51 protein-coding genes and 2 pseudogenes (2 of these 53 cut by a window edge) are annotated in these 57,671 nt (G+C 60.0%); 30 read left to right on the plus strand and 23 right to left on the minus strand.

Annotated elements, in window-relative coordinates; genetic code table 11:
* Positions 1–549: the 5' portion of a hypothetical protein gene (locus tag JOE62_RS06390; protein ID WP_204721230.1), read on the minus strand. 525 nt of this gene lie to the left of the window's left edge; the window shows 549 of its 1,074 coding nt (coding positions 1–549); it begins with the start codon at positions 547–549; the stop codon falls past the left edge of the window.
* Between the two features lie 175 nt (positions 550–724).
* Here JOE62_RS06390 and JOE62_RS06395 point away from each other — a divergent pair, with 175 nt between their 5' ends.
* The 5 genes from JOE62_RS06395 (at position 725) to rbfA (ending at position 6,350) form a co-directional block, all read left to right on the plus strand.
* The gene (locus JOE62_RS06395; RefSeq protein WP_038989669.1) at positions 725–1,291 is read left to right on the plus strand and encodes a ribosome maturation factor RimP; all 567 of its coding nucleotides are present in this window, start codon (positions 725–727) and stop codon (positions 1,289–1,291) included.
* Positions 1,292–1,293: 2 nt separating this feature from the next.
* Positions 1,294–2,277 carry a transcription termination factor NusA gene (gene nusA, locus JOE62_RS06400; RefSeq protein WP_204721232.1) on the plus strand — a complete coding sequence of 328 codons (984 nt, stop codon included), beginning with the start codon at positions 1,294–1,296 and terminating at the stop codon, positions 2,275–2,277.
* Between the two features lie 139 nt (positions 2,278–2,416).
* Entirely contained in the window at positions 2,417–2,737 is a 321-nt protein-coding gene (locus JOE62_RS16745) for a YlxR family protein (protein ID WP_204721234.1), read from the plus strand.
* Positions 2,738–2,913: 176 nt separating this feature from the next.
* Complete coding sequence (gene infB / locus JOE62_RS06410; protein WP_204721236.1) at positions 2,914–5,814, plus strand: translation initiation factor IF-2; 2,901 nt, start codon at positions 2,914–2,916, stop codon at positions 5,812–5,814.
* A gap of 101 nt (positions 5,815–5,915) precedes the next feature.
* Positions 5,916–6,350 carry a 30S ribosome-binding factor RbfA gene (gene rbfA / locus JOE62_RS06415; protein ID WP_073706748.1) on the plus strand — a complete coding sequence of 145 codons (435 nt, stop codon included), beginning with the start codon at positions 5,916–5,918 and terminating at the stop codon, positions 6,348–6,350.
* Between the two features lie 118 nt (positions 6,351–6,468).
* On the opposite strand, the gene JOE62_RS06420 is transcribed toward rbfA, so the two are convergent.
* A complete protein-coding gene (locus JOE62_RS06420; protein WP_204721238.1) occupies positions 6,469–7,569 on the minus strand; it encodes a ScyD/ScyE family protein in 1,101 nt (366 codons plus the stop codon).
* A gap of 422 nt (positions 7,570–7,991) precedes the next feature.
* On the opposite strand from JOE62_RS06420, the gene JOE62_RS06425 reads away from it, so the two are divergent.
* Complete coding sequence (locus JOE62_RS06425; protein WP_204721240.1) at positions 7,992–8,438, plus strand: YdeI/OmpD-associated family protein; 447 nt, start codon at positions 7,992–7,994, stop codon at positions 8,436–8,438.
* A gap of 17 nt (positions 8,439–8,455) precedes the next feature.
* Here JOE62_RS06425 and JOE62_RS06430 read toward each other — a convergent pair whose 3' ends face one another.
* The 4 genes from JOE62_RS06430 to JOE62_RS06445 form a co-directional block, all read right to left on the minus strand.
* On the minus strand, positions 8,456–9,940 hold the full coding sequence (locus JOE62_RS06430) for a molybdopterin-dependent oxidoreductase (protein ID WP_204723232.1): 1,485 nt from the start codon (positions 9,938–9,940) through the stop codon (positions 8,456–8,458).
* A 198-nt stretch (positions 9,941–10,138) separates the two neighbouring features.
* Entirely contained in the window at positions 10,139–10,963 is an 825-nt protein-coding gene (locus JOE62_RS06435; protein WP_204721242.1) for an anti-sigma factor, read from the minus strand.
* On the minus strand, positions 10,963–11,544 hold the full coding sequence (sigK, locus tag JOE62_RS06440) for an ECF RNA polymerase sigma factor SigK (protein ID WP_239543236.1): 582 nt from the start codon (positions 11,542–11,544) through the stop codon (positions 10,963–10,965). The genes JOE62_RS06435 and sigK overlap by 1 nt, the downstream gene beginning before the upstream one ends.
* Positions 11,545–11,714: 170 nt before the next feature.
* Positions 11,715–12,377, minus strand: coding sequence for a fasciclin domain-containing protein (locus tag JOE62_RS06445; protein WP_038989659.1), 663 nt, complete (start codon positions 12,375–12,377; stop codon positions 11,715–11,717).
* Between the two features lie 258 nt (positions 12,378–12,635).
* On the opposite strand from JOE62_RS06445, the gene truB reads away from it, so the two are divergent.
* The 8 genes from truB to JOE62_RS06485 all read left to right on the plus strand — a co-directional run bounded on the left by truB (position 12,636) and on the right by JOE62_RS06485 (position 18,360).
* Positions 12,636–13,559, plus strand: coding sequence for a tRNA pseudouridine(55) synthase TruB (truB, locus tag JOE62_RS06450; RefSeq protein ID WP_204721244.1), 924 nt, complete (start codon positions 12,636–12,638; stop codon positions 13,557–13,559).
* A 17-nt stretch (positions 13,560–13,576) separates the two neighbouring features.
* Positions 13,577–13,939, plus strand: a complete 363-nt coding sequence (locus JOE62_RS06455) for a hypothetical protein (protein WP_128469836.1) — start codon at positions 13,577–13,579, stop codon at positions 13,937–13,939.
* 9 nt (positions 13,940–13,948) lie between these two features.
* Positions 13,949–14,416 (plus strand): hypothetical protein, encoded by a 468-nt coding sequence (locus tag JOE62_RS06460; RefSeq protein ID WP_204721246.1) that lies wholly within the window; start codon positions 13,949–13,951, stop codon positions 14,414–14,416.
* 64 nt (positions 14,417–14,480) lie between these two features.
* Positions 14,481–15,434, plus strand: a complete 954-nt coding sequence (locus tag JOE62_RS06465; RefSeq protein ID WP_121866442.1) for a bifunctional riboflavin kinase/FAD synthetase — start codon at positions 14,481–14,483, stop codon at positions 15,432–15,434.
* A 5-nt stretch (positions 15,435–15,439) separates the two neighbouring features.
* Positions 15,440–16,225: a class I SAM-dependent methyltransferase gene (locus JOE62_RS06470; protein WP_204721248.1), complete on the plus strand. Its 786-nt coding sequence runs from the start codon at positions 15,440–15,442 to the stop codon at positions 16,223–16,225.
* A gap of 107 nt (positions 16,226–16,332) precedes the next feature.
* The gene (gene rpsO, locus JOE62_RS06475; RefSeq protein ID WP_013348393.1) at positions 16,333–16,602 is read left to right on the plus strand and encodes a 30S ribosomal protein S15; all 270 of its coding nucleotides are present in this window, start codon (positions 16,333–16,335) and stop codon (positions 16,600–16,602) included.
* A gap of 595 nt (positions 16,603–17,197) precedes the next feature.
* Positions 17,198–17,755, plus strand: coding sequence for a hypothetical protein (locus tag JOE62_RS06480; RefSeq protein ID WP_204721250.1), 558 nt, complete (start codon positions 17,198–17,200; stop codon positions 17,753–17,755).
* Positions 17,752–18,360 carry a hypothetical protein gene (locus JOE62_RS06485; RefSeq protein WP_204721252.1) on the plus strand — a complete coding sequence of 203 codons (609 nt, stop codon included), beginning with the start codon at positions 17,752–17,754 and terminating at the stop codon, positions 18,358–18,360. Before JOE62_RS06480 ends, JOE62_RS06485 begins: the two co-directional genes overlap by 4 nt.
* 198 nt (positions 18,361–18,558) lie before the next feature.
* On the opposite strand, the gene JOE62_RS06490 is transcribed toward JOE62_RS06485, so the two are convergent.
* Positions 18,559–19,287, minus strand: a complete 729-nt coding sequence (locus JOE62_RS06490) for a type 1 glutamine amidotransferase domain-containing protein (protein ID WP_193058422.1) — start codon at positions 19,285–19,287, stop codon at positions 18,559–18,561.
* A gap of 528 nt (positions 19,288–19,815) precedes the next feature.
* Between JOE62_RS06490 and JOE62_RS16495 the strand changes: the two are divergent.
* The 3 genes and pseudogenes from JOE62_RS16495 to JOE62_RS06500 form a co-directional block, all read left to right on the plus strand.
* Positions 19,816–20,620 (plus strand): annotated as a pseudogene (locus tag JOE62_RS16495) (amidohydrolase family protein); the annotation flags it as partial.
* A 103-nt stretch (positions 20,621–20,723) separates the two neighbouring features.
* Positions 20,724–21,119: an amidohydrolase family protein gene (locus tag JOE62_RS16500; RefSeq protein ID WP_275587971.1), complete on the plus strand. Its 396-nt coding sequence runs from the start codon at positions 20,724–20,726 to the stop codon at positions 21,117–21,119.
* Between the two features lie 337 nt (positions 21,120–21,456).
* Positions 21,457–22,554 (plus strand): pyridoxal-phosphate-dependent aminotransferase family protein, encoded by a 1,098-nt coding sequence (locus tag JOE62_RS06500; RefSeq protein ID WP_204721254.1) that lies wholly within the window; start codon positions 21,457–21,459, stop codon positions 22,552–22,554.
* Between the two features lie 108 nt (positions 22,555–22,662).
* Here JOE62_RS06500 and JOE62_RS06505 read toward each other — a convergent pair whose 3' ends face one another.
* Positions 22,663–23,679, minus strand: a complete 1,017-nt coding sequence (locus JOE62_RS06505) for a S66 family peptidase (RefSeq protein WP_204721255.1) — start codon at positions 23,677–23,679, stop codon at positions 22,663–22,665.
* 177 nt (positions 23,680–23,856) lie between these two features.
* Here JOE62_RS06505 and JOE62_RS06510 point away from each other — a divergent pair, with 177 nt between their 5' ends.
* Entirely contained in the window at positions 23,857–24,258 is a 402-nt protein-coding gene (locus JOE62_RS06510) for a DUF4282 domain-containing protein (RefSeq protein ID WP_204721257.1), read from the plus strand.
* A gap of 68 nt (positions 24,259–24,326) precedes the next feature.
* On the opposite strand, the gene JOE62_RS06515 is transcribed toward JOE62_RS06510, so the two are convergent.
* From JOE62_RS06515 to JOE62_RS06530, 4 genes are read right to left on the minus strand one after another with little or no spacing between them, the layout of a single operon-like run.
* A complete protein-coding gene (locus JOE62_RS06515; RefSeq protein WP_204721259.1) occupies positions 24,327–24,728 on the minus strand; it encodes a universal stress protein in 402 nt (133 codons plus the stop codon).
* Complete coding sequence (locus JOE62_RS06520; protein WP_204723233.1) at positions 24,725–26,311, minus strand: tripartite tricarboxylate transporter permease; 1,587 nt, start codon at positions 26,309–26,311, stop codon at positions 24,725–24,727. Before JOE62_RS06520 ends, JOE62_RS06515 begins: the two co-directional genes overlap by 4 nt.
* 21 nt (positions 26,312–26,332) lie before the next feature.
* Complete coding sequence (locus JOE62_RS06525; RefSeq protein WP_204721261.1) at positions 26,333–26,836, minus strand: tripartite tricarboxylate transporter TctB family protein; 504 nt, start codon at positions 26,834–26,836, stop codon at positions 26,333–26,335.
* Complete coding sequence (locus JOE62_RS06530) at positions 26,833–27,846, minus strand: Bug family tripartite tricarboxylate transporter substrate binding protein (protein ID WP_204721263.1); 1,014 nt, start codon at positions 27,844–27,846, stop codon at positions 26,833–26,835. Before JOE62_RS06530 ends, JOE62_RS06525 begins: the two co-directional genes overlap by 4 nt.
* A 230-nt stretch (positions 27,847–28,076) precedes the next feature.
* On the opposite strand from JOE62_RS06530, the gene JOE62_RS06535 reads away from it, so the two are divergent.
* Positions 28,077–29,687 carry a sensor histidine kinase gene (locus JOE62_RS06535; protein ID WP_239543238.1) on the plus strand — a complete coding sequence of 537 codons (1,611 nt, stop codon included), beginning with the start codon at positions 28,077–28,079 and terminating at the stop codon, positions 29,685–29,687.
* A 10-nt stretch (positions 29,688–29,697) separates the two neighbouring features.
* A complete protein-coding gene (locus tag JOE62_RS06540; RefSeq protein WP_204721265.1) occupies positions 29,698–30,372 on the plus strand; it encodes a response regulator in 675 nt (224 codons plus the stop codon).
* A gap of 16 nt (positions 30,373–30,388) precedes the next feature.
* Here JOE62_RS06540 and JOE62_RS06545 read toward each other — a convergent pair whose 3' ends face one another.
* From JOE62_RS06545 to JOE62_RS06560, 4 genes are all read right to left on the minus strand, one after another.
* Complete coding sequence (locus tag JOE62_RS06545) at positions 30,389–31,249, minus strand: prephenate dehydratase (protein WP_204721267.1); 861 nt, start codon at positions 31,247–31,249, stop codon at positions 30,389–30,391.
* 88 nt (positions 31,250–31,337) lie between these two features.
* A complete protein-coding gene (locus JOE62_RS06550) occupies positions 31,338–32,345 on the minus strand; it encodes an NAD-dependent epimerase/dehydratase family protein (RefSeq protein ID WP_204721269.1) in 1,008 nt (335 codons plus the stop codon).
* Entirely contained in the window at positions 32,342–34,930 is a 2,589-nt protein-coding gene (locus JOE62_RS06555; protein ID WP_420842174.1) for an alpha/beta fold hydrolase, read from the minus strand. Before JOE62_RS06555 ends, JOE62_RS06550 begins: the two co-directional genes overlap by 4 nt.
* Positions 34,927–35,952, minus strand: a complete 1,026-nt coding sequence (locus tag JOE62_RS06560; protein WP_204721271.1) for a 3-oxoacyl-ACP synthase III — start codon at positions 35,950–35,952, stop codon at positions 34,927–34,929. The genes JOE62_RS06555 and JOE62_RS06560 overlap by 4 nt, the downstream gene beginning before the upstream one ends.
* A 578-nt stretch (positions 35,953–36,530) precedes the next feature.
* Here JOE62_RS06560 and JOE62_RS06565 point away from each other — a divergent pair.
* Positions 36,531–37,565, plus strand: coding sequence for a LacI family DNA-binding transcriptional regulator (locus JOE62_RS06565; RefSeq protein ID WP_204721273.1), 1,035 nt, complete (start codon positions 36,531–36,533; stop codon positions 37,563–37,565).
* A 4-nt stretch (positions 37,566–37,569) separates the two neighbouring features.
* On the opposite strand, the gene JOE62_RS06570 is transcribed toward JOE62_RS06565, so the two are convergent.
* Complete coding sequence (locus JOE62_RS06570) at positions 37,570–39,201, minus strand: glycoside hydrolase family 32 protein (protein ID WP_204721275.1); 1,632 nt, start codon at positions 39,199–39,201, stop codon at positions 37,570–37,572.
* Positions 39,202–39,513: 312 nt separating this feature from the next.
* Between JOE62_RS06570 and JOE62_RS06575 the strand changes: the two genes are divergently transcribed.
* From JOE62_RS06575 to JOE62_RS06595, 5 genes and pseudogenes are all read left to right on the plus strand, one after another.
* On the plus strand, positions 39,514–41,085 hold the full coding sequence (locus JOE62_RS06575) for a glycoside hydrolase family 68 protein (RefSeq protein WP_338085758.1): 1,572 nt from the start codon (positions 39,514–39,516) through the stop codon (positions 41,083–41,085).
* A 1,322-nt stretch (positions 41,086–42,407) separates the two neighbouring features.
* Complete coding sequence (locus JOE62_RS06580; protein ID WP_204721277.1) at positions 42,408–42,698, plus strand: transposase; 291 nt, start codon at positions 42,408–42,410, stop codon at positions 42,696–42,698.
* 4 nt (positions 42,699–42,702) lie between these two features.
* Positions 42,703–43,146, plus strand: coding sequence for an IS3 family transposase (locus JOE62_RS06585; protein ID WP_204721279.1), 444 nt, complete (start codon positions 42,703–42,705; stop codon positions 43,144–43,146).
* A gap of 32 nt (positions 43,147–43,178) precedes the next feature.
* Positions 43,179–43,640, plus strand: a pseudogene (locus tag JOE62_RS06590) (transposase); the annotation flags it as partial.
* A gap of 438 nt (positions 43,641–44,078) precedes the next feature.
* Complete coding sequence (locus JOE62_RS06595) at positions 44,079–45,053, plus strand: ADP-ribosylglycohydrolase family protein (RefSeq protein ID WP_204721283.1); 975 nt, start codon at positions 44,079–44,081, stop codon at positions 45,051–45,053.
* A 22-nt stretch (positions 45,054–45,075) separates the two neighbouring features.
* Here JOE62_RS06595 and JOE62_RS06600 read toward each other — a convergent pair whose 3' ends face one another.
* Entirely contained in the window at positions 45,076–45,387 is a 312-nt protein-coding gene (locus JOE62_RS06600; RefSeq protein ID WP_204721285.1) for a DUF1883 domain-containing protein, read from the minus strand.
* A 560-nt stretch (positions 45,388–45,947) separates the two neighbouring features.
* Here JOE62_RS06600 and JOE62_RS06605 point away from each other — a divergent pair.
* Entirely contained in the window at positions 45,948–46,325 is a 378-nt protein-coding gene (locus tag JOE62_RS06605) for a hypothetical protein (RefSeq protein WP_204721287.1), read from the plus strand.
* 91 nt (positions 46,326–46,416) lie between these two features.
* Here the strand turns inward: JOE62_RS06605 and JOE62_RS06610 are convergent, their stop codons facing one another.
* Positions 46,417–47,460 (minus strand): NAD(P)-dependent alcohol dehydrogenase, encoded by a 1,044-nt coding sequence (locus JOE62_RS06610; RefSeq protein ID WP_204721289.1) that lies wholly within the window; start codon positions 47,458–47,460, stop codon positions 46,417–46,419.
* 302 nt (positions 47,461–47,762) lie between these two features.
* Entirely contained in the window at positions 47,763–49,982 is a 2,220-nt protein-coding gene (locus JOE62_RS16630) for a PT domain-containing protein (RefSeq protein WP_338085759.1), read from the minus strand.
* Between the two features lie 674 nt (positions 49,983–50,656).
* On the opposite strand from JOE62_RS16630, the gene JOE62_RS06620 reads away from it, so the two are divergent.
* Positions 50,657–52,888, plus strand: coding sequence for a polyribonucleotide nucleotidyltransferase (locus tag JOE62_RS06620; RefSeq protein ID WP_204721291.1), 2,232 nt, complete (start codon positions 50,657–50,659; stop codon positions 52,886–52,888).
* Between the two features lie 98 nt (positions 52,889–52,986).
* Here JOE62_RS06620 and JOE62_RS06625 read toward each other — a convergent pair whose 3' ends face one another.
* The gene (locus JOE62_RS06625; RefSeq protein WP_204721293.1) at positions 52,987–54,258 is read right to left on the minus strand and encodes a DUF2254 domain-containing protein; all 1,272 of its coding nucleotides are present in this window, start codon (positions 54,256–54,258) and stop codon (positions 52,987–52,989) included.
* Positions 54,259–54,688: 430 nt separating this feature from the next.
* On the opposite strand from JOE62_RS06625, the gene JOE62_RS06630 reads away from it, so the two are divergent.
* Positions 54,689–55,552 (plus strand): PaaX family transcriptional regulator, encoded by an 864-nt coding sequence (locus tag JOE62_RS06630; protein ID WP_338085760.1) that lies wholly within the window; start codon positions 54,689–54,691, stop codon positions 55,550–55,552.
* On the opposite strand, the gene JOE62_RS06635 is transcribed toward JOE62_RS06630, so the two are convergent.
* On the minus strand, positions 55,529–56,272 hold the full coding sequence (locus JOE62_RS06635; protein ID WP_204721297.1) for an alpha/beta fold hydrolase: 744 nt from the start codon (positions 56,270–56,272) through the stop codon (positions 55,529–55,531). The genes JOE62_RS06630 and JOE62_RS06635 overlap by 24 nt on opposite strands.
* A gap of 70 nt (positions 56,273–56,342) precedes the next feature.
* Positions 56,343–56,831, minus strand: a complete 489-nt coding sequence (locus tag JOE62_RS06640) for a cupin domain-containing protein (protein WP_038989627.1) — start codon at positions 56,829–56,831, stop codon at positions 56,343–56,345.
* A gap of 228 nt (positions 56,832–57,059) precedes the next feature.
* Between JOE62_RS06640 and JOE62_RS06645 the strand changes: the two genes are divergently transcribed.
* Positions 57,060–57,671: the 5' portion of an MBL fold metallo-hydrolase gene (locus tag JOE62_RS06645; protein ID WP_204721299.1), read on the plus strand. 423 nt of this gene lie beyond the right edge of the window; the window shows 612 of its 1,035 coding nt (coding positions 1–612); the start codon lies at positions 57,060–57,062; its stop codon lies beyond the right edge, outside the window.

Consider the following 57,671-nt stretch of genomic DNA (forward strand, 5'->3'; position numbering starts at 1 on the left):
GTCGCGCTCGTCACCTGATGATGCAAGTGCACGGCGGGCATCCAGATTGATCTGGAAGGCAATCTCGGCCAGTTTAGAATCCCTGGGAAGCGACGGCTCCTCGAATGCAGGCATCTGTGCCGAGACATTGGCCACATTCGTGGCAAGGGCAACCAGTGCGTCGGGGGAGTAGCGTTGCGGCAACGCCGCAGGTTCTTGGTCATGGAAACGCAATTCGCCGAGCAGCGCTGAACCCTGCGACAAGGAAGTTGCCAGTGCGGACAGCTGCGACGCGTTTTCCTCGGGTGCCAGTTTGGCCAAAGCCTGGGCCTGGGATGCCAGATCCGCGAGCTTTGCTCCCTGTTCCCACATCGTGCGTTGATCGGCGCTGGCTTCGCTGACTTGTTCGGGCAGTCCGTGCTCGACCAGGGCACCATGAAAGAGCGTGCTGCCTATTCCCCACGTCACTGCCACGGCAACTGCGCCAGCCAAGGTAGGAGCAACCCAGCCCGGAGCACGGCGTGCTTGCCTGTCGGAGCGAGGGGAGGAATAAGGCGTTTTTTCAGTCATAGCGTTTCGATCATGCCATGATCAACACAGGCAATGAGGGCATTGGCGGGGCCGCGCGCCGCGATGAATGGAAAATGGGCGTGAGTTCCTTCACCTGTGCCCGTTTGGATGTTCTCAATGTGCGGAACGCGATATAGGCTTAAAGGACAACATCGAATAGCGTGGGAGGATATCCATGACCGGAATGCCGGCCGATACCGAACAGGAAGCGCAGCGTCTGACTGCATTGCTCTCCAAAGACGTAGAATCCCACGGGCTTCTCTTAGAAGAAGTCACCTTGCGTCCCTCCGGCAAGCAAATGATCCTGCAGATCATCGTCGACAAAGCTGACGGGCATGAAACGCTGGACCTCGATGAACTTGGCGAAGTCACCACCACCATCTCCAATGCCCTCGACAAGGACGCCGTCTATGCGAATGCGGCTCCATACGAACTCGAAGTCAGCTCCCCGGGACTCTCCCGCCCGTTGACTGCCCAGCGCCATTGGATCCGCGCCATCAACCGCATGGTCAAGCTTTCACTGGCGGACGGCACGAAGCTCCGCGGACGACTGCTAGAGGTCAACGAAAATGACGTGCTGGTTGCCGAGCACCGCGAGCCGGCCAAGAAGGGCATGAAGGTCAAGGTGCTCGAACCTGCGACCCATGCATTTGAAAATATCCGCAAAGCAGTTGTCGATCCAGAACTGAACTTCGACGACGCGCTCTTGGACACTGTCGATACTGAAGATTTGGAGGGCTAAGCGTGGATATTGATATGAATGCGCTGCGCATCCTGGAAAAAGACCGCGACATCCCGATGGATGTCTTGATTCCAACCATCGAGTCGGCCCTGCTGCTGGCCTACAACAAGACCGAAGGCTCCATGCCTGGCGCTCGCGCGCATATTGAGCGCAGCAACGGCCATGTGGCGATCCTGGTGGAAGACCGCGATAACGCTGGCGTGCTCCTGGGCGAATTCGACGATACTCCTCACGGCTTCGGCCGCATTGCCGCTTCGACCGCACGCCAAGTGATCATGCAGCGCCTGCGGGAAGCAGAAGATGCGCAGGTCGTCGGCGAGTACGCGGCCCGTGTCGGCACCTTGATCTCCGGCGTCATCCAGCAGGGCTATTCCTCGCACATGGTGCAGGTCAAGCTCGGCGACCTGGAAGCGCTGCTGCCACCGGTCGAGCAGTCGCCAGGTGAGAAGTACCAGCACGGCAACCGCCTGCGCGCCTACGTTGTCTCGGCCGAGCGCGGCAACAAGGGCCCGGCCATTACCCTGTCGCGCTCCCACCCGAACCTGGTTCGCCGGCTGTTCGAAATGGAAGTTCCGGAAATCGCTGACGGCACCGTCGCGGTCGAGGCGCTGGCCCGCGAAGCTGGCCACCGCACCAAGATCGCCGTGCGTGCAACCAAAGCCGGCGTCAACGCCAAGGGCGCCTGCATTGGCGAAATGGGAACCCGCGTGCGCGCTGTGATGAACGAGCTGAATGACGAAAAGATCGACATCGTCGATTACAACGAGGATCCAGCAAAATTCATCGCAGCGGCTCTGTCCCCGTCGAAAGTCATCTCGGTGGAGATCCTGGACGAAAGTGAACGCCGTGCCCGCGTGGTTGTCCCCGACTCCCAGCTCTCGCTGGCGATCGGCAAGGAAGGGCAGAATGCCCGCCTCGCAGCCAAGCTGACCGGTTGGCGCATCGACATCCTGGCCGCATCGGGCGGCAAGGAACCGCAGCTGTAAGCAGCTGCCGAAGAATTCCAGTTCAGCGTGCTGGACGCCTGGCTGCGTGTGAGCCGCATCTCATGCGCGCTATGGCGTCCAAACGCGCTAGACTAGTAGATGGCTCGTAATAACTTGGGAAGGTGGCGACGACGCTCGCATGAAGCTGCATCAGCAACGCACGTGCATTGGCTGTCGAACCGAAACCAATAAGAGCGAGCTGCTCCGTTGGGTCCTCAAAGACGGTGCACCGCTGCGTGCGGTGAATCTGGATCTGCAAGGTTCCGCTTTCGGGCGGGGCGCTTGGACCCACGGGACCGAAAAGTGTGTGCAGCAAGCAGTGCAGCGCCGAGCGTTCGCGCGGACCTTCAGATCCGCGGTAGACGATTCGCAGGTACTGCAGGAATTCACTGCATACGAAGATCAGTTGGCAGCAAGCCAGCTATCTGGCAAACATGATGAAAGCGGGTCAGAAATCTGATGGCAACCCGATGAGTCGGCAATGCTGAGCGCACAACGATGAATTATCAGTTCTGCGTGATCCACCGTGCGACGGAAGAATTTCACGAATTACACAGCTGATCTGCCAGACCGCTGATCCAAAGATTTATCTTTTGATACCGGGGTTTGAGCAGATCGCATCGACACAGGAGAGATGTGGCTAAACCCCGCGTTCACGAGCTCGCCAAAGAGCTCGGAATCACTTCAAAAGAAGCACTAACCAAGTTGCAGGACATGGGCGAATTCGTTCGTTCCGCTTCCTCGACCGTTGAACCACCCGTAGCGCGCAAGCTGCGCGACGCATTCCCGGGTTCGAACGGTGCCGCCAAGCCAGCAGCTGCGAAGCCAGCCGCCGCCAAGCCAGCGACCCCTGGAGCTCCAAAGCCGGCAGCTACCCCAGGTGCCTCGGCGCCGAAGCCAGGCTCCAAGCCAGCTCCGGCTCCTGCTGCACCAGCAGCACCTGCCGCTCCAACCGCGAAGGCAACCCCTGGCGCTCCATTGCCGGGTGCAGCCCCAGCGCCGAAGCCAGGCGCCAAGCCGGCTCCAAAGCCAGGCGCTCCGCGCCCAGGCAACAACCCGTTCTCGTCGCAGCAGGGAATGCGCGGCGCTGAGTCCGGCGAACGCCGTGGTGGCGGCAGCCGCGAAGGCGGTCGTGCCCCACGTCCAGGCGCCCCACGTCCGGGCGGTCCACGTCCAGGCAACAACCCGTTCTCCTCGCAGCAGGGCATGCGCGGCGAAGGTGGCCAGGGCGGTCCTCGTCCGCCACGTGACGGCCAGCGCGGTCCACGTCCAGCTGGTGCCGGCGGTCCACGCCCGGCCCGCGACGGCCAGGGCGGCCCACGCCCGCCACGCGATGGCCAGCAGCGCGGTCCACGTCCAGCCGGCGCAGGCGGCCCACGCCCAGCAGGCCAGGGCGCTCCACGCCCAGCTGGTGCAGGCGGTCCACGCCCAGGCGCCGGCACCGCTGCAACTCCGCGCATGATGCCTAACCGCACCGATCGTCCAGCCCCAGCAGGCGGCGGACGTCCTGGTGCAGGTGCCGGCGGACGCGGTCGCCCAGGTGGCGGCGGCGGTGGCGGCACCGGTGGCGGCTTCCGCCCAGGCGCACCACGCGGCCGCGGTGGCGTTGGCGGCGCTTTCGGCAAGGGAGGCGCCGGTCGCGGCAAGCAGCGCAAGTCCAAGCGCGCAAAGCGCCAAGAATTGGAGCAGATGAGTGCTCCGTCATTGGGCGGCGTGAATGTTCCGCGCGGCACCGGTGACACCGAGATCCGTCTGCGCCGCGGCGCGTCGATCACCGATTTCGCTGACAAGATTGGCGCCAACCCGGCCGCACTGGTGACCGTGCTGTTCCACCTCGGTGAAATGGCTACCGCAACCCAGTCGCTGGATGAGGCGACCTTCGAGGTGCTCGGTGAAGAGCTGGGCTACAAGGTGCTTGTCGTCTCCCCAGAGGACGAGGACAAGGAGCTGCTCGAAGGCTTCGGACTGGACCTGGAAGCCGAACTTGAGGCCGAAGGCGAAGACGTGCTCGAAGAGCGCGCCCCGGTCATCACCATCATGGGCCACGTCGACCACGGTAAGACCCGACTGCTGGATGCCATCCGCCAGTCGAACGTCATCGAGGGCGAGCACGGCGGCATCACCCAGCACATCGGTGCATACCAGATCAACCATGAGCACGAGGGTCGCCAGCGCGCGATGACCTTCATCGATACCCCGGGCCACGAGGCGTTCACCGCCATGCGTGCCCGCGGTGCCGAGGTCACCGACGTTGCAGTGCTGGTTGTCGCAGCGGACGACGGCGTCATGCCGCAGACCGTGGAAGCGCTGAACCACGCACAGGCTGCCGGCGTGCCGATCATCGTCGCAGTGAACAAGGTCGATAAGGAAGGCGCCAACCCTGACAAGGTCATGGGCCAGCTGACCGAGTACGGCCTGGTTCCCGAGGAATACGGTGGCGACACCATGTTCGTGAAGGTTTCTGCACTGCAGAAGCAGGGTATCGAAGAGCTGCTGGACGCTGTCCTGCTGACTTCCGATGTCCTGGAACTGAAGGCGAACCCGGACAAGTCCGCTCGCGGCGTGGCTATCGAAGCGAACCTGGACAAGGGCCGCGGTTCGGTTGTCACCGTCCTGGTCCAGTCCGGTACCCTATGCGTTGGCGACACCATGGTGGTGGGCACCGCCCACGGCCGTGTGCGTGCAATGTTCAACGAGAACGGCGAGAACCTCGACGTGGCACTGCCATCGCGTCCGGTACAGGTCCTGGGCATGTCCTCGGTTCCGCGTGCTGGCGACGGCTTCCTGATCACCGATGACGAGCGCACCGCCCGCCAGATCGCTGACAAGCGCGAGACCGCAGAGCGCAATGCGTTGCTGGCCAAGCGCCGCAAGCGCATCACCTTGGAAGACTTCGACAAGGCTGTTGCCGATGGCAAGATCGATACCCTGAACCTGATCCTCAAGGGTGACGCTTCCGGTGCTGTCGAGGCACTGGAAGACTCGCTGATGAAGATCGAGGTAGGCGACGACGTGCAGCTGCGCGTGATCCACCGCGGTGTTGGTGCGATCACCCAGAACGACGTCAACCTGGCAACCGTGGACAACGCCATCATCATTGGCTTCAACGTCCGCCCAGCCGAGCGCGTGGCAGAACTGGCCGACAAGGAAGGCGTCGACATGCGCTTCTACTCGGTCATCTACTCCGCGATCGACGACATCGAAGCAGCGCTCAAGGGCATGCTCAAGCCGGAATACGAAGAAGTGGCCCTCGGTACCGCCGAGATCCGCCAGGTCTTCCGCTCCTCGAAGTTCGGCAACATTGCCGGTTCGATCATCCGCTCGGGCACTATCAAGCGCAATTCCAAGGCCCGCCTGGTACGCGACGGCAACGTCGTGGGCGACAACCTGTCGATCGATTCGCTGCGCCGCGAGAAGGACGATGTCACCGAGGTCCGCGAGGGCTTCGAATGCGGTATCGGCCTGGGGTCGTTCAACGACATCAAGGAAGGCGACATCATCGAGACCTTCGAGATGCGCGAAAAGCCACGCGACTAATTGCCGACAGGCAATTAGCAGTGTGACTCACTGATTCGTGGGCGTTTGACCGATAAGCTTTGGTCAAGCGCCCACGAGTTTTGAACCATTAGGAGAAAACCATGGCTGATTCAGCCCGCGCCGCACGCCTGGCTAAGCGCGTACAGGTCCTTATGGCCCAGTCGCTGCGCAACGTCATCAAGGACGAGCGCATCGACAACGTCACCGTGACCGATGCCCGTGTCACCAACGACCTGCAGCACGCTACGGTGTACTACACCGTCTTTGGCGATGACGAGATGAAGAAGGACATCGCCGCCCTGCTGGAAAAGCGTGGCGGCGCCCTGCGCAAGGAATTGGGCCGGAACCTGACCATCCGCCTGACCCCGACGCTGGCCTTCGTCGCTGACGAGATTCCCGAGGGTGCCTCGCACCTGGAGGAACTGCTGGCCAAGGCCCGCGAGAAGGACGCTGAGGTCGCGGCCCTGCGCGAAGGCAAGGACTTCGCCGGAGACCAGGACCCATACAAGAAGGACGAGGACGCCGAAGAAGCCTAGGAGCTTCCCGGAATCCTTCCGCCCGGATGCAATGCTGGGGATCGCACCATGGTGCGATCCCCAGCATTTTTAATTCATGAGTTTCCGTCGCGGCAATCCCTCCGGTGGATGCCGGTGATCAGCGGGCTATCCGGGCGCTGAGCAGGGTGCCCGAAGGCGTCAGGGCGTTGGCGGTGACCGCCACCCTGGTGCCGTCGATTGCCACATCAGAAGCCATCGGCACCGGCAGCACCGTCATGGACTCGCTGTGCCGGATGGCTCCCACGCCGCCACCGAAGAGCTCGGCCACGAACACCCGGCCGCGGTCATCGACCGCCACCCCGGTCGGGGCATTCAGCCCGGTGGCCACTAGCTGCGTGACCTTGCTGTGCAGGTTCATCCGGTAGACCTTGCCCATCGACAGGCCCTCGCCCGGAACGCCGGGCAAGACGGTGTAGTAGAGCCACTGCTTGTGCACGGTGATGTCGGTAGGCACCGGCTGGGCCCAGTAATCCAGGCCCATCATGCACTCCGGAAAGGACAAGCCCATTTTCCCGGCCAAAGCCGCTACTTGCTCGGTGATCTTGATCGGCTCAGCCGGCATCGTCCTCAGCAGGGTCACCGTGCCGTCGGCTGCGACGTGGTAGAGGGCGTTGCCCCCGGCATCGCTCACGTACAGGCCGTTGGCGGCCGGAACGCTGGAGTACGGGTGCGAGTACACCTCGCCATGGGTCTGGAGGTACGGGGCCAGGGCCAGGCATTCGGGTGAGGCGTCACGTACGCCGTAGAGCGTCTGGCCATCCGGGTCGTGGGCCACCTCGTATTCGAACAGGTCCGCCAAGCTACGGGTGGATCCCTGGGCATCAATGGCCTTGACCAGTGCGGGCCCTTCGGCTTGCGGATCTTCATCCGTGCCGGCGAGGTTCTCGAAGTAGTAGGTGTTGCCACGGTCATGCGAGACGCCCGCGATTTCCTTGCCGGGAGCCGATACCAAGACCTGGCGGGTGCCATCAGTTGAGATGGATGACAGGATTCCGCCGAAGGCCTCGGCGACAAGGTACGAGCCTTCGGGACCGAAAGCCACCTTGAGCGGACCGACGAGTCCCTCGGCAACGGACTGCACCGAATCAATGGACGGCTTGCTGTGCGCGGACGCAGCGGCAGCGTGGGCCGGGGCAGCGACGAGCGGCACGGTAAGTAGCGATCCCGCCGCGAGGGCAGCGAGAACTCGGGATTTCATGGGAGATTCTCCTGGGAGTGCGAGTGAGCCGCGGCCAGATGACGGCCGCGAAGAAGACGCAGACTTGAACCCGCTGAGTACCAGATGCTTCCAGAGCCATGGCACGAGCCTGCTGAATCCGCGGAACACGGTCCTGGCGGCATCCCCATGGATGTCGAGCCCAGCGGTGGCGCGTGGCAATGCGCTCAGATGAATCGATTTCTAGGCCGGGGCACAGGGGTGGTCAAGGGTCCGTCGAGACTCATATAAAGTGCTCGCGAACCCCGAGCGGCAGCTGGCCGTTCTGATGCTCTGGACAGGTGTGATGTGCTGGCTGACTCGTGCCGGGAGCACTCATGGAACCGTGCGGGCCCATAGACCCGGTCCGAGTTCGTGGGATAGCGTAGCCATCACCAGCATAAGCCGAAACAGGGGTCCCTCGAATGCCAGAATTCATCACCGTGCTCAGTGCCACCGGCGGGAACAACGTCGGAATTGTCGTTCCAGATGACGTCGTTGCCGGATTCGGCCGTGGCAAGCGCGTTCCTGTCTTGGTAACCATTGACGGGGTATATAGCTACCGGAACACCATTTCATCGATGCGTGGCCAGTTCCTGATTTCCTTCAACGCTGAAACCCGCGCTGCCACGGGCAAGGGCGCAGGCGATGAGATCAGCGTGAAACTCGAATTGGATGAAGAGCCGCGGACCGTCGAAATTCCCGAGCCACTGGCTGTGCTGCTCTCCGCCGAGCCGCAGCTCCTTGAAGCGTGGAACAAGCTGTCCTACAGCAAACAACGAGGCCATGTGGAGCCCATCGTGGCTGCCCGCGGCGAAGACACCAGGACGCGCCGGGTCGAGAAAGCTATCAAGGCGCTGCGCGACGAATAGGGTGCTGGTGAGCAAGGCTACTGCACGGTGAACTGCAGACGCTGCCAACCACTGGCGCCATTGGGCACAGGGTTGGCTTTCTCGCGGGTCTGCATCTTGCCCTGCGCATCATAGGCTCGCACCGACGCCGCATGCATGCCCGGTGCCGCGTCCTTCCACACGAAGCGCCACTGCCGCCATGTATCCAGCGACGCTTCGGCGGCCAGCTGCGCATCCTCCCAGGGGCCGTCATCGATCTGCACCTGCACGCGTGAAATGCCCCGGGTCTGCGCCCAAGCAGTTCCGCCCAAGACAACTTCCCCTGCAGGGACCTCGGCGAAGGGCTGAGGCGTGTCGATGCGGGAGGACATCTTGATGGGACCGCGTTCAGACCAGCCGCGGGTAGTCCAATAGGCGGCCTTGTCCTCGAAACGCGTCACCTCCAAATCAATCACCCATTTGGTGGCCGAGACATAGCCGTAGAGGCCGGGAACCACCATGCGCACGGGGAATCCGTGGTCGAAGGGCAGCGGCTCGCCGTTCATGCCGATAGCCAGCAAGGCCATCCGGTCATCGGTCAGCGCTTGTAGCGGTGTGGAAGCGCTGAAACCGTCATGAGAAGTCGAAAGCACCATATCGGCGCCGGCCTGGGGAACCGCACGCTCCAGCACCTTTCGCAGCGGGTAGCCCAGCCACTTCGCGTTGCCTACCAGATCTCCTCCGACAGGATTCGATACGCAGGTCAGGGTCAGATACGCTTCCACGAGTTCCTCGCCCAGCAGCTCGTCGAAGCCGATGGTGAATTCATTCTCCACCATGCCGTGCACGCGCAAGGACCACTGGTTCGGGTCGATCTGCGGCACCGACAGCGCGGTGTCGATGCGGTAGAAATCCTGGTTGGGAGTAACGAAGCGGGGCATATTCGCCTCCTCTATTTGCACTCCTTCGGGCAGGGCCTTGGCCTTCGTCCGGGCCGCTGGCAGGCGCAGGGCGTTGCGGGCGGCGACAGCCATATTGCGTGTAGCGGAGACGGAGGTGGACACCGCGGTGGCCAGTGCCGCGGCCGCCAAGGACAGGACCGCGCCGCGCAAGAATATTCTGCGGCTTGGGCCGGCAGCTGCCGTGCCCTGGCCGGGTTCGGGGACGGTGGCTGTAGCCAGCCGGGCCAGCCAATGAAGAGCTCCGATGCCGGCGACTGCGCCCAGCACCGTAGGGACAACATCCAGCAGGCTGGTGGACGCGCGGGCGGCCACAGCGCTGGCAAGCACCAGCGCCAAAGCAATGATGGCGGTGCAGGCCAACGCGAAACTCCGCTTTGCCAGCAGGCCGATCAGGGCAGAGAGCACCGCTGCTGCCACGCCGATGGAAATGAACAGCGCCAGCTTGTCATTGGTCCCGAAGGTGGCGATGGCGAAGTCCTTGAGCCATGGAGGCGTCAAGTCGATGATGGCAGACCCCAGTGCGAAAAACGGCGAGGAAGCACTATTGAAAAATGCCGAGGCCAACTGGGCGACGGCAAACATGAGCGCTGCCGAACATATTCCGGCTACCGCGTGGAAAACGTAAACCCTGCTGCCGCGCTTATTCTTGAAGCCCACTGCCACTCACCTCATGCGTTTCGTTCGATGTTCCCCTCCCTAATGCGGGGGAACAACCACTTACAGTGTTTTCGGAACGGGACGCACAGCAGATTGGAACCGGCTACAAGATCTTCTGCGATCTCATAGCGACTGCAGCATGATGGGATCCGTCGTCGGGGCGGGGGAGCCGGTGGCCGGCTCGACGGTGATCCCGAAATGAGTGATCCCCTGCATCGGATCGGAAACCATGATCATGCCGTTGGCATCGCTGCCCGTGAGCATTCCTGCCGGGACTGCGCCGTCGGCGGAAATCAGCCACAGCTCGTACCCTTTGTCGCTGGACAGCTCCGGCATGCCCGAGGTGGAAACCGCCATCAGTCCTTCGGCCGCGGAATAGGACAGCGTGATCGTTGCCCCGTCATCCAAGGTCTGCGTCTTGGACTTGGCATCGGGAGCCCCCAGGATCCGGGCGAGCTCTTCCTGATGTTCGGCCATGGCTGCCATTTTGCTTTCCAGCTCGCGCTGCTCGGAATTCTGCTGGATGGCCAAGCCGCCCAACGCCGCCGCTGCCAGTAGCAGGACGCCGGCGGCCAAGGCGAAGAAGCGCTGGGTGCCGCGCGGTGTCCCGGGCTGCGGCGCCGGGGGCGTTGCCGGGGCATCGGATTCACGTTCCGCACCAGCCGTGGAGCCACTGGCGGGGGAGCTGCCCGAGGCAGGCTCCTGGTCCTGGACGGGCGGCAGCTGCTCGGTGGCGCGGATAGCTGCCATGACATCGTTCTTGAGCCGTGCTGGGGGAGCAACCGGCTGCGCTGCCAAGCCGAGCAGTCCAGCAGTTTCCTGCAAGGCATCCAGCTCGTGGCGGGCCTGGGCGGCATCTGAGTCCTGGTGCGCGAGCTTGCCGCGGTCCTCGTCTCCCAGAGCTTCCAGGGCGAAGCCGTCGGTCCGCTCGTTCTCATGCTTTTCCATTACGCCACTCCCATCAGTTCTCGAAGCTTGCCCATGCCATCGCGTATTCGCGTTTTAGCGGTTCCCACCGGTACTTTCAGCAGCTCAGCGACTTCCAGGTGGGTGTATCCGCCGAAGTAGGCCAGCTGTATGGCTTCGCGTTGCGGTGCGCTGAGCTGTTGCAGTGCCCGGGCAACGCGTACGGTCTCGTCGTGCAAGATGGCGTTCTCTTCCACGTCTTCGTAGCTGTCCTGGAATTCCTTGATTCCAATGCGCAGATCCCGGGCTTGGCTCGCTTGGCTGGAGCGCACCCGGTCCACGGCTCGGCGGTGGGCTATGGTCAGCAGCCAGGACGCAGCGGTTCCGCGGGACGGATCGAAGCGCTTGGCCTGCTGCCACGCTTCGACGAATACTTCCTGGGTGACCTCTTCGCTCTGCGCCTGGTCGCGAAGCACCCGCAGCACAAGGCCGAAGACCCGCGATGCCATGGCATCATAGAGCGATTCGAAGGCAGATTCGGCCCCCAGCGCGACCTGTCGCAACAAATCGTCTGGTGTTTGCACGGAATCGTCTTCCATGGCGTCGAGTCTATTGGAACTCATGAATCCTAGAGTCTCATGCATTTGTGTCTCAGCGGCGCTCTGCGGTGGCGTGGCGTTCGGGGAATAGCTGGGCTGCGGGAACCACGTTCTCGCATCACCGGCGAAGGTGGTGCATGGAAGGTATTCCACGCACCACCTCGATGCCGGCGGACCTGCTGTTTCCGGGGGTGCTACTTCTTGGCCGGCGGCATCAGGACGGTGTCCACCAGGTACACGGTGGCGTTGGCGGTTTGCACGCCGCCGCAGATGACCGAGGCCCCGTTGACTTCCAGATCATCACCGCTGCCGGTGACTTCAAGATCCTCGCCCTGGACCGTTTTGTGGGTTCCGGGAAGATCAGCCGGTGCGATCTGGCCGGAAACCACATGGTAGGTCAGCACGCTGGTCAGGGTGTCGGCGTCCTTGGCCACTGCTGCCAAGTCATCCTTCGGAATCTCGGCGAAGGCGTCATCCACCGGTGCGAAGACGGTGAATTCGCCGCCGTTGAGCGTATCGACCAGGTCCACGTCCGGGTTCAGCTCACCGGAGACTGCCGAGGTCAGCGTGGTCAGCAGCGGGTTATTCGAGGCGGCGACGGCTACTGGATCCTGCGCCATGCCTTCTACCGAGCCATCACCGGTCGGGACTGCTTCGGCGTAGGCTGCGCAGCCTGGGCCAACGAGATTTCCGGCTGGATCCATGGCCGACTCGCTGGCCATCGGAGAGCTGCTTTCCGAAGCAGAAGCGGTGGGCGATTCCATGGTTTCCGAACCTGTCGAGCAGGCGCTCAGTCCCATGGCGGCGACTGCGATGAGCCCGAAGACTCCAGCGGCTTTGCTGTATGTGCGCTTCATGATTTTCTCCTTGCTTCGCCGCGACTATTGTCGTCGGTTCCTTTCCTGTCCGTGCGGAGCAGGCTGTCATGGAGCATTCGGTGCCCGATGCCTGGCGGATTGGAATCCCGTCAAAATAATTTTCCAGTCCCTCTGTGACGCGGCGTCCGGGCGGGTCTGCAGCCACGCTATCGGAGGGGGATTGGTCCGCACGTGGGATCTGCCACGCTTGGAACCCGCGGCAGGCTTATTCTCTGCACAGCCCATATACTGGAAGGCGTGAGTAAAGCCGGGCAGAACACGCAAGAGCAGGCATCAGGCCTCGTATTAGTCGACAAAGACCAGGGAATGACCTCCCATGACGTGGTGGGCCGCATCCGCCGACTCGCTGGGACCAGGAAAGTCGGCCATGCCGGCACCCTGGACCCGATGGCCACCGGCGTGCTGGTGGTCGGCGTGAACAAGGCAACCCGCCTGCTGACTTACATCGTGGGCCACGACAAGACCTACACCGCCACCATCCGCCTGGGGCAGAATACCGTCACCGACGATGCCGAAGGCGAGATCATTTCCGAACGCATCGCAGCAGCTGTCAGCGACGAGGACATCGAACGCGAGGTGGCCTTGCTGAGCGGCGACATCCAGCAGATCCCGAGCTCGGTCTCGGCCATCAAGGTCGATGGCAAGCGTTCCTACGCCCGCGTGCGCGCCGGCGAACAGGTGGAGCTCAAGGCCCGTCCGGTGACCATTTCGCGTTTCGAGATCCACGAGGTGCGTCGCGAAAACGGCGGCAAGATCCTCGACGTGGACGTCACCGTCTCCTGCTCATCCGGAACCTACATCCGTGCGCTGGCCCGCGATCTGGGCGAAGCATTGAACGTGGGCGGGCACCTCACCGCGCTGCGCCGTACCGAGGTGGGCCCGTACAAGATCGAGCTCACCCGCACCTTGGAGCAGCTGGCCCAGGAATTCGAGATCCTCCCCATTGAAAAGGCTGCCGCGGCGCTGTTCCCCAACCGCACGGTCAGCGTCGACGAAGCAGTGGAGCTGTCGTTCGGCCGCACCATCCCCGCCTCGCACTTGAGCATGGACATCGCCGAAGGCCAGACCGTTGCCGCGTTCGCGCCAAACGGCGTGCTCGTCGCGTTGCTGGAAGACAAGGGCGACAAGGCCCGTACCGCCTTGGTCTTCACCGCCAAGTAATCCCGAAAGGACCTGGCTTGATTGCCCTGAATGGATTCTTCATCGCCGGCGCGGTGGTCTGTGCGCTGGCGTTTCTGGTGGCAGCGACTGCAACAGCAATCCGCAAGCACCCTGATGACTGGGCGCTGATCGGCGCGGTGGCCACCGAGCTGTTCCTGATTGCCTACGGCATTGCGGCGGTGATCCGCCAGGCTGGCGGCAACGCGGTGCAGGGGGACCCGGTGGAATTCTGGGGCTACTTCATCACGGCGCTGATCATGCCGCCGATCGCCTTCTTCTGGGCCATCAGCGAGAAGAGCCGCTGGTCCAACGCCGTGCTGGCCGCGTCAGCCGCGGTCACTTTCGTTATGGTGTTCCGCATGGAACAGATCTGGCAGTAGGAGTACCCCATGGGTGAAAAGCAGCGCAACTCGCGCATCATGCAGGCCGCCGAGGCGCGCAGCGCCAACAAGGCCCCCAAGCCGAGCCGGTCCACCGGCCTGGGCCGCGTGATCATTGCCGTCTACGGCATCCTCGCTCTGGCGGCGACGGTCCGCGGGGTCTACCAGATCATGAGCAAATTCGACGAGGCTCCGATCGCCTACAGCCTGTCGCTGGTTTCCGGCCTGATCTACATCCTGGCCACGTTCTCGCTGTCCTCGGCCAAGCGTGGCGCCTGGCTGGTCTCGCTGTATGCGGTAGCCATTGAATTGGTGGGCGTGATCGTCGTGGGAATCCTGTCGCTGACCCACCCCGAAGAATTCGCGCATCCATCGGTGTGGAGCGGTTTTGGCGAAGGGTACGGATACATTCCGCTGGTTCTGCCGATCATCGGCTTGTGGTGGCTGTACCGTAATCGTAATGAGCGTCACGTCTAAAGACGTGCAAGAATTACTTCGGTGGGTTTTCCATCCGCCGCAGCAGAATTTCTGAAGGAGCAAAGTGCACTATTGGAAGGGCTTGGATGCCGTCCCCGCGGATATGGCGCCCACTGTCGTGACCATTGGCAACTTTGACGGTGTCCACCTGGGCCACTGCGAAGTGCTGGATGCAGCTGTCACACAGGCCAAAGCGCGCTCTGCACAATCGGTGGCAATCACTTTCGACCCGCACCCGGCGCTGGTGCACCGTCCCGAGAGTGCTCCTGAATTGATCATGGGCATTGCCGACCGCATCGACACCCTGGCCAGCGTTGGCCTGGACGCCACGCTGATGATCCACTACACCCTGGAATTTGCGGATCAAAGCGCTGAAGAGTTCGTCCGTTCCATCATCGTGGAGAAGCTGAACGCCGTAGCCGTCGTTGTCGGGCACGATGTGCGGTTCGGCCGCGGCAATTCCGGAGACTTCGGCTACATGCAGGAGCTGGGAGCCAAATACGGTTTCGAGGTCATCGGCGTTGAAGATGTGGGGGACAAGCGGCGCTTGTCTTCGACGTGGGTGCGCGAGGAACTGGCGGCTGGCAACGTTGAGGCCGCCGCCGCGATCCTCGGCCGGCCGCATCGCATGCGCGGCGAAGTAGTGCATGGCCACGCCCGCGGCCGCGAGCTGGGATTCCCCACCGCAAATCTGGATCCCGAAGCCACCGGCATCATCCCTGCCGATGGCGTGTATGCCGGCTGGGTCATCGACGAGGCCGAGGTGCGTTGGCCGGCGGCAATTTCCGTTGGCTCGAACCCGACCTTCGATGGTGTCTCCCGCGTGGTCGAGGCGCATGTGATCGACCGTCCCGAAGAAGGGGTGGAAGATTTCGACCTGTATGGCCAGCAGATTGTCGTCGAGTTCATTTCCCATCTGCGTCCGATGGTCGCCTACCGCGGCATCGAAGCCTTGATTGAGCAGATGACCGAGGATGTCGACCAGGCCCGTGCGGTACTGGCTGCCGAACGCCACTAGGAATCATGGCTGAAATACCTTCGTTGCCGCAACGCGCCTTCGTTGTGGGAGCCCAACGCCGCGAAGAATTGGCGTCGGCCTTCCAGTCGGATGCCGAAAGCTATGACAAGATCCGTCCTTCCTATCCCCAGGAAGCAGTGGATTTCACGCTGCATCACCTTCCGGCGACTGCGGTGGATATCGGTTGCGGTTCGGGGATCTTCACCGAGCAACTGGTTTCTGCAGGCTTGGAAGTCACCGCGGTAGACCCTTCCTCGGACATGCTCTCGGTCCTGTCCAAGCGCCTGCCTCACATCGAGGTGGCCTGCGCTGCTGGTGAAGCTACCGGTTTGGCCGCTGACAGTTTTGATCTGGTGACCTATGCGCAGGCATGGCATTGGGTTGACCACCCGCGAGCCAGTGCCGAAGCGGCACGGTTGCTCCATGACGACGGTTGGCTGGCACTGTTGTGGAACCAGCTGGATGTCACCGTTCACTGGGTGCACCGCTTGGCACGGATCATGCATGCAGGGGATGTACACCGGCCCGAGCTGGAGCCGCCGCTGGGACCGCAGTTCAACAAGCCCGAGCATGGCATCTGGCATTGGTTCATGGAGCTGGATTTCCACGAGATTATCGAGCTGACAAAATCACGCAGCTACTACCGCAAGTCCTCGGACACCACGCGGGCAAAGGTCGAAGCGAACCTGGCATGGTACTGGCATGAGCATTTGGGGCATGAGCCAGATAAGAAGGTGCAGGTGCCGTATCTCACCCATGCTTGGAGGTCCCGCCGGCGTCCCCGTCGGTGATATGATTGACGGTGGTTCTCGCTGCAGTCCGCGGTTGCGAGTTTCCCCTGTGAATGCCTCGGCGTTCGCACTGACTTATGAACGCGGTCCAACTCTAGGAGTTTGTTATGGCATTGGATGCCACTATCAAGAACGAAATCATCAAGGCTTACGCTACCCACGAGGGTGACACCGGTTCGCCTGAGGTTCAGATTGCCGTCATGTCCCGCCGTATTTCGGACCTGACCGAGCACCTGAAGATGCACAAGCATGACCACCACACCCGCCGTGGCCTGATGGCTCTGGTTGGTCGCCGTCGTCGTATGCTCGGCTACCTGAAGAACACCGACATCGAGCGTTACCGTTCGCTGATCGAGCGTCTGGGCCTGCGCAAGTAGTCCTCTGCTTCAGAGCAAGAAAAATCCCCGTCTCCGCTTCAGGAGACGGGGATTTTTCTTAACCTCCAGGCCGTGGGACCGCGTCATCGGCTCCTGAGTCGTCGGCACGAATTTCGAATAATGATCTCCAAAACAGCATTCGCATAGATCTCTGCACCCCAGATACGGCATTGCCGGCAGGAAAAAGACGGAGTTGGCTTCCGAAAGGGCCCCGAAGCTACTCGAAAGGTTAACACCGCAATTTATTACCTAGCTGTCGGTGCTGCATTTGTTATCGGAGGAGCCCTCGTTCTCGTAGCCGGTAGGGCTATCTCCAAGACCATCAAGAAGAACAGCAAGAAGAGCAAGCCGAAGAAGCGCGACTGCTACCTGGCAACGTGCAAGGGCAATATGATCTTCATCAGCGCCAAGTGCCTGACCAAAATCAAGAATGTCACCCGCGGCAAGAAGGGGTGCAGGTGGCGCTACCACCCGGACAAGCGGAACACTAGCGTTCATCTCTTCTACGGAATCTCGACCTAAGAAATAACCTGCACGAAGCACTGGTGTCGCCAGCTACTGTTGGCGGCACTAATCGTGTTTCAATTATGAAACTATGACTGACTACCAAGAACTCCTGCAAGCCGCTCGTGCGCACTACGGGGTTTGTGCTGCTCCACGCGTGTCGGAAGCTGCAGCACTTCTCACCTCGTTGGGTGGCAAGACCTTCGACTACTCCAGGTTCGCCGGCAACCTCATCGATGAATACGTAGACTCGGCACGTGTAGTTGCAGCCTACGATATTTCCGACCCAGAGCTCCTTGCTTCCCGGTCATTGCCGGTTGAACGCGAAATGATGGAATGGCCTCCCGAAGAAGATGAAGACAGCTACGACGTTGTGTTCACTAAGGATGAAGAATTGTGGAACGTCATTCAGGACGAGCTCGGTGGGATGAGGCGAGCAATTGTCTTGCTTGAGCATGCTGAAGGGGATGCAGGCGCTGTAGGCAACTTCCGTGTAGCTGGATTCGCACAGTGGCTAAGGGAGACGCTCTGGGCTGCTACTGGTGTCGTTCCGCGAGATCCAGGCTGGCCGGATGAGAGCGCCACTCTGTATGAGAAGGCTTTTGCGATGCATGGACGGCCAGGTTGCGAACCAGACCCAATCGATTGACGAGCATTATCGGGCTCATACGGGACACCTGCCAAGCTGCTCGCATCACCAGTCTTGCCTTCGGTAAGGGCACAGCTAGTGCCGCATTTATTTTCCTTGCGCAGCTGCTTTCGCTGGTGTCCGCCGGGAGCCGTCATATACACCTGACCAGTAACAGGTTGGGCGTTTTCGTGCTGCTGCGCAACAGACCGGTGCCGGCTCTGCTCCGATTGTGCTTGTTCCTCGTAGCATTATGCGTTCCAGCTTTGCTGGCTCTAGCCGTTCGTTTCCTGCAGGTTGGAAGTGCCTGGGTTCAAATTGCCGGATTCGGCATCAGCGCTTTGCTGATGATCTGGTTGGCTGCCGGCATGGCAACCATGGCGCGTCAAGGAGAAGTAGCTCTGGACATCCGTGGTCTACCTGTAGGGGAGGTCTACATTCTTTCTTCTCTTGCTCAAATGCCAGGTTCAACCTCCGGAGTGTTAGCCGATCTTCGCTCAGCCATTTCGGTCTTGCCGTCTAAGTCCGTGGTGGCAGCCATAGCTGCGGATGAAACCATGGCGATGCGATACGAAAAACTGGGGTTCACACGAGGAAGCGGACTGCAGGTCTTCGTTCAGCGGTAGCCCGCTTCCATACCTCCCGGTTCAGCCTTCCAGGTGGCTGGGCTCAAATCTGCTTGTACCTTAATGCGCCCGGTCAGTATTGCTTCAGCAACGGGATGCGTCATATCAAGGCCAGTGGAAGTTAAAAACTCTTGGATCCGCGAAATTACGCGGATCCAAGAGTTCTTTATGAATCTTCAGGCTGCATTACCTTTTTGCTTATTCGGCTTCGTCTTGAGCGGCTGCTTCGGCTTCAGCGGCCTTCTCTTGGTGGATCACTTCGGCCAAGAGCTTTTCCATTTCCTTGGCGACACCGGCCGCGGAGGCCGGGTTCTGTCCGGTGACCAGGCGTTCGGAGACTTGGACATTCTCTTCGAAGTTATCGGCGGCAATATGCGTGGCGCCTTGCTCGGTGAGTTTGTCGGCCAAGAAGAACGGAATGATCTTGTCCTTGCCTACGGCGACCTCTTCATCGTTGGTGAATGCCGCAACGGTTTTGCCACTCAAGAGCTTCAAACCATGATGCAGTTCGACATCAAGCAGACCGGCCGGGCCGTGGCAGACCGCACCGACAACGCCGCCCTTGTTGTAGATGGCGCCGACCAGCTTTTGCAGTCCTTCATTGTCCGGGAAGTCCCACATGGTGCCGTGGCCTCCAACGAGATACACCGCGTCATACTGTTCGGGATCGACGACTCCCACCCGGGCGGTGTTGTACAGGCCGGCTCGGGTCGTTTCGTCTTGGGTGAATTGCACCTGGATCGGGTCATCCTGATCCACGGTGTCGCGTGGCGGCTGGCCACCCTTGATTGATGCGAAGTCGACGAAGTGACCGGAATCCCGGAACACCTTCCAAGGATGGGCGGCTTCTGCGACGTTGTATCCGGTGGGCTCCTTGTCCTCACCGATTTCGGAAACGCTGGTCAGGACCATGAGGATTTTCTTCAAGGTGTGCTCCTTTCGCATTCGTCCTTCCACCCTTGTACAACCTGCAGGCTGTCGCAAGAGGGGACACGCAAGTTGCCAGCAAGTTGTGTGGAACAATCCACCAAGATCCGAGACAACGGAACATGCCCTGGCCTGCTGACCCATGCGACGTTGGCGTGCAATGACAACCAATCCTGCGCGCAAAGCCAACACCCCAGGTGCGGACTTTGCCAGAATGAATGCACCCGACGGGCGGTCGCCCGCCTCGCCTCCAGAGGTTGCACAAGCCATCCGGGATGGGACCCCGTCGAAAGGTATGCATTCGTGAACACAGCCCCTGACCTGATTATTTTCAATGGCACCATTCATACGCTGGATCCGCGAGACAGCATCGCCACAGCGATGGCGGTCAGTGAAGGAAAAATCGTCGCGCTCGGCGATGATGTCCTGGGGCTGCGCGGGGAAGAAACGGAGATGATCGATCGGGGCTGGGCCGCGATCATGCCCGGGCTGATGGATGTGCATAACCATCACATGCTTGCCGGGCACATGGACCTGTTCGAGCTAAACGTGCCACCGACGCTCACCCTCGATGAGTTCCTGGAAGCCGTAGCGGCATGGTCGGACAAGCTGGCCGCGGACCAGTGGGTTATCGGCGGCAGCTGGGGCTCGAGCCTGTTCAGCGAGCTCAACACACCCCAGGCGCTGGAGCGGCTGGATGAGGCCACCGGTGTGCCTGCTCGAAGCCGCCGGAGTCATTGTCGAGCAGGCACGCGAGAGCTTGAGCCCGACACCTACCTCGCAAGTGGCCGAAGCCGCTGCACGGGGCATGGAAATACTGCATTCCTACGGCATCACCGGATTCCAGGATGCCGCCGCCTCCTTGCAGCTCATGCAGGCGTTGAAAGAACTGGACGAGTCGGGGAACCTGCACGCGTGGGTGGTCACCTGCATGCAGGCCAACGATTTCATTTTCGGAACCCATCCGCTGGGCGAGGGGATCATTGCCCAGCGCGAGCAAACCAGGTCCGCCCACCACCGCTCTGATTTCATCAAGATCTTCCTCGATGGCGTCCCGCCGGCCGGTACCGGAGCGTTCATCGAACCGTATCTGGAAGGCGTGGGTTTCCCGGAGTGCCATTGCGGCAGCACGACCATGCTTCCAGAAGCACTCGAGGGCTGGCTGATGAGCACCGAACTGTGGGGCATTTCAGCAAAGATCCACTGCACCGGCGACGCCTCGGTGCGGCTGGTCCTGGACGCAGTCCAAAAGGTGCGCGAGGCAGGTCTGATCGAGCCAAAGTACCATATCGCCCATGGCCAGTTCATTCACCCGGATGACCTGCCGCGCTTTGCAAAATTGGCAGTCAACGCGGACATCTCGCCTTCGTTGTGGTTCCCCGGGGGTGATCGCCGAAGCGATGAAACTGGTCCTTCCTGCCGAACGGGCATCCAAGATGCACCCGAACAAGACCTTGCTTGCCAGCGGGGCGCTGGTTGCCGGAGGCTCGGACTGGCCGGTGAGCGTTTCCCCGAACGCTTGGGAGGGAATCTACGGGTTGATCACCCGCAAGGATCATACTGGAGCGTTCTCCGGAATCCTCTGGGAAGAGGAAGCGGTGACCTTGGCTGATGCCTTGCGCATCTACACGATCAATTGCGCCAAGGCCATGGGGATGGAGGAGCTGACCGGATCGCTGGAAATCGGAAAGTCTGCCGACTTCGTCATGCTCTCGGCGGACCCGTTCGAAGCGGAGCTCGACCAGCTGCCGTTGATCACTGCGCAGCAAACCTGGTTCGGCGGGCAGAAAGTCTATGACCGTCTTGATTCCTTGAACATGCCGGTGCGCTAGACGCAGGCCCAGTACGCTGTAAGCCGCTTAGATGCCAAGAGCCCCAGCCGGTGTCCCTGGTCCGTTCCAGATCAGGGACACTGGCTGGGGCTCAAGCCCGTTGCACCGATTGCCCGAAGCGTGGACGGCCAGTTTGCGGCAGATGAGTTGGCACCCGCACGCCGCCATTCCTGAATCTCCAGCAGTATTGGCGGAATATCTCTCCGCGCTCGTGCCCGAAGCTGCGCAGCTCTCGCTGAAAATTTTGCACTGCGGAAGATATGTTTCGTTTTGCCGTGAAATGAGGGATAAGCTGGGCTCTAGTTGGAACATCCCATTGAGATGAAAGAGAGTCGTCATGAGCAAGACTGTTCTTCAGCGCCATCTGTTCGGACCAGGTCCCTGCAACCCGTACCCAGAAGCCACGGCCGCATTGGGCCTGCCGCTGCTGGGACATTTGGATCCGGAGTTCATCGCGCGCATGGACCGCGTTGCCGATGGCTTGCGCACTCTTTGGGGAACCAAGAACTCCCGCACCCTGCCGCTGAGCGCGACGGGATCAGCCGGCATGGAAGCCGCGTTCGTGAACACCATCAATCCGGGCGACGTTGCGGTCATCGCCATCAACGGCCTGTTCGGCGAGCGCATGTGCGAAGTTGCCTCGCGCGTTGGCGCGGAAGTGGTCCGCGTTGAGCATGAATACGGAACTCCAATCGACGCCGAACGCGTTGCCGCAGCGCACCCGAACCCCACCGTCATTGCCGGCGTGCATGCCGAAACCAGTACCGGCGTTGTTTCCAATATTGCCGCGCTCGGAGCAATCAAGGGCGACGCCCTTCTGATCACCGATGCAGTGACCTCCATTGGCGGCATGCCAGTGCTGGCAGATGAATGGGGCGTCGACGTCGGCTATGCAGGCACGCAGAAATGCCTCGGTGTGGCTCCCGGCCTGGCGCCATTCACGATTTCGGACCGCGCTTTCGAACGCCGGGTCCAGAAGCCGCAGTCCTGGTACCTGGATCTGGGCTTGCTCGGCGGCTACGCCACCGGTCCCACCGGAGGGCAGCGCACCTACCACCACACCGCGCCGGTCGCGATGGTTGCTTCGCTGGAGGCTGGCATCGACCGGATCATGGCCGAGGGCCTGGAAGCAGTAACTGCTCGCCACCAGGAAGCTGGCGGGTTGCTGCAAGCTGGCTTGCAGGAAATGGGCTTGGAGCTCTTTGCCCAGGAGGGTTTCCGCCTGCCGCAGCTGACCACCGTCTACGTTCCTGAAGGCGTTGACTCTGCGAAGGTCCGTGGCTACCTGCTTGACCGCTTCAATATTGAAATCGGCGGCGGCGTGGGCAAGTACGCGAGCACCGTGTGGCGCATCGGCATGATGGGCCCCAACGCGAATCCGGGGTCGGTGGCGTTGCTGCTGTCCGCGCTGAAGGAAGCGATCGCCAAGGCCTAGACCGTCAAAGGGACCGGGCCGCAGAACACCAAACGGGTTGGAAGGCCACGGGAGGAGGGACTAGCCAGGAAATCCTGGCTAGGTCCTCCTTTTGCCTTTGCCCTTGTTTCAGCTCAGCTGATTCCGTGCATGCGCAAAGCGCAGCTGGACTGCATCATCGCTGGTCGAGAGCGTTGCGTATCCGCCGATCGGTATGGTGAACATCGGCGAGGTATGCCCGAAGTCGAGGTTGGCCACTACCGGAAGATCCTGCAGAATCGGGTGCTTTGCGATTACTTGCTCCAGCAGGCTGCGGGTGATGCTTGATTCGAGCTGGAATCGGCCGATGGCAAGGCCGCGGATTTTCTCGGCTTCAGGAATCTGCAGCAGCGAGGCAAGGCTGCGCGCGAATTCGTGGATGTCCGCGGCGCCGTCGTCTTCGACGAATAGTACAGCCCCGTCCAATGACGGCATGAACTCGGTTCCCTGCAGTAGCCTCAGCGTGCCCAGGTTCCCGCCGATCACCATGCCCGTGGCAGCGCCTTCGTTCAGGATCCATGGTCCGCTGGTTGCGTTGACGCTGCGATTGTCCTGGTCCATGAACCACAGGTCGTCGGTGAATTCAGTGGCGTGCTCGATGCTCCAAGCATGCTCGTGGGTTGCCGCCCGGAACCACTGGCCGGTCGGCTCGAAGTGATCGCGCATGCCGAAGCTGGACCAGTGCGCGCCGATGTAGGTCACTAACCCGGTCTTGGCGTGCACGGCGTTGGCCAGCGCGGTGAAATCCGAGTAGCCGCAGAAGACCTTGGGGTTGGCGGCAATGAGCTCCCAGTCGAGGTAGGGGAGCAGCTCGTTGGAATTGAAGCCGCCAATGACAGAGATGATCCCTGCGACAGATGCATCAGCAAACGCGGCATGCAGATCGGCCACGCGCGATGGGATGGATGAGCTGTCGAAATCGTCATTCTCATCCACGTGCTCGCCGAATTCCAGCTTGAGCCCCATGGCATCGAAGCGTTCATTGATCCATTGCGTATTGTCGAATTCCATCACGAAGGTGCGGGAACACGAGGGGGCGATGACCCTGACGGCGTCTCCGGCTTGCAATCGGGCAGGGATGACGGTCGGCTTCAGTGGGCTTGGCATTCCACCAGTCTAGGCCCTGGCGTAGCTTGGGAGAATAGCTGCAGTGACTGTTCGGGAATTGTCGGAGAAATTTTTGCAACAAATGATGATATTCCGCTTCAGCTACTGTGCGATTCCTGAGAAATTCGATAGCGTGGGTGTGACAGCACGATTTCTCTAAAGAAAGCAGGAAATACGGTGAAGTCCCTCTTCGACTTGGATTTCAGGCAGTTCATCACGCCATCGATCATCAAGATCGTCTACATCTTGATCATGGTTCTGTTGGCTATCGGCTACCTCGGACTGGTGATTACAGGGTTCATGTCCGATGCAATGCTCGGCTTCTTGATGCTCTTGATCGTCGGTCCCTTGGTGTCCCTGGTCTACTTGGTTCTGGTCCGTGCAAGCCTCGAATCCTTGCTGGCGCAGATCCGCACCGCGGAGAACACCACTGAACTGGTTCGCCTGGCCGGGGGCATCCCGCCGGCAGACGGCGGCTACCGCCCGCACCCGGGAAACCCGCCGGTTCCGCAGCAGCCGCAGGATCCAACAGCCAATGGAGGCAACAACACTCCGCCAGCCAACCCCTACCAGAAGTAGGGGCAACGGCCGATGGCCCGCACCACTGGTGCGGGCCATCGGCCGTTTCGCGCGAAGGACTGGCAGGATTACCAGTCGCTGGATGCCTTCAGCGAAAGCACCGGGCAGGAGGCTTGGAGCAGGATCCGTTGCGCATTGCTCCCCATGAGGAACTTGCCCATGGCCGTGCGCTTGCGCAGACCGATCACGATCAGTTCAGCACGTTGCGCCTCGGCGATGTGCAGGATCTGGTCTGCCGCATCGGCTCCCTGGGAATGGCGTTCAATCCAGAAATCGATGCCTGCCTCAGCAAGCCGGGCTTCCAGCTCGTGATACTGCTTCGCATCAATGAGCCTGTCGTCTACCAGCTGGTCGCCTTTGGAGGAGTTCACCACGATCAATCGGGCCTCGCTGCGCCTAGCCTCGATAATTGCCCGTTCCAGGGCGGCTTCGCCTTCAGGCGAGGGGATGTACCCCACTACGATTGTCATGATTCATTCCTTCCAGCACCGTGGCTGTGTTCATTGCGGTGGGCAGGCTCTGCCAGCTCGGTCTGGTCGCCGCCAGCTGCGTTCTCGCCCAGCAGGGCTACGGCAACGTCCGATCCGGTTCCGCGCTTGCGCCGGATGATGGAGATCAGCACCGGCAGCAGGAGCAGGAAGGCGATGAGCACGTAGATGCCCACGGCCAGCGGCTCGCTCCACAGCCCCGAGACCTTGCCGGCACTGAGCTGGAAGGTCTTGCGCAGCTGTTCCTCGGCCATGGGGCCGATGATGACACCCAGAATCAGCGGAAGCACCGGGAGGCCGAAGCGGCGCAAGGCGAAGCCCAGCAAGCCGATGATCAGCAGCAGCCAGAGGTCGGCGACCTGCATGTTCACCGAGAAGGCACCGAGCGTAGCGAAGAACAAGATGCCCGCATACAGGTAGGGGCGCGGGATCTTCAGCAACTTAGCCCATAGCGGTGCCAAAGGCAGGTTGATCAGCAGCAGCAGCGTGTTGCCGATGAACAAGCTGGCAATCAGCGCCCATACCAAATCGGGTTCATTCTCGAAGAGCAGCGGACCGGGCTGGATGCCCTTCATGGTCAAGAACGCCAGCATCACCGCAGCGGTGGCATTGGTGGGCAGGCCCAGGGCAAGCATTGGAGTCAGCGTGCCAGCGGCCGAGGCATTGTTGGCAGCTTCCGGGCCGGCAACGCCCTCGATGGCGCCGTGGCCGAACTCCTCCGGATGCTTGGAGAGCTTCTTCTCCGTGACATAGGAGAGGAAGGTCGGAACTTCGGCACCGCCGGCAGGCAGCGCGCCGAAGGGGAACCCGTAGGCGGTGCCGCGAAGCCAGGGCTTCCACGAACGCTTCCAGTCTTCCTTGCCCATCCACGGGGCACCCACCGGAATGGTGCGTGCAGGGCTGGTGCGCAGGTGCGCGGCAATCCACAGCGCCTCGCCAATGGCGAAGATCGCCACGGCGACCACCACAATGTCCATGCCGTCGACCAGTGGCGCGAAGCCGAAGGTCAGGCGGCTCTGCCCGGAGACCGGGTCCATGCCGACCAGGCCGATGGCCAGGCCCAGGCCCAAGGCGGCGAAACCGCGGATCTTGGAAGAACCCAGCACGGCGGTCACGGTGACCAAAGCGAGGACCATGATTGCGAAGTAGCTCGGCGCGCCCAGGGTCACGGCGAACTTCACGACGATCGGGGCAACGGTCACCAGCAGCGCGGTGCCGATGGTGCCAGCAACGAACGAGCCGATGGCCGCGGTGGCCAGAGCTTGCGCCGCCCGGCCCGCCTTGGCCATCTTGTGGCCTTCGATGGCGGTGATGACTGTCGCGGATTCGCCAGGGGTATTGAGCAGGATCGAGGTGGTCGACCCGCCATACATCCCGCCGTAGTAGATGCCCGCGAACATGATCAGCGCACTGGAGGTTTCCATGCCGAAGGTCAAGGGTAGCAGCAAGGCCACGGCCATGGCCGGGCCGATGCCCGGCAGCACGCCAACAGCGGTGCCTAGGAGGACTCCGGCGAAGGCGAAGAGCAGATTGATCGGGGTCAGCGCCGAGGCGAAGCCGCCCATCAAGAGGTCAAGAGTTTCCACTTACAGCACCCCCGAGAGGATTCCGGCCGGAAGCTTGATGCCCAGGCCAAGGTAGAAGCCGTAGAAGGAACCGAGAGCCAGTGCGAGGGAAATGACCAAGGTCAAAACCCAGCGTCGGGCGCCCAGGCAGGTCGCCGCACCGAAGAACATGATGGTTCCGGAGATGACCCAGCCGGCCCAGTTCACGATCAGCAGGTTCAGCACGAAGACGCCGATCAGCGGCAGCAGGACCTTCCAATCCGAGGGCTGGCTCAGATCCACGTCTTCGCCTTCCTCGCCCTCGGCGAGGTTTCCGCGCATCACGGTGATGGCCAAGGCGATGGCTGAAAGAACAAGAATGCCCGAGACGACGTAGGGCAGGGCCTTGGGGCCGACCACGTCTGCCTGGGAGTACGTCACATGCAGCTGAGACGCATCAACAAACACGATGATTCCGACGAGAAGAAGAAACGCGGCGAACAGGAGTTCGACGCGTTTCTTCTTTGCGGTGCTTAATTCGCTCACGCCAGACCCAGGGTTTTCAGGACGTTGGCAACGCGCTCGTCCTGCTCGGTGAGGAAGGCGGAGAACTCATCGCCGGTCATGAAGGCGTCGCTCCAGCCGTTGGTCTTCAAGGCTTCCTGCCATTCGGCCGAATCATGCATTTCGGTGATCAGGTTGACCCATTTGGCCTTGTCCTCCTCGGAGATCTCCGGTGGAGCCACCAGGCCGCGCCAGTTGGAGAACACCAGGTCGATACCCGATTCCTTTAGGGTTGGTGCGTCCACGCCTTCGAGGCGCTCCTCGCCGCTGGTGGCCAGCACGCGCACGGAGCCCTCTTCGATCTGCTGCATGTACTCGCCGGCACCGGAGGCCGCGAAGGCCAGCTTGTTGCCCAGGATGGCAGGCAGCAAATCGCCGCCGCCGTCGTAGGACACGAAGTTCACGTCCTTGGGATCAATGCCCACGGCTTCGGCCAGCTGCATCGGCAGCAGGTGGTCAGGTCCGCCAGGGGAGGAGCCGCCGCCGACCGAGAGCTTGCTCGGATCCTCCTTCCAGGCCTTCACCAATTCGTCGATGGTCTTGTATGGCGAATCCTTGGACACCATGATCGCTCCGGGCTCTTCGATGAGCTTGGCAATCGGCGTGGTATCGGTCAGCTTGGCGTCGGTTTCGTTGGTGTAGCTGGCACCGACCACGCCCAGGCCCATGAGCATGGCCAAATCGCCATTGCCCTTTTCATTGACAATGCGGGCCAGGCCGACGGTGCCGCCGGCACCTGCAAGGTTGAAGACTTCTGGGTTGCTGGCCAGCGAAGCGTCATCCATCACCTTGGCGGCAACGCGAGCGGTGGTATCGTAGCCGCCGCCTGGCGTGTTAGGCACCATGATGCGAAGGTTCGCGATTGGGCCCTTGGACTCTGCAGCGTCGGTGCTGGAGGTCTCGGAGGTCACGCCGCAGCCGGTGGCGGTCAGTGCAAGCGCGGCAGCGGCGGCCAGCGCCGTCAGCGCACGGAAGGACTTGAATGGTTTCATGTTGACTCAGCCTCTTTGCTTTCATCGGGGTTGCGAGTGATTCCAACATATGCGCGATGGTGAATCAGGTCACTCTTGCGTACTCAAAGAAAATACTGTTCATTGTGTAACCAGAAATTGTGATCTGAACCATTCAAATCTTCGGTAAGGTAGCACAGTGCCAGCTGCAAGCCGCCCAGCGGGGGCTTGCCGGGGGCGCAATGGAATTCTGGATTTTTGGGGGCGAGGCAATGAAGACCGTGCGTTTATTTCTCGCTCAGCTGTACCCGCGCCGCAGGATGACCCTGGCCGGACAGTATCTGGTCCTGCAATTGCTGATTATCGCGGTGGTGCTCGCCGGAGTCATCACGGTCGCGCTGACCCAGGCCACCAATAACTTCGAGAAGATCGAGGGGCGCCGCAGCCTCTCGGCAGCCGAATCGCTGGCCGCCAACCCGCTGCTGCGCGTTCTGCTTCCGCAAGCGGAGCCGGAAATGGGCTCGGCGTTGCCTGCCATGGGTGAATCGGTACGCAGCACCTCGGGATTGCAATTCGTGATCATCGCCGATCCCCAGGGCACTGTCATCACCTCCAGCTACCCCGATGAAGTGGGAACCTCGATCCTGCACCCCGAATCCGCTGTCGCCGAAGGCCGCGGATGGACCGGGGAAATCTGGCGCAATGGCAACCATGTGCTGATTGCCCAGGTACCGGTGCTGGATGACGACGGGAAGATGGTCGGCATTGTCAGCGCCGGCCAAAGCTATCCCAGCACCACCGAGATGATCCAGGATATCGCTCCCAGCGCCTTGGCCACCCTGCTCATTTCCCTGGTGCTGGGAACCACCGGCTCGGTACTGCTCTCGCGCAGGGTCAAGCACCAGACCCGCGGGATGGAACCGGGGGAAATCGCCGAGCTGTTCGAGCACCGAGAGGCCCTGCTGCACGGAGTCAAGGAAGGCATCATCTCGGTGTCTCCGGACAGCCGGGTGATGCTGGCCAATGACATCGCCGTCGAGCTGCTGCAACTGCCCGATGACTGCGTCGGCAAGACCCTGGACGAATTGGAGGTGGCACCGCAGGTGCGGCACGCGCTGAACACCAGCCAGGAGCAGCCCGACCGCCAATTCCTTGTCGGCGAGCGGGTCCTGGTGTTCAACCGCATGCCGGTCAAGACCGCCAGACGGGACCTGGGCTCCGTCACCACCTTCCGCGACAAGACCGAACTGACCCTGCTAGAGCAGGAACTGGGCGACAGCAAGGCCACGGCCGACATGCTCAGGGCGCAGACCCACGAATTCGCCAACCAGCTGCACGCGATTTCCGGGTTGATCCAGCTCGAGGAATACGACGAGGTCGTGGGCTTCATCGATGGCGTGAGCTTCAGCAGGAGCAAGATCTTCGAGGACGTCTCCGCCTGCATCGCAGAACCCACGATTGCCGCGCTGCTGATTGCCAAGTCCAGCGTCGCCACCGAACGCGGGATGCACCTGGCGATGGTGCCGAACTCGGCCTTGGGCCGGTGCGAGGACCAGCTGGCGCGGGATCTGACCACGGTGATCGGCAATCTCGTCGACAATGCGATGGACGCGGCCATCTCGGCATCCGCCCCGGAAATCAAGGTCGGTATCGAAGACACCAATGACATGGTGCGGATCGTCGTGAGTGACAATGGTGAAGGGATCGCCGAGGATGCCATCGATGAGATCTTCACTCAGGGCTTCTCCACCAAGGACAGCGCTGTCTCCGGCGGCAGGGGCTTTGGACTTGCCATCAGCCGCCTTGTTTGCCGACGCCGCGGCGGGGAGCTCGCAGCTGCCAATGCCAGCGGCGCCCGGTTTACCGCTACGCTCAGGAAGTAGGACGCAAGAAGTGATCAAAGTACTGGTGATCGACGATGACTTCATGGTTGCCAAGGTGCACGCAGGTTTCGTCAACAGCGAGCCGGAGTTCACCGTGGTTGGCGTCGCGCACTCGGCCGGGGACGCGCTCAAGGCCGCCGCCGCGCTATCTCCGGATCTGATCTTGCTCGACATCCACTTGCCCGACATGAATGGACTGGACCTCTTGCAGCGGCTGCGCGAAGTCCAGCCGGACCTGGATGTGCTGGTGATCAGTGCGGCGCGGGAAATGGATACCGTGCGTCGGGCGCTTCGAGGCGGCATAGTCCACTATCTGATGAAGCCCTTCTCGCGCGAGGACCTGCGCGAGCGCCTGGAGCACTACGCCAAGACCTACCAGCCGCTGGGGCAGGCCACCGACCAGGAACTGCAGCAAGCCGACGTCAACAGGCTCTTCGGCCTCGCCGGACAGCAGCGTCGCCCGCTGCCCAAAGGCTGCAGCGCCGAAACCATGGAGCTGGTCCAGAACATCGTCAAGGAAGCCGCCGAACCCATCTCGGCCACCGAAACGGCTGAAAAGCTCGGGACCTCCCGGGTCAGCGCCCGCCGGTACCTGGAGTACCTTGCCGAGGAGAACTTGGCGCAGGTGAATCTGCGCTACGGGGGAGTTGGCAGGCCCGAACGCCGCTACTCCTGGCGGGCATAGTTCTCCAGAGACTGGCCTAGACGAATGCCGCCGAATTGCGTTTGCGATGCTCGCTGGCCGCGTAGGTGCCGAGGATCTTGATTTCCCAGGTGAAGAATTCCAATTCTTCCAAAGCTAATCGCACGGGCAGGTCTTCGGGGTGGCCTTCGATGTCCACCATGAAGGTGGTGGCGGCGAAGGACGAACCGACCATGTAGCTTTCCAACCGGGTGATATTCACGCCGTTCGTCGCGAATCCGCCTAATGCCTTGTACAGGGCGCTGGGCACGTTGCGTGCCTGGAACACCAGGGTGGTGATCACCGCGTCGGGAAGCTGGGACCGGTGCGGCAATTGCTGCTCGCGGGCGAGCACCACGAAGCGGGTCGTATTCGTCTGGTCATCCTCGACCCCGGAGGCCAGCACGTCCAAGCCGTAGAGCTCGGCGGCCATGGGCGGAGCGAGCGAGAGCTTGGAAGGATCATTCCAGTCGCGCACTTCGCGCGCCGAACCTGCGGTATCACCGGCGATGACCGGGGTCAGCCCGTGCTCGCGGATGATCTTGCGGCACTGGCCCAGTGCATGGATGTGGCTGTGCACCTCGGTGGCCTCGGCGATGCTGCTGCCAGGCAGCCCGAGCAGATCGAAGCGGATGCGCAGGTAGTGCTCGCCGATAATGTGCAGATCCGATTCGGGGAGCAGGACATGAATGTCGGCAACGCGGCCGGCGATGGAGTTCTCGATCGGAATCATTGCCAGCTCGGCCTCGCCGTTTTCCACCATGGCGAAGGCATCCTCGAAGCTGGCGCACGGAATGGCTTCCATCTCAGGGAAACGCTGCATGCAGGCCATATTCGAGTTGGAACCGGCTTCGCCCTGGTAGGAAATCTTCTTGCGCATTGAACCAACATATCCCAGCCCCATGCCGGGGCCGGAATCGGAGAAAGCAGATGACGTCGAGGCGGCTGCCGGGCGCCTTGCAGGCCAATTAGTTCCGGTAGTGCGCGGCGAGCTTCTGCAGTCCCTCGTCGATGGTGACTTCGGGCTTCCAATCGAGGATTTCCTGCGTTGCCCGCTGGTCGAACCAGTGCGCGGTAGACAGCTGCTCGGCTAGGAAGCGGGTCATCGGAGGTTCATCGTGCACCAGGTTGCGCGAACCGGCGGCAAGCCACAGCTTCTCGATGACCGATCCGGCGCCACGGGCCAGCCAGCCTGGAACGTTCAGCTTGGGCGCCGGGGCGCCGCCTGCTTGGCAGATGCCGGCGATCAGCTCGCCCACTGGCCGCGGTTCGCCGTTGGTAACTACCAGGGCCCGCCCATGGGCGTGATCCATGCGTTCCAGTCCGCGGACAATTGCTTCAGCGGCATTGTCGATATAGGTGGTGTCGATCAGTGCCGCACCCTGATCCAGTAACGGCAGCCGTCCGGCTTTGGCTCGCTGGATGACACGTTCCACCAGCTGGGTGTCGCCTGGACCCCACACCACGTGCGGACGGATCGCGGTCACGCGAAACGCTGGCGAATCCGCGCCCAGCGCCTGCAACTCAGCGGCGGCCTTGGATCGCGCATAGGATCCATGTGCCTTATCCGGATCAGCTTGGCCCGCACCGGCGCCAGCCAGTGAAGCGCCAAAGTGGGCTACGGAAGGCGAAGAGACGAAGACAAAATCCTTGACCCCTGCATCCTTGGACGCTTCGAGCAGGTTGCTGGTACCCGTGATATTTGTGGCGACGAAGTCTTCCCACGCACCGGTGAAGGAGACCTTGGCCGCCAGGTGGATGACCGCGTCCATGGACTCAACGGCGGCGGCTACAGCTTGCTGATCGGTCAGCGAGCCGCGGACTTCATCGGTGGCTGAGGCGGAAGCTCCACGCTGGAAGGTGCGCACATAGTGGCCCTTGTCGCGCAACAGCTGGGCCACAGCGCCGCCGAGCATGCCGCTGGCGCCGGTGACCAGAACACGACGGGCAGTGCCAGTATTTTCCGATGAATTCATGGCTTGCGGATCCTTCCACCAGCGAGGGTCGCGGTAGCCCAGTCGGCGAGCGCGGCCCGGTCAATCTTGGAATTATGGCGGATATCCGTTGGCAGGTTGGGCACCACCAGGACGGCGGCCACCTCGGTGCCGGTGGCAGCGACCGCGGAGCGCACCTGGCGCGCCAGTTCGCTGCTGGCCGGGCCCGGCTTGCGGGCCGGGGGCACGGTCTCCATGACGACGACCGCCGCTTGGGTTCCGTCGGGTCCCACGCCAACCAGCGCGGCACGGCCGGCCCCGGCAACCGACTCGGCAGCGTGCTCGGCCGCCACCGGGGTGATGGCACCCTTGGCGGTGCGCAGCACATGGCCCAGGCGGCCCTCGACCCAGAGCCGGCCCTGGTCATCCAGGTGCCCGACATCGCCGGTGCGATGCCAGCCGGGGATCGAGCTGCTGTGCTTTTCGGTGATCCACAAGCGGTCGTAGCGGTCCTTGACGTGCGGCGCGCGCACCAGGATCTCGCCAGTGGCATTCGGGGTGTACTCCGGCTGATCGCCGGCCACGCCCAACGTATCAATCGGCGCGATGGCAACCGTGGCTCCGGCAACGGCGGTGCCCACGCACACGCCATTGCCCTGGCCGGCGGTGCGGATGCCGGGAAGGTCGATATCGGTGACCGGCAAGGCCTCGGTCATGCCGTAGGGGGTGTGGACCTTTGCCTGCGGAACCAGTTCCTGCACCTTGGCCAGCAACGGCTCGGGGATCGGCGCCCCGGCAGAAAGCATCAGCGAGACCCCGGCCAAGGTTTCGCGCTGGGACTGGTCCAACGCATCCTTGGTCTCCAGCACGTTGGCTAGCGCTGCGGGGGAGGCGAAGACCGTGGTCGCGTGCACGGCGGCCGCCGCGTCGGCCAATGCCTGTGCGGTCAAGGTCCGCGGGGCGGTCACGTCCATGTCGGGGGTGACCGAGGTGGCGCCCAGCGCAGGCCCGAGCAGTGCGAACGGAGCGAAGCCTGCCACCAGTGCGGAACCGGCCTTCAGGTTGTAGGTTTCGCGCAGGGTATCGCGCATGGCTGCCAGCTGGCGATGGGTGTACACCACGCCCTTGGCCGGGCCGGTGGAACCGGAGGTGAACAGCACTGCCGCGTCGGCATCCGGGTCGGCCGGCTCGAATGCCGAGGACCCGGTGGCTGCCTTGCCGCCGGCTGCATAGAGCTCGGGCAAGGTGTGGGCGACGCCCAGCAGCTTGCGCTTGGCAGCTGGCAGGTTGTCTGCAGAAATCCTAGTGCCTGGCCAGCCGAAGAGCCGTGCGCCGGTTAGGGCACGCTCGATGCCGATCAGGAAGCTGGGGCCGGAACCCTTGATGGCGCGTCCCATGCCCTTGGTGCCCAGGCCTGCATCAGCCACCACGATGACCGCGCCCAAGCGCAGGCAGGCGTAGATCAGCGAGGTCAGCTCGATGCCCGGGGGCACCAGCAGGTTCACCCGGTCTCCGGCCTTCACCCCGATCTGCCGCAAGCCGGTGGCCAGGGCGTTCACCCGCTGCCCCAGCTCGGCCCAGGACAGCGAGCGCGCAGGGTTGATGTCCACGACAGCGGTCGAATGGTCATCGGTGCGCGAATCGAGTTCGGCAAGCATCGGACGGTAATCGCCCAGGGATTCGGCGCGCGAGGTGTTCCTGGATTCCTTCTCGCCGGCAAGCCACTGGAAGATCGGGGTGGCGATGTCGTTGTCCTCGCCCACCAGATGGCCGGAGCCCTCAAAGCGGTGCACCTGGGCGTGCGGCAGGCGGGAGAGCAGATCGCGCAGGTAGCGGTCGGAGAAGACCGGGTCCTTCGGACCCCAGAGCATCAGGGCCGGGACCTTCAGCGAGCGCACGGCCTGCGAGATCTCGTCCAAGGCAGGACGGCTCGGGTGCTCGGGGGAGAAGGGGATGTCGGCGACAAAGTTGGCAACGCCATCGCGCTTCGCGGCGCTGGTGTACGGGGCCATGAAGGCCTTGCGGACCTCAGGAGCCAAGGCCGGCTGCGCCAGCGAGTGGGTGACCTGCAAGAAAGACGGGGAGGTCTTGGTGCCCCAGGAATGCACCGCAGGGTGGGAGGCGAGTTTCAGCGCGGCGGGAAGCTCGAAGCCTGCCGGATGGATCGCGGTGTTCGTCAGCACCACGTTTTCCAGCTGTTGCTGGTGGGAGACAGCCCAGCCCAGGGAGATGATGCCGCCCCAGTCGTGGCCGACCGTGGTGACCTTGCCGGTGAGCCCCAGTGCGCGGGTCAGGTCGCCCAGGTCATTGACCCGGTCGGCCAAGCGGCGGAACGTGCCGGTCCGGTCGGAGAAGCCCATGTCCAGCTGGTCGACTGCCACCACGCGCCACGGCAACGACTGCTCGCTGACGTGGTTCAGCAGGCTGCGCCAGAGGTAGGACCAGGTGGGGTTGCCGTGCACGCACAGCAGGGTGCCGACCGGCTCGATGCCACGTTGCTGGAGTTCTTCATGGTTGTCCAGGATGTGCCACCGGTGCTCGGTGCCCGGGCTGTCCACCTGTGAAGTGGACGGCACGTCCAGATACTTTGAATAAATTGCATTTACACCGGGGAAAAGCTCGGTCACCAGGCAATCTCCATCATCGCGGTGTTCAGGCCGGAACCGACGCCCATGCAGAGCACCCGGTCGCCCTTCTTCAGCGAATCAGCTTCCTGGGACAGGGTCATCGGCAGGGAAGCCGGACCGACGTTGCCCCACTTGGAGAACGTGATCGGCACACGGTCCTTGACCAGCCCAACGGCCTTGATGATGGCGTTGGTATAGGATTTGGACACCTGGTGGGTGACATAGCGGTCCATGGACTTCCAGTTCCAACCCGACTGATGGGCTTCGTTCCATGCGTTCACCACCAGTTCCAGGCCGTTGTCCAGCAGTCCCTTGGTGTCCGTGTACATGCCCGAGGGGCCTCCGACGCACAGTTCGTGGTGCTCGGTGCCGGCACGCGATACGCCGCCGAGAATGCGGTGCGCGTCCGGGTGAGCATCAGCCGGGCCGATGACCGCAGCCGCGGCACCAGAGCCCAGGGTCAGGGTGGCAAATTCACGCATGTAGTCATCGCGCGTGGAAGTCTCGGCGTTCAAGCGCTGGAAAGTAGTTTCCTGGGTCGGTTTGGAGTCCTCGCCGGCAACAATCAGGGCGTACTTGATCTGGCCCGAGTCGATCATGTTCGCCGCCAGGCTCATGCCATTGACGAAACCGAGGCAGGCGTTGGCCACGTCGAAGTTCATTGCTGAGGAAGGCAGCCCCAGTCCGTTATGGACTTTGGACGCGACGGACGGTTCAAGGTTGCGTCGGGTCACCGAAGTATTAATAAGGAGACCGATTTGGCTCGCGTCAACACCAGCTTGGTTGAGGGCTTTTTTGCCGGCGAGGATGGCGGCATCATCGAATTCGACACCATCGGACCACCAGCGGCGTTCTTTGACCCCAGAAACGCGCTCCAGGAGCTTTTTGGAAAGGCGCAGTCGTTTCAAACTTGGAGCCAGCCGCTCATCGAATTCTGCTGAGCTCACCACCTCTGGTGCGAGGACGCTGTTCACTGATAAAAGCGCAACGTTATGGTGTTTAAAGGTGGCATTGCCGTTCAAAGTGTTGCCTTCGTTTCTGCTGGACTATCTGTGCGGTGCATACTGCGATGAAACGTCTTTACCGGCAGACACCTATGGTGCTGACGGTATTTTTGCTCTTCCTACATTATTCCTTGACCCGCTGTGAGTAGAACTTGAACAGCCAATTTCAGCCGAGGGCAAGAAACGGAAATAACGCAGACTAAATCGATCCTACAGAGATGACCTTTGAGATTCATGGAAAGATCCTTATTTGTTATCCGAATATCATGCTGAATTTGCGGACGCAAGAGCCATGTAGGGCCATCACCGAGAAGGTGGTGCACTGATTGCTGAAATGTATGGATCATTGACCGCAAGCATTATTGGGTAGTTTTCGGATGACTTGACCATCGGAGGTGGGTGTGCCGCGGTTTCCTCATGACCAGTTGCCACGCTCTTACCATAGTCGTCTTGTGTTGTTGGAGGAGAGGGGAAACCCTCCGCGATTCTGTCGGGGAACCGAAAATGTGGTGGTACCTCACACCTCTTTAACAAACCGCGATGCGTCGGTTAATTCGCGGATTAACATGTCACGTGAGAATGTGAAAAAATAAGATATGGACAAAAAGCTCGGCAAGTCTGCCCGGGTTGGCATTCGAGATGTTGCCGCCGCTGTAGGGGTATCTCCCACCACGGTTTCGCATGCATTAAGCGGAGCACGCGCTATTAATCCGGCAACCCGAGCACGGGTCTTAGAGGTGGCGCAAGAGCTGGGGTACTCACCGGATTTGCGTGCACGAGGACTGAGGAGCTCTCGAACTTTCACCGTTGGCCTGCTCAGTGACGCCATTGCGGTCACGCCTTATGCAGGACTAATTATCAGCGGAGCGCAGGATGCGGCTGCTGAACATCAGAGCGTGGTTCTTGCCCTTGACTCCACCGGGGACCCTCAACGAGAGTTACTTGGCATTCGTACCTTGCTTGACCATCGGGTCGACGGTTTGGTTTACGCGCGAATGTCGCATCAATCGGTCAACGTACCGACAGAGCTTGATGAGATTCCGGTGGTGTTGGCCAATGCTTCCAGCCCTGATTTGAAGTTTTCATCAGTAGTTCCTGATGAAAAACAGATTGGTCTTGACGCCACGGGTCATTTGCTCAGTTTCGGTCATGAGCGGGTTGGTTTTGCAACGGTTAACGAAGACGTCCCTTCCGCTCTTGGGCGCGAAGAAGGATATCGTTCGGCCATGCGAGCTGCCGGGATTGCCGTGAATGAAGCGTGGGTTTGTGCGGAAACTGGTGATGCTGCCGGTGGCCGTAAAGCCGGGCGATTCATCCTGGATCGGGAAGACCGGCCTACTGCCATCTTCTGTTTTAACGATGAGATTGCCATGGGCGTTTATCAGGCAGCCAATGATCTTGGACTGAGAATCCCAGAAGACCTGTCGGTGATTGGCGTTGATGATCTTCAACTGATCACCCAAGCATTGGTTCCAACACTTAGCACCATAGCCTTGCCCCATTATCAGATGGGGCATTGGGCGGTGTCACAGCTTTTTACTCAGGCAACGGCTCTGAATGGCGCTCGCATCGTCGAGAAGCTTCGATGCCATTTGGTTCAACGTGAATCGGTCAAAGCACCACGGTCATAAGAAATTACTGACGTTGAGTTTCAGCTACCGCCAGTGGCGTTGTTTTTGATTCACGCACGTCGGTGGTTCCGCCCAGAGACTTGAGGTTCACCTCGTGGCCCCCTGGGGTCAGGAAGGCATTGGAACTCAATGACACCTCTCCGTCTTGTGCGAAGACCTCAACGGATGTCGTATCTACAACAATGTCAAGGGCAAGCTGCCCATCGTGCACCGGAAGCTGCTCGCTACGAATCTCGCGGTAAAGATCGGGCATGGAGCCTGCGATCTTGTCCTCGCCTCGGTCTAGGTACAGTTTCTGCTCATTGAAGTTGTAGCCAACGGTGACTTTAGCTCCGTGGGTATCTTTGAGTTCAACGAGTGTTTCTTCGCTGGGGGTGTTTTTGTCTTGGCTGAGATCGATATGTAGTCGATAAGCATCGGAAGTTGCCTTGCCTAGCGAAGCGCTTTGATCTGCGGTCACAGACTGCGGGTCCGAGGTTTCTGGTTGGCCTTCGAGTTCGTTGAGGGCAGGGATTGGTTCCGAGAATAATTGAGCCTGTCCATCTACGTCGCGTAGCGAAAGCTGGCGTACCGTGGACATCGTTCCGCCGGACCAATCGCTCAGTGGAAGTTCGCCTGCGTAGGCCCAGTTATTCATCCAGCCCATGGCGTAGCGATGTGTCAATTGGTCTGGCGCTTGGGGGTCATCCCAGGTGACGGCTGCATAGAAGTCGGAACCAGCATCGAGCCAGCGCGGATCATTCTGGTCAGCGGAGAAGTTCTTGCCGTCGAAAGATCCGGTCCAATAGGTGTATCCGGTGGTGCGTCCTGAATCAGCTCCGTTGGCACTGATTCCCAGCACCCACGTGGTTCGTTCAGGATCTCCGTCTACGGACATCTGGAACAGATCAGGGCATTCGACGATTCCAAGGCCGGTGGTTTCAAAACCTGATTGGTAGTTCCAAGACTTTAGATCGCTAGAAGTGTAGAACCCGACTTTGCTTCCTTCGGCCAGGAGCATGAGCCACTGATTGCGTTCCCTGTCCCATACGATCTTGGGATCACGCCAAGCATCGACACCTGGGTTGTCCATGACCGGGTTGCCTTCGTAGGAAGTGAAAGAGTAACCGCCGTCTGTTGAGTAGAACAGGGACTGACGCTGCACGCCATCAACCTGTTGGGTTACCAAAGAGACGACTGAATCTTTTCCAAAACCGGCAGTGTTCTCGGTGTCGACTACGGCACTGCCAGTCCAGATGTCACCGAGACCGTTTTTGTACTTCTCGATAGCAACGCCTTCATCCTTCCAATGAATGAAGTCAGTTGACGTTGCGTGATACCACTCAGTGCCGTTACCTTCCGGGTAATCAGCGTTGTAAAGGTAGTAAAAATGCCACACGCCATCAAGGAAAAAGGGCCGCTGCGGATCGTTCATCCAGTTTGAATTGGGAGTGAGATGTGTTGCCGGGCGGTACTCAGACCAGCTCGCGGAACGTTGAAACGTTAAGCCGTCCTGAGGTGGTTGCGTCTCTTCGGGAACAGATGCTTGCGGTGTGGAATGCAAAATTTGCCATGACACCACAGTCCCGAGCACCAATGCGCAGAGTACTGCTATCGCTACAAGCTTTTTGGTTTTCTGTGGCTGTGGTTCTGTCATCGGTCTTTCCAATAGTTGGGGTTCAAAACGCCAGACTAGTTGGACGGCGCAGAAGCGTCGTCGCAGAGATTTTGGGGGGAGAGATCGTGCATCACTACGAGTGACCGCTAACCACGCTAACCAACATCCAAAACGATTTGCAAAAAATGTAACGTGGATTTCATTATGAATCCTAAAAAATGTGATCCTTCTTCCAAAACGTTTTGGATACGTTGACACAGGCTATGTGAATCCTTAGATTCGACTGTGGAGAGAACGTGTATCACGGTCAGAGCGATTGTCCGATTCCATATCGAACAAAGGCAAACAATCGTGAACAAACTACGCACGAAGCGCGGCATCCTTACTGCCGCACTGAGCATCGGGGCACTTGGTGCTACCTTGATTTCGGGGCCAGCCATGGCTGCCACCGACGCAGTACCAGGCTTCCCCCAGCCAACCGAGCACACCCAGAAGGCCTACAGCCCAACCGACGATTTCACTTCGCGTTGGACTCGTGCTGATGCAAAGCAGCTTAAGGCCATGTCTGATCCAGATGCCGGTTCGCGTGAAAATTCCATGCCTACGGAATACACCATGCCAACCGTATCTCAGGATTTCCCTGACATGTCCAACGAAGAAGTTTGGGTCTGGGATACCTGGCCACTGATCGACGAAAACGCTAACCAGTACAGCGTCAACGGTCAGGAAATCATCTTCTCGTTGGTTGCCGACCGCAAGTTGGGCTTCGATGAGCGTCACCAGTACGCACGCATCGGCTACTTCTACCGCCCAGCAGGAATCCCTGCTGACGAACGTCCCGAAGATGGCGGCTGGACCTACGGCGGACAGGTCTTCGACGAAGGCGTGACCGGGAAGATCTTTGAAGATCAGTCTTTCACCCACCAGACCCAGTGGTCGGGCTCCGCACGCGTAAGCAAGAACGGTGAAATTAAGCTCTTTTTCACCGACGTTGCTTTCTACCGCGACAAGGACGGCCAGGACGTCAAGCCTTATGACTCACGCATCGCATTGAGCGTTGGTCACGTCCACTCGAACAAAAAGGGCGTGAAGCTGACCGGCTTCAACAAGGTCAAGGAATTGCTGCAGGCAGACGGTAAGAACTACCAGAATGCTGCGCAGAACTCCTACTACAACTTCCGTGACCCATTCACCTTTGTAGACCCAGCGCACCCAGGCGAGACCTACATGGTCTTTGAAGGCAACTCGGCCATGGATCGCGACGATGCCAAGTGCACCGCTGAAGATCTTGGTTACCGCGAAGGCGAAACCAACGGTGAAACCGTTGAGCAAGTCAACAACTCCGGTGCAACCTACCAGATCGGTAACGTTGGACTGGCTCGTGCCAAGAACAAGGCACTGACGGAATGGGAATTCCTGCCACCAATCTTGTCGGCTAACTGTGTTACCGACCAGACTGAGCGTCCGCAGATCTACATGCAGGATGGCAAGTACTACCTGTTCACCATTAGCCACCGTTCGACTTTCGCCACCGGCATTGACGGTCCAGAAGGCGTCTACGGATTTGTTGGTAACGGCATCCGCAGTGACTACCAGCCACTGAACCGTGGATCGGGTCTGGCACTTGGCAGCCCAACGAACCTGAACTTCGCAGCAGGTACCCCATTCGCACCTGACTACAACCAGCACCCAGGCCAGTTCCAGGCATACTCGCACTACGTGATGCCCGGCGGTCTAGTTCAGTCGTTCATCGATACCATTGGCACCAAGGACAACTTTGTTCGCGGTGGCACCTTGGGCCCAACCGTTAAGCTCAACATCAAGGGCGACTCGGCAACTGTCGACTACAGCTATGGCAACAACGGACTTGGCGGATGGGCAGACATCCCAGCCAACCGTGAGCTGAAGAACAAAAAGAAGTAGCTCGAATACTTCATCAACGACTGTCATATCGCTAGGGGCAATATCCCAAGCGAATTGCGGTTAGACAACAGCGGCTCCTCCAACCAAGGTTGGAGGAGCCGCTGTTGTCTACCGACACGCATTCCTAGTCGGCGAAGCGAATACTAACCGTGGCGACCTCGACGAGGTACGGAAATGGCGATAGCACCCACTGCAATTAGGCCCAGTGCCAGGCCACCTGCAAGCAGTAAGCCAGAGCTAGCTCCGGTCTCTGCAAGCCTGTCGTCCTTGTGGTTCTCATCCTCGGATGTTTCCCGTTCATGATTTGAAGAAGACGGAGTGACAGTAGCGCTCTGTGACGGTGTGCTTACATCGGCTGACGGCTCAGAGGTTGGATCATCGGAAGGCACATTGGAAGGATCTTCCGATGACTCGACAGTTGGGTTCTCGGTTGGCTCAGTCGTAGGCTCTGGAGCAGAAGCAAACAGCCCAAACCAGGTGGAAACGGTTACTGAATCCTCAGCCGCTACACATGACTTTGCACCAGTAGCATCATCTTCGGAACCTGAAGTCGTCTTCTTAGTTCCCTTCAGATAGTACGTTCCGGCAGTTAGCTCGGGCGTTCAAGAATCGTTTATTACCAGAGACCTATCGTTGACAGTGAAGTCGACTGAGTGAGTGCCGTTGGTTCGCCATCCGAAGTGACGTACTGCAACTCGAAGTCGTAGTTGTCATCCGTGATCTGTGGGAACCCATTTGGAATCTTGAAAGTAAGTTCCTTTTGGCCGGTTTCCGCCAGTAGGACGCCGAGTCGGCTATCTACGATCTTCGAGTCCAGCGACAAAGCACTTGCACCAGCGAGAAGTGCAGAGATTACATGCCCGTTTGAGTCCTCAACGGAAACCAGTAACTGGTTATGGCCTTTGAGGCTACTGGCGAACGAATCATCAGCAGTGATGGTTAGCTTGCCGTCTTTGACTGACCCGGTAATGATTTGTGGCTTCGCCTCAGGAGAGCTTCGGTACGTTACAGCAACGTCGCCGTCGTCGACATGCGTATTCGTATTGAATACGTAAGTTCCTTCGGCAACAGACGAAGACTCACTGTCGTAGGAAAGATTCTCTTCCCCCGGCGCGACGTGGTTGCCTGACTCCGGATCTTGAGCTTCAGGAACTTCGGTTGGTTCTGCTGTTGGTTCCTTGGTTTCGGTAGGTTCTACTGTTGGTTCGGTGGTTGGTTCCGAAGTTTCAGTGGGTTCTGCCGTTGGTTCGGTGGTTGGTTCCGAAGTTGAATCGTACCGGGTTTAGTAGAGGCAAGGAAATTGGAATAGGAACACTTCTGTCTTGCCGATTAAATACACTGATGAACTGAAAACCCGAGCTATCGAGCTGGTGCTCCACGCCCAGTCGAATCCAGACACCTCCAATGGCGCCATCACGAGAGTCGCCAAGGAGCTGGGCCTGAGCAGCGAGACACTGCGTACTTGGGTCCGCAGGCATAGGACATGTGGTGCCGCTCTGCCCGAGCAGTCGATTGATTTGGAAGCCGAGAACAAGCGGCTGCGCGCCGAACTGGCCGAAACCAAACGTGCCAACGAGATCTTGAAGAAGGCAGCGACTTTCTTCGCGGCGTGAGCTCGTGGTGCCCTTCAAAGTAATTGTTGATTTCATCGATCAGCACAAAGACGAGCTCGGGGTCGAGCCGATCATCCGCGCGTTGCAAGGCACCCATGCGCAGATTGCCGTGAGCTCGTATTATGCGTTCAAGAAACGACCGCCCTCAGCCCGTAGCATGCGCGACGAACAACTACTGCCGAAGCTCCGTGCAGTGTATGAGGAGAACTATTCCTGCTATGGGGTGCGCAAAATGTGGCATGCCATGAACGATCAGCATGCGGAAGCGTTCGGGCCGATTGCCCGGTGCACTGTGGAGCGGCTGATGAAGAACCTGGGGATTGATGGAGTGCGTCGCAAGCGGAAGAAGCCCAAGACCCGCTCTGCGGATCCTGAATCATGTCCCGTGGATTGGTGGACCGGCGGTTCACTGCTGCAGCGCCCAACAGGCTTTGGGTGGCTGATATAACGTATGTTCCGACCTAGTGCGGGTGGGTCTATGCGATGTTCATTCTTGATGTGTTCAGCCGCGAAATCGTGGGATGGCAAGTGACGAACCACATGCGTGAATCCTTGGCCAGGGACGCGTTGATGATGGCTCTGGCAAGGAAATACAGGGATGGCGAGGACGTGACCGGCCTTGTCCATCACAGCGACAGGGGCGTGCAATTCCGATCCATTAGGTATGGGCAGGCGCTGGCCGAGTCGAAGGTCGTCGCCTCGGTTGGTTCCCGTGGGGATTCGTACGATAACGCCATGGCCGAAGCGCTGAACTCTGTTTACAAGGCGGAGTTGATTGATCGGCGTGAGTGGTCCGGACAGGTAGAGGTCATGGCCGAGACCTCTCGATGGGTTGGCTGGTACAACTCCCAGCGCCTGCATTCGGCACTCGGGTACAGGTCGCCGGCGGATGTTCATCAACAGTGGATGGGACGGCCTGGCACGCTCGCGGAAGCCGCGTAGGAAAAACAAGAAAAGGAGCCTCTACCAAACCCGGGGCTTGACAGGTTGCAAGGGTGTGGCACCGATGCTCGATCGGTGCCACACCCTTCTTCCGTTCCTGACGCTTTTACGTATCCCGGCAGCGGGTGCACCACCGATGCTCGATCGGTGCCACACCCTTCTTCCGTTCCTGACGCTTTTACGTATCCCGGCAGCGGGTGCACCACCTTCGGGTGCTGTTGTTGAACGGGCTAACCCTGAACGGTTGTTTTCCTTTATGCATGGCGAGCAACCCGAGAAGCAAAGCTGAGCAGTATCCTGTCCAGAAGGTGACCTATCTGGAAAACAGCAGATTACCGGCGGAGGGGACTGTACGTTCATCTATAGTGTCGCTGGGCATCGCTAGATTGGGTTCAAGCAAGTTTCCCTGCGTTGGCATCCAACCGTCGAAAGGCACAAATGGCACATCCATTACAGGTGCAAGATCGAATTCGTGGAGTTCTGGCCGGAATGGCGTCTGGCGATGCTCTCGGTGCTGGGTACGAATTCAACGCTCCCATGCCTGAATCCGCAGAAATTTCCATGATCGGTGGCGGATTGGGGAATTTCGCACCGGGGGAGTGGACTGACGATACGTCGATGGCAATAGTCATTGCTCGCGGCCTGTTGGGTTCCGGTGGCAGGTTTGATGCTGCGGCCAGCGACTACATGATTCGAGAATGGGCCAAATGGGCAGCCCAGGCTCCAGATGTCGGCAACCAGACACGGGCCGTCCTTTCCCGTGCCCAGCGAGTAGCGAGCGAAGAAGGACGAACCGAACCAAATACTGCTGACGCGCTGTCGGGCTCAGAAGAACTACATCGCAGAACTGGACGTTCCGGAGGAAATGGCAGCCTCATGCGTACAGCCCCGGTCGCCCTTGCCTATTTGTCGGAACCACCAGCTGTGGCCTTTCGCGCGGCTGTGGAGATCAGCAAGCTAACTCATTTTGATGATGAGGCCGCCGAAGCATGTGGCCTGTGGACGGTCGCCATTCAGCACGCGGTACTTACCGGCGAACTAGAGATCCGTGCCGGACTGCCACTGCTCAATCCAGAACGGGCAATGACATGGGAACAGCGCATCGAGCAGGCCGAAAATCGACAGCCTAGGGAATTCAGCAAGAATGGTTGGGTGGTCGAAGCGTTCCAAGGTGCTTGGAGTGCAATCACCAACGCCAAGGAAACTAGCAAGGAACATCATCTGGTTTCGGCATTGGAAGCGGCAGTTCGCGGAGGTGTAGACACCGACACCGTGGCAGCAATTGCAGGATCGCTACTTGGTGCAGCTAGAGGGTATTCGAGCATTCCCTTGCCATGGGTGGAAAATGTTCATGGATGGCCGGGCCTGAGGATTCAGCACCTATTAGATATTTCTACTGAACTAGCCGGTTGAATTCCAGCGGCGGATTTAGCGTTTAGTCCTTACCTGAGTGTCGTTGGTCAAGCTTTTGCGGTGGCACGACGCTGACTTCATGACGCACTCCTCGCACGTTAAGGCCAGCCACGTCTATCGCTAAGAACCAAGGGCCGGAATGGGGCACTTTAATGCGGTACGGAGCACGGCGGGCCAGCCCGCCGAAGGCATCGAATTCTTCGCCGTCCTGGAATGCCGCAAAATTTTCCGGATCCATCAACCTGAGGTGAGCCGGACCGCTGAGAATTACGACCAAGATGCTTCCCCGTTCAAGGAAGTCCCAGGAGTATTCGGCAAATTCAGGTTCCGCCATTGCTAGTCTCCTTGGTTTCAGATGGTTTGCTCAGTAGCGAGCCCAGTCCCAATTAACTCAGATTTAGGATGAAAGCGGCAAGACAGCTCATCATGCGTGCTCCGAGCTGCAGCGCGCGTTCATGGACCCAACGTTGGCGAGCCGGCAATCTGACCCCGATGCAAGATCCCGAGCAGCTCTGGAATCGACGGGGATGTCGGCGCGATCATTTGAAGGCCGTAAGTAAGTGAGCCGCTTCGTAATAAGTTGCGGCAACTGGAAACCTGAAGCCGTCTATTAACAGGGGTGGGGTAACGTTTCGTACAACTCGGGCTCTACGGGCCACAAGCGACAGGGTAGGATTCATGGATATATTGAGCTGGATTGGCCTAGAACAGCTTCGAATGTGTATTTGGATTCTGGCCATAGGTTTTGCCGTAGGAATGGGGCTCTGGCGTAGGCACCAGCTCGCGCTTGTTGGATTCGCTTCCACGCTGCTATTCGCTACTTTAAATGCTGGCGCTGGAATCTATGTGCTGAAGCACGTAGGTGATTCGCGGTGGACCGTTGGAGACCCTCCGATGAGCGCTCCGGAACTTTCCAACGTCCCATTTGCCGGCGAGTATTTGGAACCTTTGGAATCCTCATTGGAGTCGATCACTGGGCGGGTGAATTCCTTCTGGGAATTCAGCCAGGCACTGCCTGTTGCCCTCGATTTCTTCACACGCAGCGGCTGGGCCCTGCTGGTGGCAATCCCCTTGATCGTCATCGTTTTGGTTAGAAGCTATAGGACTGCCAGCAGGCGTCGAAAAGACCTGCAAGAACTCAACGGCACAGTGGCACAGCTCCAATCGGAGCTGGCTGCAATCAAGTTGGCTTTACCCGCAGAGAGTTGTCTAGCCTTGCCGCCGGTAAACCAAGAGCAGCCACGGCAGCAACGGACACGGCGAAAACAATAGTCGATGGCCAACAAGATGAGAACGGCAACGCATTTGCTTTGCACATCAGGGCAAATTCGGTGCCGTTTCATTTTTTAGGCCTGCGAACAGGCTATGCCAGGGTCGCGGTGTCGATCACGAAGCGGTAGCGTACATCAGACTTCAGAACACGTTCATAGGCGTCATTGATCTGGTCTGCGGAAATAACTTCGATTTCTGCGCCCAGACCATGCTCCGCACAGAAATCGAGCATTTCCTGGGTTTCTTCGATGCCCCCGATTTGCGAGCCGGCAAAGGAGCGGCGGCCGCCGATCAAGGCGAAGGCGTTCACCGGTAGCGGTTCAGCTGGGGCACCCACGTTGACCATCGTTCCATTGACACGCAGCAAGCCCAAGTAGTCGCTGATGTTGATTGATGCGCTGACCGTATTGATGATCAGGTCGAAGTGCTTGTGAAGATCTTTGAAGGTACTCTCGTCGCTGGTGGCGCGGTAGTCGCTGGCACCGAGCCTCAGTCCGTCGTCCTTCTTCTTGAGCGACTGCGAGAGCACGGTGACCTCTGCACCCATGGCGCTGGCGATCTTCACTGCCATATGCCCCAGTCCGCCCAGGCCCACTACTGCAACTTTCTTGCCCGGCCCGGCGCCCCAGTGTTTCAGTGGGGAGAACGTGGTGATGCCGGCGCAGAGCAGCGGTGCGGCTACATCGAGGTTGATTCCTTCCGGGATTTTCAACGCGAAGTTTTCGGTGACTACTACATGCGTGGCGTAGCCGCCCTGCGTCATCGTTCCGTCACGGTCAGTAGAACCGTAGGTTCCTACGCTTTGCTCGCAGAACTGCTGGTCGCCTGCGAGGCAGTTCTCGCACTCCATGCAGGAATTGACCAAGCAGCCAACGCCGACTCGATCACCGATTTTGTGCTTGGAGACGGCTGAACCAATTTCAGCGACGATTCCGGCAATTTCGTGGCCAGGGACCAGTGGGAAGGTGGGTGGTCCCCATTCACCTCGAACCGTATGGATATCGGAGTGGCAGATGCCCGAGAACTTGATGTCTATCAAGATGTCATGCGGGCCAAGTTCTCGACGCTCAATTTGAGTTGGTACGAGGCCTTCGGTTGCAGACGGTGCCGCATAGGCGTTAACTATGGTTGTCATGAGGTACTTCCTTTAAAGTTCTGGGCAAAAACAGATGCTGCGGCAATTCATGCCGTTTGGCGATAGCGATGAAGCCTTATGGAAAGAATCCGCAAAGCTAGCAGTTTGTCCTCGTGGCCTAAGAATTTAACGGTACAACAGTTTGAACCGCCCACTGCTTCTGCCAGCAAATTTCAAGGGAACGACAGTCCGTTGCCGTGGAGGGTAGCCTGCCAGCGCTTTCTCATGCAAAGAGCGGCTGACGGAACGACAGGGGTTGTCGTTCTATCAGCCGCTCAATCGCGGGCTACGGTTTGACGCCGTTAGCTATGGCGACTGCGACGGCGGATAGCCATGGCGATGCCGCCCACAATGATCAGGCCCAGCGCGAGCCCGCCAGCAATTAGCAGAGCACTGTTTACGCCGGTGTCAGCCAGTTCATCGCGTTGCTTCTTCTGGTTGTCATCCTTATCAGGAGCTTCCTGGGTGGCGCTAGCCGTCGGAGTATTCTCCTGAGTCGGTTCTACTGAGGGCGAAGCGCTCGGTTCCGCGGTTGGTTCCGCCGAAGAAGACTCAGTTGGCTCTTCAGTTTCTTCTTCGTTTGGCGAAGATTCGTCTGACGGAGCGTAGAGGCCGAACCATGTTGAGACAGTGAGCCCGGTTTCCTCTGCAGCTGGGTTCACGAAGGCTGCAGCTGCGGCTGCCGTGTCGCTGGTTTCTTCCTGCTGCTTGCCACTCAAGTAGTAGGTGCCTGCGGTAAGACTGGAAACTCTGGAATCATTGATTACCAAGGTTTCGCCGTCAACGACGTAATCGGCATCCGAGAGAACAGCTGGCGTTCCGTCTGCTGCCACGTATTCCAAATCGAAACTGAAATTATCGCTAGCCACGGTTGGGAATCCTGCAGGGATATCGAAGCGCAGGGCATCGGATCCTGCCTCAGAAAGCAAGACTCCCAAGCGATCATCGATGATCTCAGACTGCAGTTTCAGGACACTCTCACCGGATAGGAGCGCAGAAATGGCGTTTCCCTTTGAGTCCTCCACGGTGACCAGAATCTGGTTGAAGTCCTTGACGTTGTTGCCGAAAGAATCATCATCCTTGATAACAAGCTGTCCATCCTTCACGGTGCCCTCGATGGTCTGAGGTTCCGAACTTGGCGAAGTGCGGTAGGTGACAACTGCTTCGCCTTCTTCAACATCTGCGTCGACGTTGAATGCGTAAATTCCTTCAGTAGGATTCGACGAATCGCTGTCGTAGGCTAGTTGTTCTTCGCCTGGAGCTACTTGGTCGCCGGACTCTGGAGCTACTGCTTTGGGAACCTCGGTTGGCTCCGTAGTTGGTTCAGCCGTGGGTTCCGCTGTTGGCTCGGTTGTTGGTTCAGCTGTTGGTTCCTCGGTCGGTTCCGCTGTTGGCTCGGCTGTTGGTTCAGCCGTTGGTTCCTCGGTCGGTTCCGCTGTTGGCTCAGCTGTTGGTTCAGCTGTTGGTTCCTCGGTCGGTTCCGCTGTTGGCTCGGCTGTTGGTTCCTCGGTCGGTTCCGCTGTTGGTTCCTCGGTCGGTTCCGTAGTTGGCTCGGCTGTTGGTTCAGCCGTTGGCTCCGTAGTTGGTTCCTCGGTTGGTTCAGCCGTTGGCTCCGTAGTTGGTTCCTCGGTTGGTTCAGCCGTTGGCTCCGTAGTTGGTTCCTCGGTTGGCTCTTCTGTTGGTTCAGGCATCTCGCCATAAAGCCCCATATAGACCGATGCGTTTTGTTCTTTCGTGGTGCCGCGGAAAGTTACCTGATAGTCATCGCCTTCGACAAGCTCAGAAAGAATGGGGTCCGAGATGGTGAGTTGTCCGTCAGAGATGTCCACGTCAGTCAGCTCGACGTCAATGAATCCTCCGTTGGGGGCGTCGGCGGCATCACTGTAGTAATTGATGGATACAGTCGCCTGGCTAAGCCACGAAAGGCCGGAAGGAATATCGAAGGACCAAGCTTCTGTTCCAACTGGTAAAAACGGAACGGCATACTTTTGCCCTACTTCGTTGGTGACCAGCGAGATGCCTTGCTCAGGAACGTAGGGGACTCCACCGTGATGCACCATATCCGGGCCGACTTCTGGCCCGGTCGAAACGCTAAAAGATACCTGTCGTAATTGATCAGGCCACATACTGTAACCATCTGGCGAATCGAGTGGACCGTTGAGAACAACCTGGCCGTTTTCGTACTTGGCTTCTTGGATGCTGCCGGTGTTGGGTACCGAGGAAGAACTCAGCCACACCTTATCGCCTGATGAGACCAAACCAGTGTTGTCATTGAGTACGACTACGCCGTTTGCAGGATCGGATTCGTCATAGTTGAAGGTCCAGAATTCTTGGCCCTTGTCAACGACGGTAAATTCTTCGTCGTTGTAAATCGGGTAGGCTGCCTGTTCTGCTGCGACTTGGCTCGATGTGGTTTGAGGAGCCGCGACGGCTGGGGTGAACATTGTGGTTCCGCCAACAACACCACCTAGGGCAAGGGATCCGGCTGCTACGACAGCTAGTGGCAAACGTGCTTTGCGCACGATACTTTTTCGAGTCTGATTCACGCTAAAACCTTCAGAGTCAAGAAGAGGCGGGCAATGCTGAATCTGCGACATTGCAGACTAAATCCCTAGCCACTAGATCACGATTCAATGACTCTTTCAACCAGCAAGTGGATTTTTAATATTTAGCCATGCCGGCGGAGTATCGGGACAATCTTCCACTCCGACACCACGGTAAACAGGGTCTTTACTGGTCAGAGCGAAGATCGGCAAGCCTCAGGTGCGGCGGGCTGAAAACCGCTTCAAAGTCTTCATTTCTTAACCCTCCTTGGAGTCATCGCCATGCTGGCATAAAGCTTCCCGGCAACAAGCTGTATGGGCAATGGCAGGCACAAGTACCTGTTGCGCATTCCCGCAGCGGGCCGTCTAGGAGCACCCTCTGGCGCGAGACGATCATTGGGGAACTGCGACTTTTGCCAATTCCCGGTAGGCTAGTACATGGGTCTGCATGTTCTGTGCGGGCCCCGAATGAAAATAACTCCCAGGACTGACTGACCGTTGGTCCCGACCGCCAGTTTCCCGGTCCTCGGTAGTGACTTTCGCTAGGGCAAATAGCTGCCCCAGCGCGGGTCTCGATCGAAGACCAGATCTGGGTAGGGCCATACGGTTCGCTCATCCACCACGTGGGAGCGATCGAAAGGAGCACCCCCTTAATGGAGGGTCCAGAAATCCAATTCGCCGAAGCGCTGATCGACAACGGCCGCTACGGTACCCGCACCATCCGCTTCGAAACCGGCCGCCTCGCCAAGCAGGCAGCTGGCTCGGCAATGGTCTACATCGACGAAGAGACCGCGCTGCTCTCGGCAACCACCGCCGGCAAGCACCCGCGCGAAGGCTTCGACTTCTTCCCGCTGACCGTGGACGTCGAGGAGCGCATGTACGCTGCCGGCCGCATCCCGGGCAGCTTCTTCCGCCGCGAAGGCCGCCCATCGACCGAAGCCATCCTGGCTTGCCGCCTGATGGACCGCCCGCTGCGCCCAGCCTTCGTCAAGGGCCTGCGCAACGAGGTCCAGGTTGTCGTCACCGTTCTGTCCATCGAGCCAGATGAGCTATACGACGTCGTGGCAATCAACGCTTCGTCGATGTCCACCCAGCTGTCGGGCCTGCCATTCTCCGGCCCAATCGGTGGCGTTCGCGTTGCACTGGTTGACGACGGAAACGGCGCGCAGTGGGTTGCCTTCCCTAAGCACTCCGAGCTGAAGAACGCCGTCTTCAACATGGTTGTTGCCGGCCGCATCGCCGGCGATGACGTTGCCATCATGATGGTGGAAGCCGAAGCTACCGACAACGCTTGGGAACTGATCAAGGAACGCGGCGCTCAGGCTCCAACCGAAGAGGTTGTGGCCGAAGGCCTCGAGGCTGCCAAGCCATTCATCAAGGTCCTGTGCGAGGCCCAAGCTGACCTGGCATCCCGCGCTGCCAAGGAAACCGTTGAGTTCCCAGTCTTCCGCGATTACGAAGACGATGCCTTCACCGCTGTCGAGGCTGCCGCTTCGACCCGCCTGGCAGAGATCTACACCATCGCTGACAAGCAGGAGCGCGACAACGCCGCAAGCGACTACAAGGACGAGATCCTGGCATCGCTGGCTGGCGAAGGCAACGCTTTCGAAGGCCGCGAATCCGAGATCTCCAAGGCCTTCGGTGCGGTGACCAAGCACATCGTGCGCCAGCGCATCCTGACCGAGCAGATCCGCATCGACGGCCGCGGCCTGGCTGACATCCGCCAGCTGTCCGCCGAGGTCGAGGTGCTGCCTCGCGTGCATGGTTCGGCCATCTTCGAGCGTGGCGAAACCCAGATCATGGGCGTCACCACCTTGAACATGCTGAAGATGGAGCAGCAGATCGACTCGCTGTCCCCAGTGAAGTCCAAGCGCTACATGCACAACTACAACTTCCCGCCATACTCGACCGGCGAGACCGGCCGTGTTGGTTCGCCGAAGCGACGCGAAATCGGCCACGGCGCACTGGCAGAGCGCGCACTGGTTCCAGTGCTGCCAAGCCGCGAGGAATTCCCATACGCAATCCGCCAGGTCTCCGAGGCACTGGGCTCCAACGGCTCGACCTCCATGGGCTCTGTCTGCGCCTCGACCCTGTCGCTGCTGAATGCCGGCGTGCCGCTGAAGGCACCGGTTGCAGGCATCGCCATGGGCCTGGTTTCGGACACCGTTGACGGCGAAACCCGTTACGCTGCCCTGACCGATATCCTCGGCGCCGAAGACGCCATGGGCGACATGGACTTCAAGGTCGCAGGCACCTCCGAGTTCGTGACCGCGATCCAGCTGGATACCAAGCTGGATGGCATTCCGGCTTCGGTGCTGGCCGCCGCGCTGACCCAGGCCCGCGAAGCACGCCTGCACATCCTGAACGTGCTGAACCAGGCTATCGACGCTCCGGATGAGCTGAACGTCAACGCTCCACGCATCATTTCGGTGAAGATTCCAGTGGACAAGATCGGTGAGGTCATCGGCCCTAAGGGCAAGATGATCAACCAGATCCAGGAAGACACCGGCGCAGACATCTCGATCGAGGATGACGGCACCGTGCTGATCGGCGCAACCAACGGCGAATCCGCCGAGGCTGCCCGTTCGGCCATCAACGCCATCGCCAACCCCCAGGTTCCTGAGGTCGGCGAGCGCTACCTGGGCACCGTCGTGAAGCTGACCACCTTCGGTGCGTTCGTTTCGCTGACCCCGGGCAAGGACGGCCTGCTGCACATCTCCGAGCTGCGCAAGATCAACGACGGCAAGCGTGTCGAGGACGTCGAAGACGTTGTCGGCGTTGGCCAGAAGCTGCAGGTGGAGATCACCAAGATCGATGACCGTGGCAAGCTGTCGCTGGCTCCAGTCGTCGAGGAAGAAGCTGAAGTAGCAGTAGCTGCTGAGTAGTCTTTAGATTCCTGCAGGAAAACCCCGATTCACTTTGGTGAATCGGGGTTTTCCTTCTCTTCAGACCAGCTTGATTGGCATGGCTGGCAGGCCAGCGCCTACGCGGGTGCCGCATCCTCGCTGATGCCGGTGGCGCTCAGCGCCTCGAAGTGCAGGACTTCGACCTCGCGGCGATCCTCCTCCAGCTCCAGTGCCCGCTCGGCCCGGGTGAAGGAATCCTTTGCCTGAGCCTTCAAGGCTGCCGTCCATGGGGTATCGGAGCGCGCCATCAGGGCACCGAGTTCCTTTTGGATCCGCATCATGACTTCGACGTCCGAAGCGCCATCGCGCGAGGTTGCGCGGAAGGCATCCTGGAGCATGTCCTGCGGCTCAAGCGGGCGAAGGTGGACCCGCCCGGCGTCCGGGGAATCCGGAATCCTTGCCTGCATGGCGATGTCCAGTACGCGGTGCGTTGCTTCCAGAACCTCGATGGCGGTTCCCGGATCATTGATTCCGGGGGAGAGAGACTTGCTGGAGATTTCCGACAGCGCTATCAGCCCGAGCCGCGGATCCTGTTCGAAAGTCCGGTGGTTGGCGATCACGAAGGCCCGCTGGATCGCTTCCTGACTCTCTTCCGACACCTTGCCGCTCAGGTACGCAATGGGATGCCCGGCAAAGATCCTTGAGCCTGGGCGGCGTTCGACCCAGAGCTGGCAGTTTTCCTGCTCGGCAATGCGCTGCAGAGCTGCCACGTCGACCTTGACCACGAATCCTGGATGGTCGCATTCCAGCGGGATGGCAGTCGTAGGCGGATCAACCCACCGCCGTCCGCCGAGCAGCGGCTGCTCGGCGTAGTCCGACATGGCCTGGGAGGCGGCATCGCCGACCCGGTCGATGATGTCGGCCATGCGGCCGAAAGTGGTGAGGAACGAGATCCAGCGCAGCAAGGTCACCAGCACCACGGCAATGACCAGGATGGTTCCCAACAGCAGCAGCGCTTTTTCCGAGCTGGAATAGACATCCAAGGACAACGCGATGATCCCGACGATGGAGAATGCGAAAGCCCCCACGAAGGTAGACAGGGCAGTATGCGAGGTCCGGTCGGCAATCAGCAGCTGGATGGAGCGGGGAGTACCGATTTGCGTGGCAGTGGAGTATGCCGAGACCATCGTGGTCAGGGAAAACGTCGTGACAGCCAGCATCGACGTGGCCAGGATCTGCAATAGCGTCGCGGCGGCATCGTTGCCGAGCGCTTCCAGCAGGTTCGCCGGAATGAGATTGCCCAGTGCTGGTGCGGCGGTGGCCAGAAGGATTCCAGCTACGGTGAATACTGTGGCCCGGAACCAGATTCCGCGCAGCGACTGCTTTGCATAGTTCAGTGCTCTTACCATGAATCCTCCTTGTGTCCTCTGCCGGCGGCAGTGACCGCACCCTATGCTTCTCGCAACTATGCGATGCGGTTGTACCGCTGTTGCGCAACCCGTGGAAGTGAGTTTACGCTACCGACCCATGTCGGGACTCGAATCGGTGGCCCGCCCATTCCGAGGGGTGGCCTATCGAGAGCATGGTTCGTCAGAAGATACGGTGGGAGCGCTGCAATGCTCGCTCTCGTGGTTGATTTGTGCTTCTCCGAGCGCGCACCAGTTCAAATCGGGCAGAGATCAGCGTACCGGGCGCAATTCACGAGGGGCATCGGCGGAGTATCGCAATGCGTTGGCTTCCGCGGTCGGGAGCCGCTACCCGGAATTCTTGCACTGACCACCTAGGATGGTAATGAGACATGGAAATTCGGCCGTACGGCAAATGAAGGACGTTGGATCAGTGGATATCGGCGGGACGAAATTGCAGCACCAGAATCTGCTGGTGACGCTGTTTGGCTTGTATGGCGAAACCTCAGGTGGATCGTTCCCCGTTTCAGCCATTGTCGAAATGTTCGACGCGCTGGGAATCCGTTCTCAAGCCATACGGTCAACCCTTTCGCGCTTGAAAAGCAACGGCGTGCTCGTAAATGAGCGAGCGCGCGGCGAATCCCACTACCAGCTATCGGCCGAGGTGCTGGACAGCTTCCGCAAGGATGACCGGCGGATCTTTGCCCCGTCCCGTTCTTCTTCCGGAGAAGCATTGATTTTGGCCATTTTCTCGGTTCCCGAGAGTGAGCGGAATCGCCGCTACGAACTTCGCAGCGAGTTGGCGAGCATGGGCTTCGGGATGGTGACTGGCGGGGTAGCCGTGGGCCCGCAACTGGCCTTCGAGCAAGCCAAAGCCCGCCTAGACGCACGAGAGCTGACCAAGTATGTCGAGTTCTTCCGGGCAGATTACATGTCGCCTGAAGAAATCCGGGACCGGGTGGCCCAATGGTGGGATCTTGAAGCGCTGGACCGGCAGTATACGGACTTCCTCCAGCTATATGTCGGGCGTTTGGGAAGCTGGCAACTACAACTGGAAGGACCTTTCGATTCCTTCGAGCAGCGCATTGAACTGGAGCGTGCGGCCTTTTCTTTCTATGTCCCGATGCTGACCAGATGGCGTCGATTCCCTTACCGAGACCCGAACCTGCCCTTCGAGTACCTGCCTGAAGGGTGGAAGGCCCCGCAAGCCAAGAAGACCTTCCTGACATTGCATGCGTTGTTGGCCCCGCATGCGGAGCTGTACGCGAACCGGCTACTCGGCTCGCGCGTCGGCTAGCACTTTCCCCATCCAGGAGCGTACGTCCTGCCAGTGGTGCTGTTGCGGGTCGATGATCTCGAAGTGGTCGAGTTGCTGATGGAACATTTGGTCCGGCTGTGCTTTTCCGGCCAGGTCAAGCACGTACTGCCGCGTGTGCTCCAGCGGGACCCTGTCGTCGTTGGCCCCATGGACCAGGAGCATCGGCACCTCGGGCGGCAGAGCCTGGATTGGCGAGGCCATGCGGTAGATCGCCGGAATCTCAGCCGGGGAACCGCCGAAGTATTCCTTCGCAGCATCCTCGCCTAGTCCCTCTGCATGCACCTTGGCCGCGTCGGTGACCGGGGCGAGGGCGATTACGGCCGTTGCCAGACCGGAGTTGAGCAGCGCCAATTGTCCGCCGACCGAATGCCCAATGAGGATTACCGTGTCCGGACGCCCCTGACGGCGTAGTGTGCCGCGCACGAGCGCGATGGCCTTGGCTGTATCCAAAGACGGGATAGGCCAGGAATGCTCCGGTCCACGCCGGTATTCGATATTGGCTACGCTCCAGCCCGAACGCAGCAGGTCGTCAACCAGCGGCTGCATCACGCCGGCGGTGATTCGTTGGCGCCAATAGCCGCCATGCACCAAGACCGCAGTGCCCGCAGATGGTCGCCGATCCGGGTGCATTAGTGAGACATATTGGTCGGGGTGCTCCCCATAGCTGAAGACTTCGGTTTCCTGCGACTGATCCGGCACTGCGTTGTTCCTTTCATCAAGCAGTGGCCGGCGGGGAACCCCGCCGGCCATCTAGACATTTCTAGCAGTGCTACTCCGCACCGGGTACGGAACCCGGCGGCAGGAAGTTCACGTCGCGCAGGGCTGAGCGTCGGACAACTTCCTCCGGATCGGCCAAGTTGTGCAGTTCGTCGAAGAGTGTGGACAGCTGGCCTGCGGGGCTGACCCAGAACAGCGATTTGCCCGGTGCGCCATCCTTGACGTAGTACGCGTGTGGAAGGCCCATCGGCATTCGGACCGTATCGCCGGGTCCGGCCTTGAACCATTCTCCATCCAGGTAGAGGGTGTAGGTGCCTTCCATGATGTAGATGTGCTCATCTTGGTTAGGGTGCACGTGCGGGGGGACGCCTGTGCCGGTGGGATCCAAGGACAGCCATGCAAAGCTGCTGGAGCTCTCGACCTTGGACAGATAAGTGTGGCCCAGGACATTCCACGTCTTGTTGCCCATTGATTCGCTGGCCAAGGTGATGCCCTTGGGCAAATCGCCGAGAATGATTTCCTGGCCTTGTTGCTGTTCCATGTTGACTCCTAGGAAGGGTAGATAACTGGCGCATTCAGCATGACATGAATCACATTGGATATGCAATAGGTCTTGCGATCGCAAAATCTGCTGTATATGCTTTCTAACACTTCGGCCAATGTCGCCGGATTCTTCACTACCCTCGCAATTCACGCATCGTGGTCGATGGGACCCTTTGCTGCACTCCACGAGTAAGGCACCAATGTGAATAACACTCAGGCAACAGGAATGAGCGTCTATACGCTCGGCACCGGAGGCGGCCCGATCGTCTCCAGTTCCCGTGCTGGCACCAGTACGGCGATTCGGGTCGATGGGGCAACCTACGTGATCGACTGCGGCATGGGAAGCATCCGCAACTACCGCGCGCATGCCGATTGGGGCGAATTGCGCGCGGTGCTGCTGACGCATCACCACTCGGACCATATCTACGACCTCGGCTCCTACTTGGTGACCGGGTGGCAAGTTCCGGGAGAGTCCTTCACCCGTCCTATTCAAGTATTCGGCCCCGGCCGGCCCAACCGCATCCCCGCGCTTGACGGGGAGCATGAACAGCAGATCGCCGCACGCATCGCCGAACGGGAAATGACGAGCACCGAGGAAATTGTGGATGCGCTGCTGGACAGGGTCTTCTCTTCTGACGTGGTAATCCGCATGGCCGATGAAGGACGCGACGAACCACATGAATGGATCAGATCGCAGAACATCCAGATTCCTGAATCGGCAGGTGCCTGCGCCGTGGACAACCGGCATCCGGATATGGAACCCTTCGAGATCTACAGTGATGAGCTGGTGACCATCTCCGCAATCCTGGTCGACCACCGCCTCTGCTTCCCGGCTTTT

It is taken from the genome of Glutamicibacter nicotianae (assembly GCF_016907615.1).
GTDB lineage: Bacteria > Actinomycetota > Actinomycetes > Actinomycetales > Micrococcaceae > Glutamicibacter > Glutamicibacter nicotianae.

Coding starts and splice junctions, on each gene's coding strand:
- sigK (WP_239543236.1), bottom strand. CDS start 11,544: ATGAGTTCCAATAGACTCGACGCCATGGAAGACGATTCCGTGCAAACA.
- JOE62_RS06570 (WP_204721275.1), bottom strand. CDS start 39,201: ATGACAGAACCACAGCCACAGAAAACCAAAAAGCTTGTAGCGATAGCA.
- JOE62_RS06545 (WP_204721267.1), bottom strand. CDS start 31,249: ATGCGCAAGAAGATTTCCTACCAGGGCGAAGCCGGTTCCAACTCGAAT.
- JOE62_RS06425 (WP_204721240.1), top strand. CDS start 7,992: ATGCCAGAATTCATCACCGTGCTCAGTGCCACCGGCGGGAACAACGTC.
- rbfA (WP_073706748.1), top strand. CDS start 5,916: ATGGCTGATTCAGCCCGCGCCGCACGCCTGGCTAAGCGCGTACAGGTC.
- JOE62_RS06505 (WP_204721255.1), bottom strand. CDS start 23,679: ATGCCAAGCCCACTGAAGCCGACCGTCATCCCTGCCCGATTGCAAGCC.
- JOE62_RS06550 (WP_204721269.1), bottom strand. CDS start 32,345: ATGAATTCATCGGAAAATACTGGCACTGCCCGTCGTGTTCTGGTCACC.
- JOE62_RS06520 (WP_204723233.1), bottom strand. CDS start 26,311: ATGGGCGGCTTCGCCTCGGCGCTGACCCCGATCAATCTGCTCTTCGCC.
- JOE62_RS06430 (WP_204723232.1), bottom strand. CDS start 9,940: ATGTTTGCCGTCGCCCAGTTGGCCTCGGCATTTTTCAATAGTGCTTCC.
- JOE62_RS06445 (WP_038989659.1), bottom strand. CDS start 12,377: ATGAAGCGCACATACAGCAAAGCCGCTGGAGTCTTCGGGCTCATCGCA.
- JOE62_RS06595 (WP_204721283.1), top strand. CDS start 44,079: ATGGCACATCCATTACAGGTGCAAGATCGAATTCGTGGAGTTCTGGCC.
- JOE62_RS06500 (WP_204721254.1), top strand. CDS start 21,457: ATGAGCAAGACTGTTCTTCAGCGCCATCTGTTCGGACCAGGTCCCTGC.
- JOE62_RS06480 (WP_204721250.1), top strand. CDS start 17,198: ATGACTGACTACCAAGAACTCCTGCAAGCCGCTCGTGCGCACTACGGG.
- JOE62_RS06605 (WP_204721287.1), top strand. CDS start 45,948: ATGAGCGCTCCGGAACTTTCCAACGTCCCATTTGCCGGCGAGTATTTG.
- JOE62_RS06600 (WP_204721285.1), bottom strand. CDS start 45,387: ATGGCGGAACCTGAATTTGCCGAATACTCCTGGGACTTCCTTGAACGG.
- JOE62_RS06420 (WP_204721238.1), bottom strand. CDS start 7,569: ATGAAATCCCGAGTTCTCGCTGCCCTCGCGGCGGGATCGCTACTTACC.
- JOE62_RS16500 (WP_275587971.1), top strand. CDS start 20,724: ATGCACCCGAACAAGACCTTGCTTGCCAGCGGGGCGCTGGTTGCCGGA.
- JOE62_RS06470 (WP_204721248.1), top strand. CDS start 15,440: ATGGCTGAAATACCTTCGTTGCCGCAACGCGCCTTCGTTGTGGGAGCC.
- JOE62_RS06535 (WP_239543238.1), top strand. CDS start 28,077: ATGAAGACCGTGCGTTTATTTCTCGCTCAGCTGTACCCGCGCCGCAGG.
- JOE62_RS06620 (WP_204721291.1), top strand. CDS start 50,657: ATGGAGGGTCCAGAAATCCAATTCGCCGAAGCGCTGATCGACAACGGC.
- JOE62_RS06460 (WP_204721246.1), top strand. CDS start 13,949: ATGGGTGAAAAGCAGCGCAACTCGCGCATCATGCAGGCCGCCGAGGCG.
- JOE62_RS06515 (WP_204721259.1), bottom strand. CDS start 24,728: ATGACAATCGTAGTGGGGTACATCCCCTCGCCTGAAGGCGAAGCCGCC.
- JOE62_RS16745 (WP_204721234.1), top strand. CDS start 2,417: ATGAAGCTGCATCAGCAACGCACGTGCATTGGCTGTCGAACCGAAACC.
- rpsO (WP_013348393.1), top strand. CDS start 16,333: ATGGCATTGGATGCCACTATCAAGAACGAAATCATCAAGGCTTACGCT.
- JOE62_RS06625 (WP_204721293.1), bottom strand. CDS start 54,258: ATGGTAAGAGCACTGAACTATGCAAAGCAGTCGCTGCGCGGAATCTGG.
- JOE62_RS06640 (WP_038989627.1), bottom strand. CDS start 56,831: ATGGAACAGCAACAAGGCCAGGAAATCATTCTCGGCGATTTGCCCAAG.
- JOE62_RS06610 (WP_204721289.1), bottom strand. CDS start 47,460: ATGACAACCATAGTTAACGCCTATGCGGCACCGTCTGCAACCGAAGGC.
- JOE62_RS06395 (WP_038989669.1), top strand. CDS start 725: ATGACCGGAATGCCGGCCGATACCGAACAGGAAGCGCAGCGTCTGACT.
- JOE62_RS06565 (WP_204721273.1), top strand. CDS start 36,531: ATGGACAAAAAGCTCGGCAAGTCTGCCCGGGTTGGCATTCGAGATGTT.
- JOE62_RS06435 (WP_204721242.1), bottom strand. CDS start 10,963: ATGGAAAAGCATGAGAACGAGCGGACCGACGGCTTCGCCCTGGAAGCT.
- JOE62_RS06530 (WP_204721263.1), bottom strand. CDS start 27,846: ATGAAACCATTCAAGTCCTTCCGTGCGCTGACGGCGCTGGCCGCCGCT.